The following is a 55,011-nucleotide window of genomic DNA, read 5'->3' as shown; positions in this document are numbered from 1 at the left end:
CAGGGCTTCGGGCAGCAACGTGTGGTTGGTGTAGGACAGCGTGTCCTGGGTGATCTGCCAGGCCGCATCCCACGCCACGTCGTAGACGTCCACCAGTTGCCGCATCAGCTCGGCCACGGCAATGGATGGGTGAGTGTCGTTGAGCTGGATCGCCGCGTGATCGCCCAGGGTCAGCACCGAGGTGTGCATGTTGCGATGGCGACGCAGCAGGTCCTGCAGCGAGGCGGCCACGAAGAAGTATTCCTGGCGCAGACGCAGTTCCTGGCCAGCCTCGGTGCTGTCGGCCGGGTACAGCACGCGGGAAATACTTTCGGCCCGGGCCACTTCGGCTACCGCGCCCAAGTGGTCGCCGGCGTTGAAGCGTTCCAGGTGCAGGTCTTCCACAGCGCGGGCGCGCCACAGGCGCAGGGTATTGACGCTGGCACCGCGCCAGCCCACCACCGGCGTGTCGTAGGCAATGGCCCGCACGGTTTCGGCCGGGGACCAGACTTGCCGGGTCTTGCCGGCCTCATCGGTGACGGTTTCGACGCTGCCGCCAAAACCGATCGGGTAGACCACCTCCGGGCGCTCGAACTCCCACGGGTTGCCGAAATCCAGCCAATGCTCGGTCTGCTCCTGCTGCCAGCCGTCAACGATGGCCTGACGGAACAGGCCGTGCTCATAACGGATGCCGTAGCCATGGCCGGCAATCCCCAGGGTCGACATGCTTTCCATGAAGCACGCGGCCAAACGGCCAAGACCGCCGTTGCCCAATGCTGCATCCGGCTCGAGCAGACGAATGCGCTCCAGGTCCACACCCAGTTCGGTCAGCGCCTCGCGCGCCGTGTCCAGCAGGCCCAGGTTGCTCAGGCTGTCGTAGAGCAAGCGGCCGATGAGGAACTCCAGGGAGAGGTAATAGACGCGCTTCTGGCCCTTGCGGTAGATCTGTCGCGTGTGGTCCATCCAGTGTTCGACCATGTGGTCGCGGGCGGCAAGGGCGATGGCTTCGAACCAATCGTGATCAAACGCATGATCCGGGTCCTTGCCGACGGCATAAGTGAGTTTGGTCAACACGGCGTCGCGAAATGCGGCAACTTCAGCTTCGCGAACAAGTGGTTCTTGAGTCATTGATAAGACCTCGAACGAGCATGGAATTGTCTGAGCCTAGACGGTCTGACAGACGGTACAGGCTCTTGGTTCGGTGGATTTCCCCGAGTGTCGGAGAATCGCCGCCATGGAATTGCCGGATGGTCGAATGAATGCAGGGGCCGTGCCGATCCGGGCGGGTTTGGCCGGGATGAAAAAAAACTGGCGGATGGTCGTTCAAAATTTCACCAGTCCCGGTATGATCGCGCGCCCTGATGCATGCTGGTAAACCGTGATGATGAAGCCCAACCTGATCGCCGCCGCGGAGATCGACCGACTCGATACCTGGGCCAAATACTCCGCCCCGATGTGCGGTTCCTGCGTGTCGAGCTGCTGCACGCTACCGGTGGAGGTCAAGATCAAGGACCTGATCCGCATCGGCATCGTCGATGAGTTCGAACTGGGCGACCCGCCGAAGAACATCGCCAAGCGCCTGCAAAAGGAAGGGATCGTCGAGCGCTACAACCAGAAGTCGGAAATCTTCACGCTCCAGCGCATGAGCAACAACGATTGCCTTTATCTGGACCGCAAGAGCCGGTTGTGCACCATTTACGAGAAACGCCCGGACACCTGCCGCAACCATCCGCGGGTCGGGCCACGGCCGGGGTATTGTGCCTACAAGCCCAAGGAAGTGGAGCGCGAGCGCAATCTGCGGACGTTGGATAAGTTCTGATCTATTGATAATTCAGCGGTGCCTGAGCCGACGCTATCGCGAGCTTGCTCGCGATAGGGCCCTGACAGCCGCCACATAACTTCCAGGCATAAAAAAACGCCCCCGATCTAACGACCGGGGGCGTTTTTTAGCTGCTAACTAAGTCGAAACTCAGTTGCCGCTTTTCTTGGCAGCGCGGGTACGCTCGCTTTCGCCCAGGATCTTCTTGCGAAGACGGATGGACTTCGGCGTCACTTCGCACAGTTCGTCTTCCTGCACGAACTCCAGCGCTTGCTCCAGGGTGAACTTGACCGGCGGAACCAGGGCGATGGTTTCGTCTTTGCCCGAAGCACGCATGTTGTCGAGCTTCTTGCCTTTGGTTGGGTTCACGCCCAGGTCGTTGTCGCGGCTGTTCAGGCCGACGATTTGACCTTCGTAGATATCCTGGCCGTGCTCGACAAACAGCTTGCCGCGCGCTTGCAGGGTTTCCAGCGAGTAGGTCAGTGCCTTGCCGGTCGCAACCGATACCAGCACGCCGTTCTGACGGCCGGACATGTCACCGGACTTCATCACGTCGTAACGATCGAAGATCGAAGTCAGGATGCCGCCACCGGAGGTCAGGGTCAGGAACTCGTTACGGAAACCGATCAGGCCACGAGCCGGGATGTTGTACTCAAGGCGCACACGGCCCTTGCCATCCGGAACCATGTTGGTCAGGTCGCCTTTACGCAGGCCCATTTGCTCCATGATCGCGCCCTGGGATTCTTCCGGCAGGTCGATGGTCACGTTTTCGTACGGTTCGTGCTTGACGCCATCAACCATGCGGATGATCACTTCAGGACGGCCCACGCCCATTTCGAAGCCTTCGCGACGCATGGTTTCGATCAGTACCGAGAGGTGCAGCTCACCACGGCCGGAGACCTTGAACTTGTCAGCCGAGTCGCCTTCTTCAACGCGCAGTGCAACGTTGTAGAGCAGCTCTTTGTCCAGGCGTTCCTTGATGTTACGGCTGGTCACGAACTTGCCTTCTTTACCGCAGAATGGCGAGTCGTTGACCTGGAAGGTCATGGAAACGGTTGGCTCGTCGACGGTCAACGGCTTCATCGCTTCGACGTTCAGTGGGTCGCACAGGGTGTCGGAGATGAACAGTTGCTCGAAGCCGCTGATGCAGACGATGTCACCGGCCGCTGCTTCTTCAACGTCGATGCGGTGCAGGCCGTGGTGACCCATCAGCTTGAGGATACGACCGTTGCGCTTCTTGCCGTCGGCGTCGATGGCAACCACCGGGGTGTTCGGCTTGATGCGACCACGGGCGATACGGCCAACACCGATCACACCCAGGAAGCTGTTGTAGTCCAGTGCCGAGATCTGCATCTGGAACGGACCGTCACGGTCGACTTTCGGCGCCGGTACGTCGTCGACGATCGACTGGTACAGCGGGGTCATGTCTTCAGCCATGTTGGTGTGGTCCAGACCGGCAATACCGTTCAGGGCCGAGGCGTAGACGACTTTGAAGTCCAGCTGTTCTTCGGTGGCGCCCAGGTTGTCGAACAGGTCGAAGATCTGGTCCAGGACCCAGTCCGGACGCGCGCCTGGACGGTCAACCTTGTTGATCACCACGATCGGACGCAGGCCGGCTTCGAAAGCCTTCTTGGTCACGAAACGGGTTTGCGGCATAGGGCCGTCCTGGGCGTCAACCAGCAGCAGCACGGAGTCGACCATCGACATCACGCGCTCTACTTCACCACCGAAGTCGGCGTGGCCCGGGGTGTCCACGATGTTGATGTGGTAGCCATTCCAGTTGATGGCGGTGTTTTTCGCCAGGATGGTAATACCGCGCTCTTTTTCCTGGTCGTTGGAGTCCATCACGCGCTCGTCGTTGAGCTCGTTGCGCTCCAGGGTGCCGGATTGACGCAAGAGTTTGTCTACCAGGGTGGTCTTACCATGGTCAACGTGAGCAATGATGGCGATGTTGCGTAGATTTTCGATCACTTGTGTATCTCGATCAGAGGATTCGGTGTGCTGACAGGTCGTGGCAGCGATTTACGTTGAGTCCGACAAGGCCGTTACAGCCTGTCGGCGGCGTCGGGGGGCCGGTGACGCAGGCCACAGGCAAACAGCCCCGGGCACTTAGCTCGGTCGATAAACGCGCACATTGGCATGCCCCTCACTGAGCAAATGGTGGGCATGCAGGCGACTCATCACGCCTTTGTCGCAATACAGCAGGTACTGGCGAGTAGGGTCCAGTTCCTTGAAACGCGCGTTCACGGCATAGAACGGCATCGTTTTTACCTCGATGCCGGCGATGTCCAGCGGGTCGTCTTCAGCGTCGTCCGGGTGACGGATGTCGATGATGATCTGACCGGCCAGCGCTTCGCCGACTTCTTCAATCTGAATGTCCTGGCCCAACTCATCGATGACTCGATCGATCGGCACCAGCCTGGCGTTTTCGAGCGCACGCTCGAGCACCGCCATGTCGAATTCTTTCTCTTCGTGCTCCACCCGCCCGCGCTTGGCCGCCGTCTTCGGATTGACCGAGATGACGCCGCAGTACTCCGGCATGTGCCGGGCAAACTCGGCGGTGCCGATTTCATTGGCCTGGTCGATGATGTCCTGCTTGTGGCTGGCGATCAGTGGACGCAAGACCAGTTTCTCGGTCACGCAGTCGATCACCGACAGGTTCGGCAACGTCTGGCTCGACACCTGGGAAATCGCCTCGCCGGTCACCAGCGCATCGATCTGCAGGCGATCAGCAATTCGAGAAGCGGCGCGCAACATCATACGCTTCAAAATGACGCCCATATGACTGTTATCGACTTTGCCGAGAATCTCGCCCAGGACTTCTTCGAATGGCACGCTCACAAATAACACGCGTTGGGAGCTGCCGTACTTCTTCCAGATGAAGTGCGCCACTTCCATCACGCCCAGTTCGTGGGCACGTCCGCCGAGGTTGAAGAAGCAGAAATGGCTCATCAACCCGCGACGCATGATCTGGTAGGCGGCCACCGTGGAGTCGAAACCGCCGGACATCAGCACCAGGGTCTGCTCCAGCGAACCCAGCGGATAACCGCCGATGCTGTTGTGCTGGCTGTGGATCACGAACAGCCGTTGGTCGCGAATTTCGATGCGCACTTCGATCTGCGGATCTTTCAGCGAAATACCGGCCGCGCCGCACTGTCGGCGCAACTGGCTGCCGACGTACTTCTCCACATCCATCGAACTGAACGGGTGCTTGCCGGCACGCTTGCAGCGCACCGAAAAAATCTTGCCGGCCAGGGCATCACCATAATGGAGCATGCACTTGGCAAGGATGTCGTCGAAATCCCCCAGCGGGTATTCATCGACTTGCAGGAAATGCGCGATGCCCGGCATGCAGCTCAGGCGCTCGGTCATTTCCTTCAGGACCTTGGGTTCACTGACACGGGTTTCCAGCTCGAGGTTGTCCCACACGCCATTCACCACCACGGCCGGGTCCAGGTCTCGGAGCACGGCACGGATGTTCTTGGCCAACTGGCGGATGAAACGCATCCGTACCGGGCGGCTCTTGATGGTGATCTCGGGGAAGACTTTTACGATTAGTTTCATGAAAACAGCGCGCGAACGGCCAGCCGAAAAAGGGGGGCGCGGATTATAGCGGAAATTGCTCAAGGTTTAACCAGTTTATGTGCAGATGGTTTTGCATGCACCAAAACAGGTCATTATCGATTGACGGCGCCACATTGCAGTGCGTTATTGTCTGACAATCTTTGATTTACGCCTTTAAAAGCGTGGATTTGGTGCAAAAAACCCATGCTGGGGCACTGGCATGCAATTTGCTCCCTTGTGAGGCAGGTTGCCTTGGCAGAGTATTCGCGCCGGCATCACCCATATCTAAGGGCACTCCACTACCCGCCCGAAGCCACCCGGAGGACATATGTCGAAGTCGGTTCAACTCATCAAAGATCATGACGTCAAGTGGATTGATCTGCGCTTCACTGACACCAAAGGTACTCAACATCACGTGACCATGCCGGCCCGTGATGCGCTGGACGACGAATTCTTTGAAATCGGGAAAATGTTCGACGGTTCCTCCATCTCCGGCTGGAAAGGCATCGAAGCCTCCGACATGATCCTGATGCCGGACGACGAAACCGCCGTCCTGGACCCGTTCACCGAAGAGCCGACCCTGATCCTGGTCTGCGACATCATCGAACCTTCGACCATGCAAGGCTATGACCGCGACCCACGCGCCATCGCCCACCGCGCCGAGGAATACCTGAAGTCCACCGGTATCGGCGACACCGCTTTCTTCGGTCCTGAGCCTGAGTTCTTCATCTTCGACTCGGTCAAATTCAAGTCCGACATCTCCGGCTCCATGTTCAAGATCTTCTCCGAACAAGGTTCGTGGATGTCCGACCAGGACGTGGAAGGCGGCAACAAAGGTCACCGTCCAGGCATCAAGGGCGGCTACTTCCCGGTTCCACCGTTCGACCACGACCACGAAATCCGTACCTCCATGTGCAACGCACTGGAAGAGATGGGCCAGACCGTCGAAGTTCACCACCACGAAGTGGCAACTGCCGGCCAGAACGAAATCGGCGTGAAGTTCAACACGCTGGTCAAGAAGGCTGACGAAGTCCAGACCCTGAAGTACTGCGTACACAACGTTGCCGACGCCTACGGTCGCACCGCGACCTTCATGCCTAAGCCACTGTATGGCGACAACGGTTCGGGCATGCACGTTCACATGTCGATCTCCAAAGACGGCAAGAACACCTTCGCAGGCGAAGGCTATGCCGGCCTGTCGGACACCGCCCTGTACTTCATCGGCGGTATCATCAAGCACGGTAAGGCGTTGAACGGCTTCACCAACCCGTCGACCAACTCCTACAAGCGTCTGGTACCCGGCTTCGAAGCACCGGTCATGCTGGCCTACTCGGCTCGCAACCGTTCCGCCTCGATCCGTATTCCTTACGTGAACAGCCCTAAAGCCCGCCGTATCGAAGCGCGCTTCCCGGATCCGGCTGCCAACCCATACCTGGCCTTCGCTGCTCTGATGATGGCCGGCCTGGACGGTATCCAGAACAAGATCCACCCTGGCGATGCCGCTGACAAAAACCTGTATGACCTGCCGCCTGAAGAGGCCAAGGAAATCCCACAGGTTTGCGGCAGCCTGAAAGAAGCCCTGGAAGAGCTGGACAAGGGCCGTGCGTTCCTGACCAAGGGCGGCGTCTTCAGCGATGACTTCATCGACGCTTACATCGCACTGAAAAGCGAAGAAGAAATCAAGGTTCGCACCTTCGTACACCCACTGGAATACGAGCTGTACTACAGCTGCTGATCCAGTAAACGCCGCCACGCACGGCGTGAATAAAGAGAGGCCTCCTTCGGGAGGCCTTTTTTATGGGTGCAGGTTACGTGCATGATGCCTCGTCGCTCCCCCATAGAAGACGAGACTGCCCATGACTTTGCGCTTCAAGCTCTGCCTTGCCCTGTCTGCCGCACTGCTGGCCTCCACCGCCGAAGCCGCCTCGGCTCGCGCCCCCGAGGCCCTTACCCCGTTGCTTAACGCCATTGGCGAACGCCTGGCCCTTGGCGATCAAGTGGCGTTGAGCAAATGGGACAGCCACAAACCGGTAGAAGACCGTCAGCGCGAGCGTGAAGTCATTGCCGCCGCCGTCGCCCAGGCACCGGCCTACAAGCTGAGTGGCGAAACCGTGGAAGCGTTTTTCGCCGCCCAGATAGAAGCCAACAAAATGGTGCAGTACATCAACCTGTCCGACTGGGCCCTGGAAGGCAAGGCCCCGGACCTCCCACGCCCGGACCTGGTGGGAGAGATCCGCCCGCAACTCGATCGCCTGCAAAAACGCCTGCTGCAACAACTGGCCGACTTCGCCCCCTACCGCACAGACCCGCAGTGCCCGCAATGGCTGGCCCGGGCCACCCACCACAACAAGCAGCACCCGGTGCACCGCCTCGCCCTGATCCGAGCGACCGGTGAGCTGTGCATCTCCCCAAAAGCCTAAGACAGCCCTCCTCCCCCTGTGGGAGCGAGCCTGCTCGCGATGAAGCCTGCACATTCAACATCTCAGCGTCTGACACACTGCTTTCGCGAGCAAGCCCGCTCCCCCAGGGTTTGGGTGCAACAACTTGGGCCAACCATCCGCCCTGGCCTATGCTGCACCCATCACTTTTCGTTTTCGGTCGATTTTCCATGGGTCGTGGTTTTTCAATCATCCTGTTGTTGCTGCTGGCACTGCCCGCCGCCGCGCAGATCTACAAGTACACCGACGCCGACGGCAACACCGCCTACAGCAACCAGCCGCCCCAAGGCGTGCCGGCCCAGGCGGTGGAGTTGCCGCCGCTCAACAGCATCGAACGCCAAACCCCGGCCAGCCCGAAAACACCGCCAGCCCCCGCCAACAGCGACGAGCCGCGCAATGCCTACGAGATATTGGAACTGACGGACATCCCCACCGACGAGGCCCTGCGCGCCAACAATGGCACCTTCACCGTTGGCGTCCGGGCGCAACCACGCCTGCAGAGCCCGCATCTGTTCCGGCTGTTGCTGGACGGCCAACCCTACGGCCAGGCGTCCAACGTGCCGCGCCTGCAATTGGTGAATATCGATCGGGGCGAGCACAGCCTGGCGGTTCAAGTCATCGACGGGGACAATCTCGTGCAACAGAGTGAAACCGTGACGTTCACCGTGCAGCGGGTGCACCAGCCGTGATCCGCTGGCTGATCGCCCTAGGCCTTTCGCTGGCCGCGCTGCCGGGCATGGCACAGGTCTATACCTACATCGACGCCCAGGGCAATCGCGTCTTCACCGATCAACCGCGCCCCGGCAATGCGAAGAAGGTACAGCTGCCCCCCGCCAACCGCCTGCCAACGCCGCCCGCCAGCACAAACCCTCCGCCCGCGGCAGAAGTCCCGTCCAAGCCACTGTTCCATTACGAAATGCTCCGGCTGCTGATCCCGGAGCCGGACGCGACGATACGCAGCACCGCAGGCGAACTGATCGTCAGCGTCACCAGCGAACCCGGCCTGAAAAAAGGCCACCGCTATCGCTTGTTGCTCGACGGCCAGCCAACAGGCGCGCCGGGGCCAAGCCCGGTGTTTGCCTTGAGCAACATCGATCGAGGCACCCATCAACTGGCGGTAGAAATCCTCGATGAGCAGGACCACATCGTCGAACGCACCGCCAACCAGCCCTTCCATATGCAACGCATGTCCCTGGCGCAAAAGCGCCGCATCAAACCCTGCGCCACGGCCGATTACGGTCAACGCCCCGAGTGCCCCCTCGCCGAAAAGCCTGAAGAAGAAAAAAGCAGCATCTTGCCGTTCTTCTGATGCCGTTCAGGTTGGCGCACTATATTGGTGCAAACACTTGCACGCTACTCAGTTTCCAAACCCATTTTGGTTCGAAAGTACCCGAAAAAGCTGGCAGAACGCCACGCAACTGGGCGAAAAACACCCTTTTGAGGCTCTAAACGCTTCTTTTCGGAGCCTTGGTTTGGTTTTTGCATTTTCCTTTGTAACAGCGCATTAATCGCGCGCGCAATTTGGGACCGGTCCCGAGTTGCTACGCTCCAAAAGAGGTCCTGATGACCATTAGCGACGCACTACACCGCTTGCTGCTCGACAACCTCACCACCGCGACCATCCTGCTCGACGCCGAACTGCGCCTCGAGTACATGAACCCGGCGGCCGAGATGCTCCTGGCCGTCAGTGGCCAGCGCAGCCACGGGCAGTTCATCAGCGAGTTGTTCACCGAGTCCGCCGAAGCGCTCAACTCCTTGCGCCAGGCGGTGGAACAGGCCCATCCGTTCACCAAGCGCGAAGCGATGCTCACCGCGCTGACCGGCCAGACCCTGACCGTGGACTACGCGGTTACGCCGATCCTGAACAATGGCGCCACCCTGCTCTTGCTGGAAGTCCACCCGCGTGATCGCTTGCTGCGTATCACCAAGGAAGAAGCACAATTGTCCAAGCAGGAAACCAGCAAGATGCTGGTGCGCGGCCTGGCCCACGAGATCAAGAACCCCCTCGGCGGGATTCGTGGCGCGGCGCAGTTGCTCGCCCGCGAACTGCCGGAAGAAAGCCTCAAGGACTACACCAACGTCATCATCGAAGAAGCCGACCGCCTGCGGAACCTGGTGGACCGCATGCTCGGCTCGAACAAGCTGCCATCGCTGGCGATGTGCAACGTCCATGAGGTGCTGGAGCGGGTCAGCAGCCTGGTGGAAGCCGAAAGCCAGGGCTGCATCACCTTGGTGCGCGACTATGACCCGAGCATTCCCGACGTCTTGATCGACCGCGAGCAAATGATCCAGGCAGTGCTGAACATCGTGCGCAATGCGATGCAGGCCATCAGCAGCCAGAACGAGCTGCGCCTGGGCCGCATCAGCCTGCGTACCCGGGCCATGCGCCAGTTCACCATCGGTCATGTGCGCCATCGCCTGGTGACCAAGATCGAAATCATCGACAACGGCCCGGGCATCCCTGCCGAGCTGCAGGAAACCATCTTTTTTCCCATGGTCAGCGGCCGTCCGGACGGTACCGGGCTGGGCCTGGCCATTACCCAGAACATCATCAGTCAGCATCAGGGCTTGATCGAGTGTGAAAGCCACCCCGGCCACACCACCTTCTCGATCTTCCTGCCACTGGAACAAGGAGCCACATCGACATGAGCCGTAGTGAAACCGTGTGGATCGTCGATGACGACCGTTCTATCCGTTGGGTCCTGGAAAAAGCCTTGCAACAGGAAGGCATGACCACCCAGAGCTTCGACAGCGCCGATGGGGTGATGAGCCGCCTGGCGCGTCAGCAACCGGACGTCATCATCTCCGACATCCGCATGCCTGGCGCCAGCGGCCTGGACCTGCTGGCGCGGATTCGCGAACAGCATCCACGGCTGCCGGTGATCATCATGACCGCCCATTCCGACCTGGACAGCGCCGTGGCGTCCTACCAGGGCGGCGCTTTCGAATACCTGCCCAAACCATTCGACGTCGATGAAGCCGTGTCGCTGGTCAAACGCGCCAATCAACATGCCCAGGAACAACAGGGCATGGAAGAGGTGCCGGCCCTGGCCCGCACACCGGAAATCATCGGTGAAGCGCCGGCGATGCAGGAAGTGTTTCGCGCCATCGGGCGCCTGAGCCACTCCAACATCACCGTGCTGATCAACGGCGAGTCGGGCACCGGTAAAGAACTGGTGGCCCACGCCTTGCACCGTCACAGTCCACGAGCGGCATCGCCGTTCATCGCGCTGAACATGGCGGCGATTCCCAAGGACCTGATGGAGTCCGAGCTGTTCGGCCACGAAAAAGGTGCGTTCACCGGCGCGGCCAACCTGCGGCGCGGGCGCTTCGAGCAAGCTGACGGCGGCACGTTGTTCCTCGATGAAATCGGCGACATGCCTGCGGACACCCAGACCCGCTTGCTGCGCGTGCTGGCCGATGGCGAGTTCTATCGGGTGGGCGGGCATACGCCGGTCAAGGTGGACGTGCGCATCATCGCCGCGACCCACCAGAACCTGGAAACCCTGGTTCATGCCGGCAAATTCCGTGAGGACTTGTTCCACCGCCTGAACGTGATCCGCATTCATATCCCGCGCCTGGCGGATCGTCGCGAAGACATCCCGACCCTGGCCAGGCACTTCCTCAGCCGCGCGGCCCAGGAATTGGCGGTCGAGCCAAAGCTGCTCAAGAGCGAAACCGAGGAATACCTCAAGAACTTGCCGTGGCCGGGCAACGTGCGTCAGTTGGAGAACACCTGCCGCTGGATCACGGTGATGGCTTCGGGTCGCGAAGTGCACATCAGCGACCTGCCGCCAGAGCTGTTGAGCCTGCCGCAGGATTCGGCTCCAGTGACCAACTGGGAGCAAGCCCTGCGCCAGTGGGCCGACCAGGCCCTGTCCCGTGGCCAGTCGAGCCTGCTGGACAGCGCGGTGCCGAGTTTCGAGCGGATCATGATCGAGACCGCCCTCAAGCACACCGCTGGCCGCCGCCGCGACGCCGCGGTGCTGCTGGGTTGGGGCCGCAATACCTTGACCCGCAAGATCAAGGAATTGGGGATGAAGGTCGATGGCGGGGATGATGATGACGGGGATGAGGGCTGAAAGGCCTTAGTTCTTCGCTGATCTGTAGGGCCAATCGCGAGCAAGCTCGCTCCCACAGGGGAAACAATTCCTGTGGGAGCGAGCTTGCTCGCGATGCTTTTAAAGGCTTCATGCACCGCATCAATGCACTGCGAACCGCAATGGCACATGCACCACCGACCAAAACCAATCGGCCCAGCTCGAAAAAAACCGCACAAACAAGACAAAAGCCCCGGAATACGGGGCTTCTCGACTCAGCAGCAGTTTTTTTGTGACAAGCCATTTAAAACTGGCACGCCCCCTGCAATAGCTCAATCACTACCCAGTTTCGGGGACCTTGGTACAGGCAGGCCGGGGATTCCCCATTTTATACCGGGCTCATCGAGCCCACTGTTTTGGGGGCCTTGATACAGGCAGGTCAAGGTTTCCCTTCTTTACACCAGGGCTGGACCTTCGCGGTAAGCCCTCCCGTTTTGGGGACCTTGGTACAGGCAGGCCGGGGATTCCCTCTTTTATTGCTCCTGGAGACGGACCTCCAGCCGCCAGCGGTCATCGACCTCGCTGCCGGTCCACGCCCCGCGCAATGGACGCGCCGCCACCAACGTCAGCAACAACCCCTTGTCACTCAACCGCACCCGCCAGTTCACGTCCTTGCCGTTGAGCTTTAACTGGCCGTTCTGCGATCGCCCTTCTGCTTCGAACAACAGCGCCACCGAGCCGTCGATGACTTCCCCGTGCAGCTTGGGTTCAGTGTTGAACCAAGTCACCACCCCACCGTCTATCACCTCGACCTGCTGCAGCACGCTCGGTTCAGGCGTGGTCAGGCGTCCGATCATCAATCCGACCATCATGCCGAAGATCGCCAACGAACCCATCACCCGAGGCATTAGCTTCGAACGTCGGTCGGTTTGCAGCGTAGAATGCCGCTCATCTTCATCTGCGGAGCCGTGCATGTTTCACGTCATCCTTTTTCAACCGGAAATTCCGCCGAATACCGGCAATGTCATCAGGCTGTGCGCCAACAGCGGCTGCCACCTGCATTTGATCGAACCGCTGGGCTTCGAGATGGACGACAAGCGCCTGCGCCGTGCCGGCCTCGACTACCACGAGTATGCCACCTTGCAGCGCCATGCAGACCTCGCCAGTTGTCTGGAAAGCCTCGGGCATCCGCGCCTGTTCGCCTTTACCACCAAGGGTTCGCGGCCGTTCCATGACGCCCGCTTCGTCGCTGGCGATGCGTTCCTGTTCGGCCCGGAAAGCCGTGGCCTGCCGGCCGAGGTGCTGGACGCCTTGCCCGACGACCAGCGCTTGCGCCTGCCAATGCGCGAAGGCTGTCGCAGCCTGAACCTGTCCAATACCGTGGCAGTGGCGGTTTATGAGGCGTGGCGGCAGAACGGCTTTCAATAACACCTGATAACAAATGTGGGAGCGGGCTTGCTCGCGAATAGGGAGAGTCAGTTGACATCAATGTCGCCTGACACACCGCTTTCGCGGGCAAGCCCGCTCCCACAGGGTTTGCGTCGAATTACTGAACGGTCGCGCCGCCTTCTTGCTGCATGCGCTGCAATTCTTGCGCGTACAGGGCATCGAAGTTCACCGGAGCCAGCATCAGGGCCGGGAACGAACCGCGGGTCACCAGGCTGTCCAGGGTTTCGCGGGCGTAGGGGAACAGGATGTTCGGGCAGAACGCACCCAGGGTATGGCTCATCGAAGCCGCATCCAGGTTCTTGATCAGGAAGATCCCGGCCTGCTGCACTTCGGCGATGAACGCCACTTCTTCACCGTTCTTCACGGTCACCGACAGGGTCAGCACCACTTCATGGAAGTCGTCTTCCAGGGCCTTCTGGCGGGTGTTCAGGTCCAGGCCGACGCTCGGCTCCCACTGCTGGCGAAAGATCGCCGGGCTTTTCGGGGCCTCGAAGGACAGGTCACGGACATAAATGCGCTGCAAGGAGAATTGCGGTGCGGCTTCTTCTTCGCTGGCAGCTGTGTTCTGTTGGTCAGTCATCGCAGATCCTTCTTACTTTCAGGTTCTTGAGTGGGAAATTCAGGCCTTGAGCATCGCGTCGAGCTTGCCGGCGCGCTCCAGGGCGAACAGATCATCGCAGCCGCCCACGTGGGTGCTGCCGATCCAGATCTGCGGCACGGACGTGCGTCCGGCCTTTTGGGTCATTTCGGCGCGCAGTTGCGGCTTGCCGTCGACCTTGATCTCTTCGAAAGCCACGCCTTTGTTCTGGAGCAGGTACTTGGCTCGAGAGCAATAGGGGCAGTAATCGCTGGAATAGACAACGACGTGGGCCATCTCACTTCACCAGGGGCAGGTTGTCGGCTTTCCAGCTCGTAACGCCACCGGAGAGCTTGGCGGCGGTGAAACCGGATTTCATCAACTCGCGGGCAAGGGTACCGGCGTGCTGGCCTTGGGCATCCACTAGGATCAGCGTCTTGGCCTTGTGCTTTTCCAGTTCGCCGATGCGCGCGATCAGTTTGTCCTGGGGAATGTTCAATGCCCCGACAATGTGACCGGCGGCGTAATCCTTGCTCGGGCGGATGTCCACCACCACACCGGCATCCTTGTTGACCAGCGCCGTCAGCTCGCCGGTGCTCAGGCTACGACCGCCACCCTGCATCGTATGGGCGACCAGCAACGCCAGCAGTACGACGAAGATACCGACGAGAATGTAGTGGTTAGTGGCAAATTCAATCAGGTGAGCAACCATCGAAGGAGGTTCCAGGGCGTTAAAATGTCGGCCAGTATACACAGCACGCAAGGCCGGCCAAACCCCGCCCGGCGGTGACGCCGTCGGAACTTACCTTTAAACTGCCCGTCCCTTTTCCATCGTCTTCTTTTAACCCGCCACGAGTGGATTCCATGACTACCACGCCTAAACCTTTGGTCCTGATGATTCTCGACGGCTTCGGTCACAGTGACAGCCACGAATCCAATGCCGTGTATTCGGCCAACAAGCCCGTGCTGGACCGCCTGTGGGCCACCGTGCCCAACGGCCTGATTTCCGGCAGCGGCATGGACGTCGGCCTGCCGGACGGGCAGATGGGCAACTCCGAAGTCGGCCACATGAACCTCGGCGCAGGCCGCGTGGTGTATCAGGACTTCACCCGTGTGACCAAATCGATCCGCGACGGTGAGTTCTTCGAAAACCCGACCATCTGCGCCGCCGTGGATAAAGCCGTGGCCGCCGGCAAGGCCGTGCACTTCATGGGCCTGCTGTCCGACGGTGGCGTGCACAGCCATCAGGACCACCTGATCGCCATGGCCGAACTGGCCTTCAAGCGCGGCGCCGAGCAGATCTACCTGCACGCGTTCCTCGATGGCCGCGACACCCCGCCGAAAAGCGCCACCTCGTCGATCGAACTGCTGGACGCCACCTTCCAGGCCCTCGGCAAGGGGCGCATCGCCAGCCTCATTGGCCGCTATTACGCCATGGACCGTGACAACCGTTGGGACCGTGTGTCCCAGGCCTACAACCTGATCGTCGACGGCAGCGCCGAATTCAACGCCGCCACCGCCCAGGAAGGCCTGCAGGCCGCCTACGAGCGCGGCGAAAGCGACGAGTTCGTCAAGGCCACCACCATTGGCGAACCGGTCAAGGTCGAGGACGGCGATGCCGTGGTGTTCATGAACTTCCGCGCCGACCGTGCTCGCGAACTGACCCGCGTGTTTGTCGAAGACGATTTCAAGGAATTCGAACGCGCCCGCCAGCCGAAACTGGCCGGTTTCGTCATGCTGACCCAATACGCCGCCAGCATCCCCGCGCCATCGGCCTTCGCCGCCGGCAGCCTGGAAAACGTGCTGGGTGACTACCTGGCGAAAAACGGCAAGACCCAACTGCGCATCGCCGAGACCGAAAAGTACGCCCACGTGACGTTCTTTTTCTCCGGCGGCCGCGAAGAACCCTTCCCGGGCGAAGAACGCATCCTGATCCCCTCGCCGAAAGTCGCCACCTACGACCTGCAACCGGAGATGAGCGCGCCGGAAGTGACCGACCGCATCGTCGAGGCCATTGAAAACCAGCGTTACGACGTGATCGTGGTCAACTATGCCAACGGCGACATGGTCGGCCACAGCGGCGTGTTCGAGGCGGCGGTCAAGGCCGTGGAATGCCTGGACACCTGCGTTGGCCGCATCGTCGAAGCCCTGGAAAAGGTCGGCGGCGAAGCATTGATCACGGCTGACCACGGCAACGTCGAGCAGATGTCCGACGAATCCACCGGCCAGGCCCACACCGCTCACACCACCGAGCCGGTGCCGTTCATTTATGTCGGCAAGCGTGACTTCAAGGTCCGCGAGGGCGGCGTACTGGCTGATGTGGCGCCAACCATGCTGATGTTGCTGGGCATGGAAAAGCCGGCGGAGATGACCGGGACTTCGATCCTGGTCTGACCAACACGTAGTCACCGAGCATGGGCTTGTCGTGGCGAGGGAGCTTGCTCCCGCTCGGCTGCGAAGCAGTCGTGAACTGGCGGGTGCGGTGTGTCTGATGCTCCGCATCTGGCAGGTTTTAGGACCGCTTCGCGGCCCAGCGGGAGCAAGCTCCCTCGCCACGGGCTTGTCATTGCCTCAAGTGAACAGCAAGCCCGCTCCCACATGGGGTTTGCAGTGTTTTCCAGGCCAGTTATCACACAGCCCCAAATGGGCGTTTTTTTTGCAGCGTGGGGCGGGCATACTAGGCCGTCCCTTTCCCTGGTGTCGCCCGCCTCTATGCTTCGCGTCCTGATAGCCCTCGCTCTGACTTGCCTGCTCCAACCGGCCTTTGCCGACGAGCGCGCGCAAACCCAACAACAGTTGGAAGCCACGCGCCAGGACATTGCCGAGCTGAAAAAACTGCTGGGCAAGTTGCAGGAAGAGAAATCCAGCGTGCAGAAAGACCTGCGCGGCACCGAAACCGAGATGGGCAATCTGGAGAAACAGGTCGACGCGCTGCAAAAAGAGCTGAAGAAAAGCGAATCCGAGCTGCAACGACTCGATGGAGAGAAAAAAAAACTCCAGAGCGCGCGCACTGAACAGCAAAAGCTGATCGCCATCCAGGCCCGGGCCGCCTACCAGAACGGTCGCCAGGAATACCTCAAGCTGCTGCTCAACCAGCAGAATCCCGAGAAGTTCGCCCGCACCCTCACCTATTACGATTACCTGAGCCAGGCCCGCCTGGAACAACTCAAGAGCTTCAACGAAACCCTGCGCCAACTGGCCAATGTCGAAAAAGACATCGAATTGCAGCAAGCCCAGTTGTTGGTGCAGAAAAGCAGCCTCGACACCCAGCGCGAAGAACTCGAGAAAGTTCGCAAGGAACGCCAGGTGGCCCTGGCCAAGCTCAATGAAGACGTGAAAGCCCGCGACAGCAAGCTCAAGGCCCGCGAGCAGGACCAGGCCGAGCTGGCAAACGTGTTGAAAACCATCGAGCAAACCCTGGCCCGCCAGGCCCGAGAGGCAGAAGAAGCGCGCCAGAAAGCGCTGATCGCCCAGCAGGAAGCCGAAAAAAAGCGTTTGCGTGAAGCCCAGGCCGACGCAGACGCCGGCGACGCACCGCGCAAACCGGCAAAATCCAGCCCCGGCGCACTGGTTTCCAGTGACGGCGAAACCTTTGGCGGCGCTTTTGCTTCAGCCCGAGGCAAACTTCCATGGCCGGTCAATGGTCGATTACTAGCGCGCTTCGGTGAAACCCGTGGCGACGACACCCGCACCAAGTGGGACGGCGTGATGATCAGCGCCTCCGCCGGCAGCCAGGTGCATGCGGTTCATGGCGGGCGCGTGGTATTCGCCGACTGGCTACGCGGCGCCGGCCTGCTGGTGATCCTGGATCACGGCAACGGTTATTTGAGCCTGTACGGCCACAACCAGACGCTGCTCAAGTCGGCGGGGGATGTGGTCAAGGCCGGTGAGTCCATCTCCACGGTCGGCAACAGTGGCGGGCAGGATACGCCAGCACTGTATTTCGCTATTCGTCAGCAGGGTCGCCCCAGTGACCCGGCCCAATGGTGTCGTGCGCAAGGATAAGCGCGCCCATCCTATTAAGGAGTTCGTTCGACATGCTGCATTTGTCCCGCCTTACCTCGCTGGCCCTGACGATCGCCCTGGTGATCGGTGCGCCCCTGGCTTTCGCCGCCGAACCGGCCCCGTCGGCACCCGCCGCCACAGCCGCGACCACCAAGGCCCCGCTGCCGCTGGACGAACTGCGCACCTTTGCCGAGGTCATGGACCGGATCAAGGCCGCCTACGTGGAACCTGTGGATGACAAGATGCTGCTGGAGAACGCCATCAAAGGCATGCTCAGCAACCTTGACCCGCACTCGGCCTACCTGGGGCCGGACGACTTTGCCGAACTGCAGGAAAGCACCAGCGGCGAATTCGGCGGCCTGGGCATCGAGGTCGGCAGCGAAGACGGTTTCGTCAAAGTGGTTTCGCCGATCGACGACACGCCCGCTTCCAAGGCCGGCATCCAGGCCGGCGACTTCATCGTCAAGATCAATGGCCAGCCAACGCGCGGCCAGAGCATGACCGAAGCCGTGGACAAGATGCGCGGCAAGATCGGCCAGAAGATCACCCTGACCCTGGTGCGCGACGGCGGTACGCCATTCGACGTGACCCTGACCCGTGCGGTCATCCAGGTCAAAAGCGTGAAGAGCCAACTGCTGGAGTCGGGCTACGGCTACATCCGCATCACCCAGTTCCAGGTCAAGACCGGCGAAGAAGTCGCCAAGGCCCTGGCCAAGATGCGCAAGGACAACGGCAAGAAGCTCAACGGCCTGGTCCTGGACCTGCGCAACAACCCCGGCGGCGTGCTGCAATCGGCGGTGGAAGTGGTGGACCACTTCATCACCAAGGGCCTGATCGTCTACACCAAGGGGCGTATCGCCAATTCCGAGCTGCGCTTCTCGGCCACCGGCAACGACCTGAGCGAAGCCGTGCCATTGGTGGTGCTGATCAACGGCGGCAGCGCCTCGGCCTCGGAAATCGTCGCCGGCGCCCTGCAGGATCAGAAGCGTGGCGTGGTCATGGGCACCACCAGTTTCGGCAAAGGCTCGGTACAGACCGTATTGCCGCTGAACAACGACCGCGCCCTGAAGATCACCACCGCGCTGTACTTCACGCCCAACGGTCGCTCGATCCAGGCCCAGGGCATCGTCCCGGACATCGAGGTGCGCAAGGCCAAGATCACCAACGAGCAGGACAGCGAATACTTCAAGGAAGCCGACCTGCAAGGCCACCTGGGCAATGGCAACGGCGGCGCCGACAAACCGACCGGTTCCGGTGGCAAGGCCAAGCCAATGCCGCAGGATGACGACTATCAGTTGGCCCAGGCCTTGAGCCTGCTCAAAGGGTTGAACATCACGTCCGGCCGCTGAGATGGGCCTGCGCTTCACCTTCGTCCTGCTGTGCCTGCTAGCGGGAGCCGTTAACGCGGCGCCCGCCACGCCCTCTTCGCCGCACAAGGCCTACCTGAGCCTGATCATCGACGACCTGGGGCAAAACCTGCCCCGGGATCGCCGGGTACTGGCCCTCCCCGGCCCGGTCACCACCGCGATCATGCCTGACACGCCCCACGCCGCCGAATTCGCCCGCGAAGCCCATCGCGCCGGCAAACTGGTCATGCTGCACATGCCCATGGACCCGGCCACCGGGCCGTTCGCCTGGCATCCGGAGCTGCCCATCGAAGAACTGGGCAAGCGCCTCGACGCCGCGTTCGCTGCCGTGCCTTATACCAGCGGGATCAACAATCACATGGGCAGCCGCATGACTGCCCAGCCCCAGGCCATGGCGTGGCTGATGGCGAACTTGCAGCAGCGACACAAGTTTTTCGTCGACAGCCGCACCAGCGCCCAGACAGTCGCCGCCGCCGAGGCCCAGAAGATCGGCCTCGCCAGTGTCTCGCGGGACGTGTTCCTGGACGACGAGCGCACCGAAGCGGCCATTGCCCGCCAGCTCCAGACCGCCATCGATTTGGCCCGCCGGCAAGGCTCGGCCGTAATGATCGGGCACCCCTACCCACAGACCCTGGCAGTGCTCGAACGCGAACTACCCAAGCTCAAGGCCCAGGGCATCGAGTGGATCGACATCAAGTCGATGATCAGCCTGCGCAGCAATCGGGCGATGGTCGGGCATGGGAAGGATGGGGTTTATCGGTAGCGGCTGGGCTCTATCTCAAACCGCGTCGCCTTCATCGCGAGCAGGCTCGCGATGGCGGCAATGCGGCGGGTACAGCCCTTAGAGATACCGCGCCATGATCGCGTCCACTTCACCTTCCTTGCGCAATTCATCCAGGGCCTTTTGAAGCCGGGCAACCACATCGTCAGGCACGTCCTTGTTCAAGGCCAGGTACAACTCGGCACTGTTGAAGCGCAGCACGGTCTTGAGATCGGTCACCCCTTCCTGACGCGCCAGATAACGCCCGGCAGGATCGCCTGTGGCCCACAGATCGATCTGGCCGTTGACCAGTTTCCGGGCGTTGTCCTGATCGCGCAACACGACCATCGGCTTCAGTCCCTGCTTGGCCAGCGTCTCGGCAATCGCGTCGCCCTTGTAGGCACCGATCTTGTACTGACGCGCCTGCTCCAACGAGTCGAGAGCGATCTTGCTGTCGGCCTTGGCGAGCATGATCCAGTCGTCCGGACCGATGGGGCCGACCCATTTGAAAAGCTTTTCACGCTCCGGCAACCGCGCCATGACAAACACACCGTAACCCGGATTTTCCAGGGCAAGTTTGTAGATGCGCTCCCAAGGGAAACGTAGCGTCAGACTGTAGGAGATATCGGCACGTTTGAATATTTCACGGACGACGTCCACGGCAATGCCATGGATGTTCTCGTCCTGGGCGAAGTTCTTGCCGTTCTTGGCCATGTTGTACGGTGGGAAGTTTTCAGTCAGCAACACCAGCGATGTATCAGCAGCGCGGACGGTGCCTGCGAGCAGCAACGTGGCACCGGCAAAGGCAAGAACGAGGCGTTTGAGCATGTCGGGCTACCGCAATCCATGGTGTGCCCAAGAGTGCCTTGGGCCCGCCATGGTGTCCAGCGATCAGCGAATGCAGATACCGCGATGCGCCATGTAGGCCTTGGCTTCCGGCACGGTGTACTCGCCAAAGTGGAAAATGCTCGCCGCCAGCACCGCGCTGGCATGGCCCTCCAGGATGCCGTCGGCCAGGTGTTGCAGGTTGCCGACACCGCCGGAAGCGATCACAGGAATACCCAGGGCATCGCTGATGGCGCGGGTGACGCCCAGGTCGAAGCCGTTTTTCATGCCGTCCTGGTCCATGCTGGTCAGCAGGATTTCACCGGCGCCCAGGCCTTCCATCTTCTTCGCCCACTCCACGGCATCGAGGCCCGTGGGCTTGCGGCCGCCGTGGGTGAAGATTTCCCAGCGCGGGGTTTCGCCCGGGCCGGAGACCTTCTTCGCGTCGATGGCAACGACGATACATTGCGAGCCGAAGTGCTGGGCCGCTTCGCCGACGAATTCCGGGTTGAACACCGCCGCGGTGTTGATCGACACCTTGTCGGCACCGGCATTGAGCAGGTTGCGGATGTCCTGCACGGTGCGCACGCCACCGCCCACGGTCAGCGGGATGAACACTTGGCTGGCCATGCGCTCGACGGTATGGAGCGTGGTATCGCGGCCATCGACGCTGGCTGTGATGTCGAGGAAGGTGATCTCGTCCGCACCCTGTTCGTCGTAGCGACGGGCGATTTCCACCGGGTCGCCGGCATCACGGATGTTCTCGAACTTGACGCCCTTGACCACCCGGCCGTTGTCCACGTCCAGGCAAGGGATGATGCGTTTGGCCAGCGCCATGATGAGTCCTCAGCCTTTGTAGGAGTCGCAGAAGGCCTGGGCCTCGGCGACGTCCAGGGTGCCTTCGTAGATCGCGCGACCGGTGATCGCACCGATGATGCCCGGCGCCTTGGCGTCGAGCAGTGCCTTGATGTCACCCAGGTTGTGGATGCCACCGGAGGCGATCACCGGAATCCTGGTGGCGGCAGCCAGAGCGGCGGTGAACGGGACATTGCAGCCCTGCATCATGCCGTCTTTGGCGATGTCGGTGTAGACAATGGCAGACACGCCATCGGCCTCGAAACGCTTGGCCAGGTCGATCACCTGCACGGTGCTGACTTCAGCCCAGCCGTCGGTGGCGACGAAACCGTCTTTTGCGTCGAGGCCAACGATAACCTTGCCCGGGAAGGCGCGGCAGGCTTCGGCGACGAACTCAGGCTCCTTCACCGCCTTGGTGCCGATGATCACGTAGCTCACGCCGGCCTTGACGTAGTGCTCGATGGTTTCCAGCGAGCGAATGCCACCGCCGATCTGGATCGGCAGGTTCGGATAACGCTTGGCGATGGCCGTGACCACTTCACCGTTGACCGGCTGCCCTTCGAAGGCGCCATTGAGGTCGACCAGATGCAGGCGACGGCAGCCGCCCTCCACCCACTTGGCGGCCATGCTCACCGGGTCATCGGAAAACACCGTGGAGTCTTCCATGCGGCCCTGACGCAGACGTACGCAAGCGCCGTCCTTGAGATCGATAGCGGGGATAATCAGCATCTGGCAAACCTTCAAATACGAATATTCAGCTTGGCTCGAAAATCAATTTTTCTCGAGCGCCCACAAGTCGCTTTCAATGCTTTCGAACCTTTCTTTAAGGTGCGTCTGCACATCGAAAATCGCCCTGTTGTAATAGTGCGGAGCAATTTCGCGGGTAAACAGGTCAAGAATTTCCGCCGCTTCGAACGAGCCCAGGTCCAGCTCGAAACGCTCCTCCATGAACCGCTGGATCTTGCGGTTCGCCTCGCTCTCCTGCTCGGGCGTGAGGGTGAGGATCGGCGGTTTCTTGCGGGCCATTACCAGCGCCCGTCCCACGCTGCGAAGTTCTGCAACAGTTGCAGGCCATGGGTATGGCTCTTCTCGGGGTGGAACTGCACGGCGAAGCGCGAGCCATCGGCCAGGGCTGCGGCGAAATCGACGCCATAGTGACCGCTGCCCACCACCTGCCGCGCATTACCGGCGGCGATATAGTAGCTATGCACGAAGTAGAAGCGCGCCAGGTCCGGGATGTTGTGCCACAACGGGTGATCCACCGTCTGTTTCACTTCGTTCCAGCCCATGTGCGGGACTTTCAGGTGCTCGCCGTCTTCATGCAGGCCCTTGCCGAAAAACTTCACCTGGCCTGGAAACATGGAGATGCAATCGACGCCGTCGTTCTCTTCGCTGCGCTCGAGCAAGGCTTGCATGCCCACGCAGATGCCAAGGAACGGACGGTCCTGGCTGACTTCGTGCACCAGCTTGTCGAAGCCCAGGCGACGAATCTCGGCCATGCAATCGCGAATCGCACCGACGCCTGGAAACACCACCCGGTCAGCTTCGCGAATCACGTCGGCATCGCTGGTGATCAGCACCTTGCCGGCACCCACGTGCTCGAGGGCCTTGGCCACCGAGTGCAGGTTGCCCATGCCGTAGTCGATAACCGCGACCGTCTGCATTACAGGACGCCCTTGGTGGAAGGCATCTGGCCGGCCATGCGGTCATCGAGCTCCACAGCCATGCGCAGGGCGCGGCCGAAAGCCTTGAACACGGTTTCGATCTGGTGGTGGGTGTTGTGCCCGCGCAGGTTGTCGATGTGCAAGGTCACGTTGGCGTGGTTGACGAAGCCCTGGAAGAATTCCTGGAACAGGTCGACGTCGAAGCCGCCGACGGTGGCACGGGTGTACGGCACATGCATCTGCAGGCCCGGACGGCCAGAGAAGTCGATGACCACACGCGACAGCGCCTCATCGAGCGGCACGTAGGCATGGCCGTAGCGACGGATGCCCTTCTTGTCGCCGATGGCTTTGGTAAAGGCCTGGCCCAAGGTGATACCGACGTCTTCCACCGTGTGGTGGTCGTCGATATGCAGGTCGCCCTTGCTGACGATGTCCAGGTCGATCAGCCCGTGACGGGCGATCTGGTCCAGCATGTGCTCAAGAAAAGGCACGCCGATATCAAACCGGGCCTTTCCGGTGCCATCCAGGTTGATCGAGGCTTTGATCTGGGTTTCCAGAGTGTCGCGCTCGACAGACGCCTTACGTTCGGCCATCACCAGCTCCGCAAAATCATTGGGCGAAAAAGGCAGCCATTATAGGGGCGCGAGCGGCAAACAGAAACACGGGAGGTGATATCCCTGACGGGTTGTCTCCCGCGCTGTCGGCGATAGACATGTCCATACAAGTCTTTGCCATCACCCAAAACGACTGTGGGAGCGAGCTTGCTCGCGATGGCGGTGGGTCAGCAGACAATGATGTCGACTGACACGCCCCCATCGCGAGCAGGCTCGCTCCCACAAGGGTTGCCCTGAGCCGATGACACAGGGCAACGGTCTTAGCGGAACAACACCGCTGTCTTCTGCAGGGTCACCCACACACCCCACGCCAACGGAATGCCCACCACCAGCCAGGCGGCGATCGCCAGGGGCTTGGTGCCCGGCGCGGCTTTCCATTCCAGCGAAGTGCTGCTGTCGGCGCCCTTGTCATGGCCCAGCGCCTGTTCGGCGGCCAGTTCGGCGTCGGTCATGAAGTACTTGTCGGCGACCGGGCGGACCAGCAGGTTGCACAGGAAGCCCAGCACCAGCAGGCCGGCGAGGATATACAAGGTGATGTCATAGGCCGCGGCACGTTCGACGCCGATGCTCAGCTGATATTCACGCAGGTAGTTCACCAGGACCGGACCCAGCACGCCTGCCGCCGCCCAGGCGGTCAACAGCCGACCGTGGATCGCGCCGACCATTTGCGTACCGAACAGGTCCGCCAGGTACGCCGGCACAGTGGCGAAACCGCCGCCGTACATCGACAGGATGATGCAGAACGCCGCCACGAACAGCGCGACGCTGCCCAGGTGACCCAGGTTCGGGATCAGCGCGTACAGGGCAAAGCCCAGGGCGAAGAACACGAAATAGGTGTTTTTGCGACCCAGGTAATCCGAGAAGGATGCCCAGAAGAACCGGCCGCCGATGTTGAACAAGCTCAACAGACCGGTGAAGCCGGCCGCGATGGCCGCGATCTGGCCCAGTTGCGTAGCGTCCAGTTGGCCAAACGGCAGGTCGTTGCCGAGCAACTTGCCACCGAACACTTCCTGCAACAGAGGCGAAGCCATGCCGAGGATGCCGATACCGGCGGATACATTCAGGCACAGCACCAGCCATACCAGACGGAACTGCGGGGTTTTCCAGGCCACGTTCACGTGAACGTGGCGATGGGTGATCATCGCGTTCGCGGCTTTCTTCGGTGCCGGGGTCCAGCCTTCAGGCTTCCAACCGGTTGGCGGGACGCGGTACGACAAGGCGCCACCGATCATGAACACAAAGTAGATCGCGGCCATGACCAGGAAGCTCTGCCATACGCCCACGCCGGTTGGCGAAGCGAAATGGCTCATCAGCGCCGCGGCCAGCGGAGCACCGACCATCGCACCGCCGCCAAAGCCCATGATCGCCATGCCAGTGGCCATGCCGCGCTTGTCCGGGAACCACTTGATCAGGGTCGACACTGGGGAGATATAGCCCAGACCCAGGCCGATACCGCCGATCACACCGGAACCGACCCACATCAGCCAGATCTGGTGGGTATAGATACCCAGCGCGGAAATCAGCAGGCCACCGCACCAGCACAAGGCCGATACAACGCCGGCCTTGCGTGGCCCGGCGTGTTCCAGCCAGCCGCCCCAGATGGCTGCCGAGCAACCCAGGAAGATGAAGAACAGGGTGTAGATCCAACCGAGCATCGAGATCGGCCAGTCACATTGGGACGAAAAGACTTGCGAGATGAAGCTCATATCCGGTGCACAGGCCACAGGCTTGGTGATACCCAAGGCTTTGGACAGTGGCAGCCAGAACACCGAGAAGCCGTAGGCCATGCCGATGCAGAGGTGAATAGCCAGTGCGGCCGGTGGAACCAACCACCGGTTGAAACCGGGCTTGGCGATGATGCGCTCTTTGGAGAGGAACGCTGGCTGGTCGGCGATGCCGCCAGCCGTGATGCTCGTGCTCATTGTGTATCCCCCAGTTATTGGAATGGTCCGTCAGCCACGCGTCACCCTCAGCCTTCATTGCACGCAGGCATGGCTGTATTTTCTGGTGAAGCTCCATAGTGTGCGACATCAAGTCGCAGAAGGACGGACGAACGGGCAAAGGTTACCATTTGCTCGCGGCAGAAAAACCAAAGTGATATCACCTTTTTCCTGCCATCTGTCTTATCGCACGCCCGCCGGCTTTCTATAGGGGGCTAACGATTTATTTTTTCAGGAATTTCCATGCCCATCGTTGTCGAGCTCATTACAGACGCCAGCTGTCAGGACCAACAGGACCTGCAGAAAATCTACCGGGATGCCCCGGCCTGGCTGTTCGAACCGTTTAGCGATGCCACGCAACTGATCAAGCAATGCCTTGAGGAAGGCTCGCTGATCGCGGCACGCTTCAATGACCGACTGCTCGGCGCAGCACGCCTGCAACGGCACCAGAACGCCTGGCGCTTGTCCCACCTGTGCGTACGAAACGTTACCCGTCGCCGTGGCGTGGCTGAACGGCTGGTGAGCGAAGCTCGGCGAATGGCCGCACCAAGCGGTGCCGAGCTGCACTTGTTGGCCCCGGCCGGGCATCTGCAAACCCAGGCGCTGGCGGCCAAATTGAGATTGCCGCTGGACGAATGCTAGTTAAAGCCGAACACAAATCCCTGTGGCGAGGGAGCTTGCTCCCGCTGGGGGGCGCAGTCCCCCCAAACCCAACGCCTCGGTGTGTTCAGGCACACCGATTCGCCTGGTTTGGGGCTGCTTCGCAGCCCAGCGGGAGCAAGCTCCCTCGCCACAGGATCACACCTGCCGGCCTGACTGCGAGGGAGTGAGACACGATCACCCAACGCGCCACTAATTCGGGGCGTTATACTCCCGGCTAAATTTTGAACTCAACCTACAAGGATTCGCCCATGAAAGCGTTCGGCAAAATCCTGGGTCTGGTACTTCTCGGGCTGTTGCTGATCATTGTGGCCCTGGGCTTTGCCCTGACCCACCTGTTCGATCCCAACGACTACAAAGAAGAGATCCGCCAGATAGCCCGCGACAAGGCCCACATCGAGCTGACCCTCAATGGCGACATTGGCTGGAGCCTGTTTCCGTGGCTGGGCCTTGAGTTGCACGATGCCAGCGTCGCGACCTTGGCCAGTCCGACCCAGCCTTTCGCTGACCTGCAGATGCTCGGCCTTTCGGTCCGGGTAATACCGCTGCTGCGCCGGGAAGTACAAATGAGCGATGTGCGGGTCGAAGGCCTGAACCTGCGGCTCAATCGTGACAAGAACGGGCACGGCAACTGGGAAGACATCGGCAAGGTGCCGGCCTCTGCGTCGACGGCGAACGCGCCGGCCCCCGTGCCATCCCAACAACCGACCCCGCCCGTCAGTACCCCGGCAGAAAAACCTGCCCAGCCGACCCGACTGGATATCGATAGCCTGACCGTGAACAACGCCCGGGTCGAATACACCGACGAGCAGACCGGCAAGCTGTTCACGGCCGAGAGCATCCAACTGAGCACCGGCCCGGTTCACGATTCCACCAACATTCCAGTCACCCTGACCGCATTCCTGTCCAGCAACCAGCCGGCCGTACGCGTACGCACCGAAGTGACGGGGGAACTGCGCTTCGAACGTGCCTTGAAGCGCTACAAGTTCGAAGACCTGAAACTGTCCGGCGAAGCCACCGGCGATCCCTTGCAGGGCAAGACCCTGAACTTCGCCGTCCAAGGCCAACTGTTCCTGGACAAAGCCGCAAACGTCGCCGAGTGGACCGGCATCAAGCTGTCGCTCAATCAACTGCGCGCCCTGGGTGAACTGAAGGTCAACGACCTCGACAAGACCCCGCAATTGAATGGCGGCGTGTCCATCGCCCAGTTCGACTTGGCGAAGTTCGTCGAAAGCATCGGCCAGAAACTCCCAGCCATGGCCGAAGGCAGCCTGAGCAAGGTCGAGCTGTCCAGCCGCATTGCCGGTACGCCAACCAGTGTCGAGCTCAACGACATCAACCTGAAAGTGGACGACAGCAACTTCAGCGGTCGCATCGCCGTGGAGGACTTCGCCAAGCAGTCCCTGCGCGCGCAGCTCAAGGCCGACACGTTCAACGTCGACCGCTACCTGGCGCCAAAGTCCGCCGAAGCCGACAGTTCCAAGGCGGCCCGTGAGGCTGAAGTCAGCAACACCGAAGCCAGCGCCATGGCCGGTGCCGGCAGTACACCGCTGCCAAGCGCCCCGACTCAGGGCGCCTGGAGTAACGATCGACTGTTTCCAGTGGAACGCCTGAGCAAGCTGGACCTCGATGCTGACCTGGCCTTCGGGCAACTGACCCTCGATAAACTGCCAATCCAGAACGCTGCGCTCAAGGCCACCGGCCGAGGCGGCCTGCTGACCCTGGAGAACCTGCGAGGCGACCTGTACAGCGGCAACTTCGAAACCAAGGGCACCCTGGACGTGCGCCAGCCTACGCCGCAACTGAGCCTGCAAACGCGCATCAATCGGGTCCCTGCCGAGAAGATCATCGAAAGCCAAGGCAAGAATCCGCCGGTCAAAGGCCTCGTCACCGTCAACAGCGCGATCACCGCCAGCGGCAATAGCCAGAAAGCCCTGATCGACAGCCTCAACGGCACCGCCGGGTTCGTCATCAACGATGGCGTGCTGCTCAATGCCAACCTCGAACAGCAATTGTGCAAAGGCATCGCCACCCTCAATCGCAAGAGCCTCAGCGGCGAACCCCGGGGCAAGGACACGCCGTTCCAGCAACTCAACGGCAATCTCACCTTCAACAATGGCGTTGCCAACAACCCGGACCTGAAAGTCCGCATCCCCGGCATGACCGTCAACGGCAACGGCGACATCGACCTGCGTGTACTGGGCATGGATTATCGCGTCGGCGTCATCGTCGAAGGCGACAAGAGCGATATGCCCGACCCGGCCTGCCAGGTCAACGAACGCTACGTCGACGTCGAATGGCCATTGCGCTGCCGCGGCCCGCTGGAACTCGGCGCCAAGGCCTGTCGCCTGGACAACGACGGGCTGGGCAAGGTCGCGGCGAAACTGGCCGGCGACCGTCTCGGCGACAAGATCGATGAGAAGCTGGGCGACAAGGTCAGCCCCGAACTCAAAGATGCGCTCAAGGGGCTGTTCAAGCGATGAGAGCCGAGCAGTTTTCCACCGCCGTACTGGACTGGTTCGACCGCCACGGGCGCCACGATTTGCCCTGGCAGCAGGCCATCTCGCCCTATCGGGTATGGGTCTCGGAAATCATGCTGCAGCAGACCCAGGTCAGTACCGTGCTCAACTACTTCGACCGGTTCATGGCCTCGCTGCCTACCGTTCAAGCCCTGGCCGCCGCGCCGGAGGACGAAGTGCTGCACCTGTGGACCGGGCTGGGCTATTACACCCGTGCACGCAACTTGCAGAAAACCGCGAAAATCGTCGTCGAGCAGTACGACGGGGAATTCCCCCGGGACGTGGAAAAACTCACCGAGCTGCCGGGGATCGGCCTGTCCACCGCCGGCGCCATCGCCAGCATCAGCATGGGCCTGCGGGCACCGATCCTCGATGGCAATGTCAAGCGGGTACTGGCGCGCTTCACCGCCCAGGAAGGCTACCCAGGCGAACCCAAGGTGGCGAAACAGCTGTGGGCCACCGCCGAGCGCTTCACGCCGCAAGACCGGGTCAACGCCTACACCCAGGCGATGATGGACCTGGGCGCCACACTCTGTACCCGCAGCAAGCCCAGTTGCCTGCTCTGCCCGCTGAAGCAAGGCTGCGAGGCCCACATGCTGGGCCTGGAAACCCGCTACCCGATTCCCAAGCCTCGCAAGGAAGTGCCCAAGAAGCGTACCTTGATGCCGATGCTGGCGAACAACGAAGGCGCAATCCTGCTTTACCGTCGCCCTTCCACGGGGCTGTGGGGCGGCCTGTGGAGCCTGCCGGAACTCGACGACCTCGACGACCTGCAGCATCTGGCCCTGCAACACTCGCTGGAGTTGGGCAGCCAACAGGAAATGCCAAGCCTGGTGCACACCTTCAGCCACTTCCAGTTGGCGATCGAACCCTGGCTGGTCCGGGTCCGGGAAACCGGCCATCACGTGGCCGAGGCCGACTGGCTCTGGTATAACCTCGCCACCCCGCCGCGCCTGGGCCTTGCCGCCCCGGTCAAAACCTTGCTCGAACGCGCGGCCGCCGTAATGAACGCAGGAGAGTTGCAATGACCCGCACCATCATGTGCCGCAAGTACAAAGAAGAACTGGAAGGCCTGGAACGTGCACCGTTCCCGGGTGCCAAGGGCCAGGACATCTACGACCATGTCTCGGCCAAGGCCTGGGCCGACTGGCAGAAACACCAGACCCTGCTGATCAATGAAAAACGCCTGAACATGATGAACGCTGAAGATCGCAAATACCTTCAGGGCGAGATGGACAAGTACTTTTCCGGCGAAGATTACGCCAAGGCCGAAGGCTACGTACCGCCGTCCGAATAAGCTGTCCCGCGTGGGGGCGGATCGTAAGCGACGGTAATAATTAAATATTTTTTGAAAACGTGCTTGACGCCCCCCTGAAAAACCCGTTTAATGCGCCCCGTTGCCCAGATAGCTCAGTCGGTAGAGCAGGGGATTGAAAATCCCCGTGTCGGCGGTTCGATTCCGTCTCTGGGCACCAAATACCGAAAACCCCGATCAAGAAATTGATCGGGGTTTTTTATTGTCCGGGATTTTCTTTCTCCGCCTGATCGACTCGGCTACATTCGTCCACTCCCCTCCAGCAAGCGAGTCGACATGGACATCACCGGCATCCCCTTTGGCACCACCGATTGGTCAACCATCGAACCCACCGAGCACAAAGGCGTCACCGGAACCGCTTATTGGCGCACCCAACAGTTCGGGAGCATTCGCGTGCGGATGGTGGAATATACGCCGGGGTACCTAGCCGACCATTGGTGCACCAAAGGCCACATCCTGTTTTGCCTCAAGGGCGAACTCAATACTGAACTTGAAGATGGCCGGCAATTCTTGCTCAGGCCCGGCATGAGCTACCAAGTAGCAGACCAGGCCGAGCCTCATCGATCCTCCACTTCATCGGGAGCTACGCTCTTCATAGTGGATTGAGATTCGAAGCGTCGGCGTTGAAGCTGTAGGATAGATGGCCTTATCCATCAGGAATCCGGCCATGTCATCGGCGAACAAACAGCACAAGCGCAGCCAGCGCGCCAAGGCGAAAGCCAAGCAGAACCGCACCCGGCGTGCTGCTGCGCCGAACGATTTCCTCGACCCGAACGACGAGCGCATCGATCTGGAAACCGTGGACCTGACGGAGTTGTTCCAACTCATGAGTGCCGCCGAAAAGGTCAGCCAGAAAGCGATGTGCGAAGCGTTCCTGGCCCATCCACTGCTGGCGCTGGTTTTGGAACAGGAAGGCGAGGAAGAAGCGACCGACTTCATCATTACCGCATTGATCGAATACCGCCGTCTGACCACGGGCGTGGATGAACAGACCGCGCTGGACTGGGTGGAAAGCAAGCCATTCCAGGCCGATTATGTGGCCGCGTCCCAGGCGCTGGCCCAAGGCTCGATCTGACCGTCATCCCGCCAAGCGCTTTTGTGATGAAAGCGTCTGCGATGGACGACAACCCTCAGAGAAAGCTCCTACAAGCCAGGGTCAATCGACATAGGGCGGCGTCAAATCCGTCCTGCATGAATCAGCTTTTAATCCTCCAGGCCAATCAGCCCGGTCCTGCATCATCAAAACTTCCTCTGGAGCATGCTTTGGGTCCACCCCTTCTCAATGGCTGGACACATCGATGACTTCAATTTCACCTCAAGACGACCCGCAGCTCGCGCCACTGATCAGTGAACTCGGCCAATTGATCCAGCAGGCACGCCAGAAGGTCTTGCGCGCCGTCGATACCCTGCAGGTGCAAACGTGCTGGCAAATCGGGCGACATATCATTGAGTTCGAGCAAGGAGGCGCCGAACGAGCGGCTTATGGAAAACGTCTGCTGACGTCGCTGGCGAAAGTGCTGACGGCGCGGTTTGGCAAGGGGTTTGATGCGTCTAATCTGCGCTATATGCGACTTTTTTATCAAGCATTTCCAATGTGTGACGCACTGCGTCACGAATTGAGTTGGACCCACTATCGCCTACTACTCCGTGTTGAAAATGACAATGCACGTCATTGGTACATGAATGAAGCAGCAACGCAAAACTGGTCCACCCGCGCCCTGGAACGCCAGATCGGCACCTTCTATTACGAACGCCTACTGGCCAGCCGCGACAGGCCGGCAGTGGAGCAGGAGGCCCTCGTCAATCTCAAGGAACTGAACCTCGGCCCCAGGGATATCGTCAGGGATCCGGTGGTCCTGGAGTTCCTCGGGCTGCCCAATGCCGGCACGCTCCTGGAAACAGAACTGGAACAGGCCCTGATTGACCAATTACAGGGATTCCTGCTTGAGTTGGGCAAGGGCTTCGCCTTCATCGCCCGCCAGCAACGCATCAGTACCGAAAGCAAAGACTTCTACCTCGACCTGGTCTTCTACAACTATCTGCTCAAGTGTTTTGTAATCGTCGACCTGAAACGTGGCGAACTGAGCCATCAGGACATCGGGCAAATGGACATGTATGTGCGCCTCTACGACGACCTCAAGCGCGACCCCGATGACAAACCCACCGTCGGCATCATTCTGTGCGCCCAGAAAGACGAATCGGTGGTGCGTTATTCCGTGCTGCAAGGTAACGAACAGCTATTCGCCAGCCAGTACCAGCTGGTACTGCCCACCGAGCAAGAGCTGAGCAGAGAACTGGATCGTGAACGCGCCCGACTTGAGGAAATGGCAACCGGGCCTGGCGTCTGAGGGGAAGACAGTCGCTATCAGGATGGCGTTGCAAATTGGCAGGGGCATCATCCAGGCCCATGGCGGTAAACTGCACGCCGAAAGCCAGCCAGGCCAGGGCAGCGAATTGCGCTTTAGCGTGCCGAAAATCGACTGAGCCGGGCACTGTCCCCTAACGAATTGGAAACCGAAGCCCAATGGCCTCACTGAACAAGCAGCAAAAACGCGCCAAGCGCGCCAAAGACAAAGCCAAGCAGATCCGCATGAGCGGGCGCAAATCGATCCCAATGTATGGCGACCCGGCCCACGCCACCGCCCAGCCACCGGTCTACGTGCTGGAACTGTTCGCCAAGCTGCGCGAAGCCGAGGCCATCAGCCGCAGTGAAATGCTCGATACGTTGCTCGCGTCCCTGAGCGTGATGATCATCGAACGCCCAGGTCTGCTCGACCTGAAAAACGCCGAAAACGAAAGCATGGCCGCCACCAACCTGGCGGCCGACATGCTGGTGGACTACCGCATGTGGGTCGATGACATGGACCGCGAGACGGCGCAGCGCTGGCTCAGCACCCCGGAGTTCATCCAGGACTTCAGCGAGGCGCTGGACCGTTATCGCCAGTCGATGGAAGAACCGGCCAGCGAATAACCGGCCGGTTATTCGTCACCGTTCCAATGGAACACCAGGTTGCGCGTGGCGCCGCTGCCGACGTCGGCGGTGTCGCGCCGCGCCTCGCCGTTGCGTGTCGCCACCACGGTGTACTTGCCCGGCGGCAACTGTACGTAAACCAGCGGTCCCGCCTCGTCCAGCGTCAGCAGCGCTTGCCCCGCCGCGTTCTGGACGACGACATGCACATCCGGGATGTATTTGTTTTCCGGGCCGACCGCGAACGTCATGTGCAGGTTGTAAGCCTGGGCCTGTCCGATGGCCCGGGCTTCATCCTCGCCAATGCCACCGGACAAGTAGGTGATGCCGTTCTGTTGCTGCGGCTGGACCTGCACGCCGGCAGTGTCTACCGGGGCCAGGCTGGTGGCGTTGAGCATGATGGGGAACAACAGCATGCCGAGCAGAAGGAAGGGCAGCAAAAAGTAATGGTTATGCTTCATGGCGAGGACTCCAGGTACTGGAAACAGCTCATGAGTTCTCTTTTGATTGTGGTTACACGCCAAGGTTTAGATCTATTGGCGATGAACGGAATCAGAAAACCATTCATCGCAACGCATATCCGGCTGACATATCCCCGCATGGTTCTATGCTTAGTTTGAATTTCCAAGAGGGACTGCACATCGAACAAGCCACCCTTTTCATGAGTAATTGCAGCCAGGCCGTCCGGCTACCCAAAGCAGTTGCGATGCCAAACGATGTAAAGCGTGTAGACGTGATTGCCATAGGCAGAGCACGCGTCATCACACCCGTTGGCGAAGCGTGGGATAGCGGGTTCAATGGAGACTCCGTGACAGCAGATTTTATGGCAGAGCGTGAACAGCCTGCCGATCAGGAGCGCGAGCCTGTCTGGGTTCTGTGCCCGGCTTGAAGTTTTTGATTATGAAGGCGCAGCGCATACCGGAATGATCCGAGCCGAGCTGGCAAAAATTGGCAAGCCGATCGGCCCCTACGACCAAATGATCGCAGGCCATGCCCGTTCTCGCGGGCTGATCGTAGTGACCAACAATCGAAGGGAATTTGATAGAGTCCCGGGCCTGCGCATCGCGGACTGGACCACAGCGACGACGCCAGGGTTGTAACTTCGGGGGCTTGAAGTTAAAAAGCACTCCATTGAGGCTCCTGTGGAAGTAGCTCGCGATGAGGCCATCACCCCCTCATCTTTGTTGGCTTCTCTACCGCCATCGCGAGCAAGCTCGCTCCCACAGATTTCATGACTCTTTTTTCAACAAAATAACGGAACCACGCCCACGGCCTCCGCCAACAAGCAACAAAAACGCGCCAAGCGTGCAAAAACAAAAGCCAAGCAACTACGCGTCAGTCGTACAAAGCCTGCTGCCGTGGCGTTTGATCTTCCTGAGTACGACGATCCGTACTTCCTGGATGCCCTGCAAGACGAACTCGCAGAACGCCCAAGAGACTTCTTGTCACTGTTTTATGAGATGCATGACGCCGAAGAAGAGTCGGGGCGCATTGACATGATGATCAGGATGCTCGGATTAATCCTTGTGATGACGAATGAACAGCCCGAACTTCTGAATCGTGAAAATGCCGAAAACGAAGCCATGGCCGTCCAAAACCTGGTCGAAAATAGCCTGATCACTTATCGAATGTGGGCTGACGATATCGATCGGGAAGCAGCGGAGCGTTGGCTTCACAGCCCTGAAGTACAGGCGGATTTCGAAATTGCACGAGCCAGCTTCAAAGAGGTTCTCAAAGTACTGTGGGATCTCGAGGACGCTCCCGAGTAACCCAACAGACTTTTGATCGCGGCAACGCTCATCCGATTAACCCTTCCAACCCCCGCCCAAAGCTGGCACCATCGCGCCTTTTTTTACGCGACTCCCCGGACTTTTCACCGGTAAACCAGGTTCAAACGGCCGTTCGGTTGTTGAAGGCGCGACAGTCTGCTGTGCCGATGCGACAACCTGCCGCACATCATTGGTTTACCCCCCGTAGCGCTGTTGGCTGCCATTCGGACGCATGCTAGCTTGGCCGCCTCGCCAAGGAAGGCAGCCAACAGCAAGGGAGCACATACCATGAGGACCGCACATGGCCCAGGCCACGCCCGCGCTTGAAATCCGCAACCTGCACAAACGCTACGGACAGTTGGAGGTGCTCAAAGGCGTCTCGCTGACCGCCCGCGACGGCGATGTGATCTCGATCCTCGGATCCTCCGGGTCCGGCAAATCCACATTCCTGCGCTGCATCAACCTGCTGGAAAACCCCAACCAGGGCCAGATCCTGGTGGCCGGCGAAGAGCTCAAGCTCAAGGCCGCTAAAAACGGTGAGCTGGTGGCCGCCGACGGCAAACAGATCAACCGCCTGCGCAGCGAGATCGGTTTTGTCTTCCAGAACTTCAACCTTTGGCCGCATATGAGCGTGCTCGATAACATCATCGAAGCGCCGCGCCGGGTGCTTGGCCAAAGCAAGGCCGAAGCCGTCGAAGTGGCCGAAGCCCTGCTGGCCAAGGTCGGTATCGCCGACAAGCGTCACGCCTACCCGGCCGAACTGTCTGGCGGCCAGCAACAACGCGCGGCCATTGCTCGCACACTGGCGATGCAGCCCAAGGTGATTCTGTTCGACGAACCCACCTCCGCCCTTGACCCGGAAATGGTCCAGGAAGTACTTAGTGTGATCCGCGCCCTGGCCGAAGAAGGACGCACCATGCTGCTGGTCACCCATGAAATGGGCTTCGCCCGTCAGGTTTCCAGCGAAGTCGTGTTCCTTCATCAAGGCTTGGTCGAGGAGCAAGGATCGCCACAGCAGGTCTTCGAGAACCCGCTTTCGGCGCGCTGCAAACAATTCATGTCCAGCAACCGCTAACGGAGCAGTACACATGCAGACCTATAGGAAATTTCTTCTGGCCGCAGCCGTCAGCCTGGTCTTCTCGACCAGCGCCATGGCGGTCGAGAAACTGAAGATGGGCATCGAAGCGGCCTACCCGCCGTTCAACAACAAGGACGCTAGCGGCCAGGTCGTGGGGTTCGATAAAGACATCGGCGACGCCCTGTGCGCCAAGATGAAAGTCGAGTGTGAAGTGGTCACTTCCAACTGGGACGGCATCATTCCCGCCCTGATGGCCAAGAAGTTCGACTTCCTGATTTCTTCGCTGTCGGTCAACGACGAGCGCAAGCAAGCCGTGGACTTCACCGACCCGTACTACTCCAACAAACTGCAATTCATCGCACCGAAAAACGTCGACTTCAAAGTCGATAAAGAGTCTCTCAAGGGCAAGGTCATCGGGGCACAGCGCTCTACCCTCGCCGGCACCTGGCTGGAAGACGAACTGGGCAGCGATATCACCGCCAAGCTCTACGACACCCAGGAAAACGCCTACCTGGACCTGACCTCCGGCCGCGTCGACGCGATCCTGGCCGACAAATACGTGAACTACGACTGGCTGAAAACCGAAGCTGGCCGTGCTTACGAATTCAAGGGGGATCCGGTAGTGGAAGGTGACAAGATCGCCATTGCGGTGCGCAAGGGTAACGACGAACTGCGCAACAAGCTGAACGCCGCACTCAAGGAAATCCTTGCCGACGGTACCTATAAAAAGATCAACGACAAGTACTTCCCGTTCAGTATCTATTGATACTGACGTGCCTGGCCGGCGCAGCCGTCTGGCAGCGCCGGCCCTTAGCAAAGCCTGCCGCGATATGAATTCTTACCCATGATGATCGATCTCTACGGATTCGGCCCGGCGCTTGCCGCCGGCGCGCTGATGACCGTCAAATTGGCACTCACGGCCCTCTGCCTGGGGCTGGTGCTCGGCCTGCTCGGCGCCTTGGCCAAGACCTCGCCGTACAAGCCGCTGCAGTGGCTGGGCGGCACCTATTCGACGCTGGTTCGCGGCATCCCGGAATTGCTCTGGGTGCTGCTGATCTATTTCGGCACCGTCAACCTGCTGCGTGCCCTGGGTGAGTATTTCGGCAACCCCGATCTCACCCTCGATGCCTTCGCCGCTGGTGTCATTGCCCTGGGCCTGTGCTTTGGCGCCTACGCCACGGAAGTGTTTCGCGGTGCGATCCTGGCGATTCCCAAGGGCCACCGTGAGGCCGGCGTCGCCCTGGGCCTGTCGAAGTGGCGGATCTTCACTCGGTTGATCATGCCGCAGATGTGGCGCATCGCCCTGCCCGGCCTGGGCAACCTGTTCATGATCCTGATGAAGGACACCGCGCTGGTCTCGGTGATCGGCCTGGAAGAAATCATGCGCCATGCGGAAATCGGCGTGACCGTGTCCAAGCAACCGTTCACCTTCTATATGGTCGCAGCATTCATGTACCTGGGCCTGACGGTGCTCGCCATGATCGGCATGCACCTGCTGGAACGACGCGCCGCCCGTGGATTTACCAGGAGTACCCAATGAACTGGGACGTCATCATCAAGTGGCTGCCCAAGCTGGCCCAAGGCGCGACACTGACCCTGGAGCTGGTGGCCATCGCCGTGATCGCCGGGCTGCTGCTGGCGATTCCACTGGGCATCGCGCGCTCTTCGCGCCTGTGGCAAGTGCGGGCATTGCCCTATGCCTACATCTTCTTTTTCCGTGGCACGCCGCTGTTGGTCCAGCTGTTTTTGGTCTACTACGGCCTGGCGCAATTCGAAGCCGTGCGCAGCAGTGCAATGTGGCCGTACCTGCGGGACCCGTTCTGGTGCGCCACGGCCACCATGACCCTGCACACCGCTGCCTACATCGCCGAGATCCTGCGCGGTGCGATCCAGGCCATCCCCCGTGGCGAGATCGAAGCCGCACGGGCCCTGGGCATGTCGCGGCCCAAGGCGTTGTTCTACATCATGCTTCCCCGTGCCGCGCGCATCGGCCTGCCGGCCTACAGCAACGAAGTGATCCTGATGCTCAAGGCCAGTGCCCTGGCGAGTACCGTGACCTTGCTGGAACTCACCGGCATGGCCCGCACCATCATTGCCCGGACCTACTTGCCGGTGGAGATTTTCTTTGCAGCCGGCATGTTCTACCTGCTGATGTCCTACCTACTGGTGCAAGGCTTCAAGCAGCTGGAGCGCTGGTTGCGCGTCGATGCCTGCCAAGGACGCTGACTGCGGCGTGCTGACGGGCGAGGCTCTGCTCGCCCGCTTCACGGCGCTGGATACTTTTCTCACGGCGCACCAGGCACTGTGGAAACCGCGTCCGTTCACCCATCTGCAACTGCCTTGGGAAACGTCCCACCCGGAATTGTCCCGATGGCTACGCCAGCGCTCGCTGGAAGCTGCGGAAAACGACCATCATCAGCCGTGGTTGATGGAAGATGCGCCTGCGCCATTCCCGGAATTGGCCGCTATCTCCCGAGCATTGAGCGCTGTCGCAGAATTGCCGGCCAGCACGCTCGAAGCACCAAGCCATCGCCTCAACGTCGACGTGCCCGGGCGCAAATGGCAGCAGATCGAAGCCTTCGCCAGCCGCCTGCACTTCACCACCCAACCGACCCATTGGCTCGATTGGTGCGCCGGCAAAGGCCACCTCGGTCGACGCCTGCTGCAGGGTGAGCAACAACTGACTTGCCTGGAGTATGACCCCGCACTGGTCGCCAGCGGCCAACAACTGAGCCTGCACCATCACCTGCACGCCACGCACCTGCAACAAGACGTACTGGCGGCTGACGCAATCCAGGCGCTCCATTCCGGACACACGCCTGTGGCCCTGCACGCCTGCGGCGACCTGCATGTGCGCTTGATACACCTGGCCAGCGCCGCTGGCTGTGCACAACTGGCGATCGCGCCCTGCTGTTACAACCGCATCAGCAGCGAGCGTTATCAAGCACTGTCCAACGCGGCCAAGGGCTCAGCCCTACAGCTGTCGCTAGACGATCTCAGCCTGCCGCTGACCGAAACCGTCACCGCTGGCGCGCGCGTCAGAAGACAACGGGACCAATCCATGGCCCGGCGCCTGGGCTTCGACCTGCTGCAACGGCACATCAGGGGGTGCGACGACTACTTGTCCACCCCCTCACTGCCCAGCGCCTGGCTGGAAAAATCCTTCGCCCAGTACTGCACCGATCTGGCGATCCTGAAAGACTTATCCACAGTTGGTACGCCTGATTGGGTCGCCCTGGAAGCAGCGGGCCATCAACGTCTGGCCGAGGTGCGCAACCTGGAGTTGCTGCGAGGCCTTTTCCGACGACCGCTAGAGCTTTGGCTGGTACTGGACCGGGCGCTTTTCCTCACTCAAAAAGGCTACGACGTTCGCCTCGGCACCTTCTGCGAAACCCCGCTGACGCCGCGCAACCTGCTGTTGCTGGCAGAGCGTTGCCGAGACGAAACAGCCTGTGGATAACTCTGTTGATGAAATAAACTCGGATCCAAGAAATCCGTGATTTCCTGAGCGAATCAGCATTGGTCATTTTTTGTTCATATGGATAAAAAACCATGAAAACAGGCATTTGCGACGAAACGCGAAGGCGGTCACAAAATCGCAAGATGCCCTGCGTCTCATCCTGCCCGTTGTGCATAAGCGTCTAAGCAAAACGACATAACCGCCGAATTCAGTGCTGCTCCGCGCCAACAATTGCGTCCACCGCGCCCGTGCTATACAACAGCCAAACGTATCGTGATTGACACAACGCCGACACACTCAAGGACTGGCCGTGACGTTCATTTCCTACGCACAAAACTTCGAAGACATACGCCTGTGGCGCGCCCTCAAATCGGTGGAAAACGGCTTTTACCTCGACGTCGGCGCCAACCATCCGACAGATGATTCAGTCACCCGAGCGTTTTACGACCGCGGCTGGCGCGGCATCAACATCGAACCCGTACCGGCCTACTACGACGCCCTCTGCCAACAACGCCCCCACGACATCAACCTGCAATGCGTGGCCGGCGACAACGCCGAAAGCCTGACCTTCTACACCATCGCCAACACCGGCCTGTCCACGGTAGAAGCCAGCGTCGCCCAACAACACCGCGACGCCGGCATGGACGTGGGCACCCAGACCGTCCAGTCCCGCACCCTGGCCTCCATCTGCGAGCAATACGCCCAGGATCGTCCCATCCACTTCCTGAAAATCGACGTCGAAGGCCACGAAGAAACCGTGCTGCGCGGCATGGACTTCGGCCGCTGGCGCCCCTGGATCATCCTCATCGAAACCCCATGGGCCCGCGACCAGACCTGGGAAACCCTGGTGACCGACGCCGGCTACCAGTCCATCCTGTTCGACGGCATCAACACCTACTACCTCGCCGAAGAACACCTGGCCCTCAAACCCGCCTTCGACATCCCCCCGTGCAACCTCGACGGCTTCCAACTCTGCAAAGGCCACAAATTCAGCCACCCCATCGACGACACCGACCAACAACTCAGCGCCGCCCTGCAACGCGCCGAACAGGCCGAAGCCCAACTCCACGCCATGCAAAACAGCCGCACCTGGCGCGCCATGAACAAACTGCGCAACCTGCTGCACCGCGCTTGAGTATGGGCAGTGCAAAAATAGTCAGAATTCAGGGGTTTACAGAACGCACCCAATCGCTATAATCGTCGCCCACACGCCGGTATAGCTCAGTTGGTAGAGCAACTGACTTGTAATCAGTAGGTCCCGGGTTCGACTCCTGGTGCCGGCACCATACAAAACAAAGCCCTCGCAGAAATGCGAGGGCTTTGTTGTTTCTGGGGTATTGATGTTCCTACCCCCTGCCTTCGTCGACCAACTCGTAGTCCCCCGCTTCGCTACTCCTCAAAGCATCGATTCTCTCCTAAGGCTCACAATCCGATCTTTATGCTAAATTATGAATTAGCAATAATTATGGCGTATCCATAAAAGGGGGTAATTGCATGAGCAGCATATTTCAACGCCCTGAATTGGCTGAATCGATGGCAAATCAGCTGCTCCATCCAGGCGTGCTCGATGAAGGCCTGCGCTCAGGTCTGTTCCTGTCTGGCTTACGCCGTACAGGCAAAACGACTTTTCTGAGAAATGACCTCATCCCAGCCCTGGAAGAGGCTGGGGCTCTGGTCATCTACGTTGACCTATGGAGCGACACCTTGGCCAACCCGGCCACGCTCGTGCACAACGCCATACATAAAACGCTGAAAGATCTGCAAACGCCGGGCTCCTCTGCCCTGGAAATACTCAAGCGCGTCAGTAATGTCGAGGCAGGCGCCGCAGGGTTCAAATTCGGCTTCAAACTCGACAGCATCGGTAACCCCGACGGCCCGACACTGGCGCAAGCACTGACAGAAGTCGTCGACCAAGCCAAGACCGACTTGGTCCTGATCATTGACGAAGTGCAGCACGCCATCTCCTCCGACGATGGCAATCAAATGCTCTTGGCCCTCAAGGCCGCACGCGATGCAATCAACCCTCGCCCGAATACACCGGGTTACTTCTTGTTTATCGGAACCGGCTCCCACAGGGCCCAAGTCAGCGAACTGACCGCCAAACGCAACCAGGCGTTTTCCGGCGCCACATCAGCCGCCTACCCGCTGCTCAAAGGTGACTACGTAGAGTTCCTGCTCAACCGACTTGCCATGACCGTGAAAAAAGAAAAGCTGCCGTCCGTGGAGACAGCCATCGAGGCGTTCAATACCTTGGGCAACCGACCCGAGGAGATGCTCAAGGCTCTACGCCAACTCTTGCAGCAGGACGGGGACCCCGACCTCTTTCTTCCCGTAATCGCCAGCACTCTACGTTCGGCTGCAGCGAACATCGAGCTGGAAAAAGTCGAGCAACTGGGCAGCCTGGCCCTGGCGATTTTCAACAAAATCGCATCTACAGAAGGCGATGCTCGAGGGATTTTTTCCATCGACGCAGCGGCAGAGTATTCAAAGTCAGTAGGGCGAGAGGTGCGGGTTGAAGAGATTCAACCGGTGGTAATCGCGCTAGTAGCGGAGAACATCATCATGCGGCGCGGGCATGGGATTTACGCGATTACGGATCAGTTTGTTCAGGAGATTTGGCTGGAGCAGCGGGTTTTGATTGAGGGGAGTTAGGGACTGGTTGATCATCGAGTGGCACTAGCCGCATAGGCGTCCGTCCGCAAACGTAGCACTCCTGCACATAGGCACCTCACTTTCGATTTGGAAAATAAATACGTCCCCTTTTTCCTTTCCTTTTTCCTTTCCTTTTTCCTTCCTTTCCTTCCTGATATAGCCTCTGTCGCCGTTCCGGTTCAAATGGATAGAAATGGGGACTGGCCCCCATTTGATGAGGGCCAGTGAGGCTCAGACAGAGGCGGCCACAGGTGCCAGGGTCGGGCCGTGGTCTACACGCTCGGGAGCCTTGTGCACCATGGTGTAGGCATAGTCGACGCCCATGCCGTAAGCACCGGAGTGCTCCTTCACCAGATTCATGACGGCGTCGTAGGTGTCGCGGTTGTTCCAGTCACGCTGCCACTCCAGCAGCACCTGCTGCCAGGTGACCGGCACCACGCCGGCCTGAATCATGCGCTGCATGGCGTAATCGTGAGCCTCCTTCGTTGTGCCACCGGAAGCATCGGCGACCATGTAGATCTCGTAGCCGGCATCGTGCATGGCGGAAAGTGCAAATGTGGTATTGCACACTTCAGTCCAAAGGCCAGAGACGATGATTTTATTACGGCCATTGGCTTTCAGCGCGTCACGGACTTTCTGGTCGTCCCACGAGTTCATCGAGGTGCGCTCCAGCAGAGGCGCGTCAGGAAACACAGCGAGTAATTCGGGATATGTGTGGCCGGAGAAGCTATTGGTTTCGACGGTGGTGATAGTGGTTGGCACGTTGAAAATTTTTGCGGCCTTCGCCAGAGCGACCGTGTTGTTCTTCAGCGTCTGGCGGTCGATGCTTTGCACGCCAAAGGCCATCTGGGGCTGCTGATCAATGAAAATCAGTTGGCTGTTTTGAGGGGTCAGGACTTCGGTTTTTGGATTGTTCATGGTGGTTCCCTTTAGTGAAATGATGGTCTTCTAATCTCTTTGCGGGCCGGGCCAATCTTTTGTCCGCTGAAAATCACGGAAGGTTGTTGGCGGTAGGTGCGGCGCCGATTTCGAGTTCAAGGTAACCGATCATTCACGATTTTAGGGGCGCATTAATGCGTCTCCATAGACGCATTAATGCGCCCTTATAAAATCATTTGCGGTGCTAGTCTCTGGCATCCCACAACTCGGACTGCCGCTGTGCGAGCAGTCTGTTCTACGCCAGGAGAATGCAATGTCAGCTTCGCAACCGTTCGGAAAGAAAACCGCTTACTGGGGAGTCGCATGGGAAGAAAGCTACGGCTACCCGCAGGCCAGACAAGTCGGAAACGACATCTATATATCCGGCCAATTCAACCATGATGAAGACGGCAACCTGGTAGCTCCTGCCCCACTCGATAGCGAAGGCAAGCCCAGTGATTTCTCTTCGATGGGAGAGCAAATGCGCGCTTCCTACGACAACATCTCCAAGTTGCTTACACTGTATGGCGCAACACTTGAAGACGTGGTCGAAGAGACGCTTTATGTGCTGGACATGGACGCGGCTTTTGCCGTGGTAGGCAATGTTCGCAAGGCTGCGTTTGGCACCGAGCGGCCCCAGTGCACGAGCAACATCATCGGCGTATCGAGGCTCGCACAGCGTTCGCAGTTGATCGAAATTGTCTGCAAGGCGGTCATTGGCTCCGGCACCCGCTAAGACGTGCTCCCGGTTTCGTCTACGAAACCGGGAGAGATCGCTGGCCTTCGACCAAGGGCTTGAGTTCGGCAACCGCCGCTGCGCAAAACGTCATGAACGCCTTGACTCGCCATGATTTTCGAATGTCCTGGTGAGTCAGCAGCCAAAGCCCATCCTGAAGTTCAGGCACAACCGGGCCGACACGCACCAATCCCGGCGTGATGTCACCCAGCATGCAGGGAAGGAACCCAAAACCAAGACCCGCTACAATCGCAGCGCTTGCAGCGGCAACGGAGTCGGTACGATACGAAATGCAATCGGGGTGAACTCTGCTATCAACGTAGCTCGTTGCTTTGAGGCCGCATAAAGCTGCCGAGTAAGATACCCACGCCTGGCCTTCTGCGAAAGGTGTCGAGGTCGGTGCGTTTTTATCACTGCCGTATGGCGCCCAGGCAATTGTCGCGAGTTTGCGCCCAACCAAACTTTCAGCTGGTTTATTGGTCGCCCTCACCGCAATATCCGACTCATCGCGGGCAAGACTCAATGTCTGATTGCCTACAAGTACTTCAATCGCTATCCCTTCATTCAGAGCTTTGAATTGCGCAATGATAGGTGTGAGGAAGTACAGCAGCAGCGAATCGCTGGTGGTGATGCGGAGTTTTCCGAGTGGCCCCTGACCCGCCCGTGACACACGCCGTGCAACACTAACGATATCCAGTTCGACTCGCTCGGCGAGCTCTCGCAGCTCTACGCCTTCCGCTGTGAGCATGTATCCCGAGCGGCGGTGATCGAAGAGTGCAACTCCAAGTGTTTTCTCAAGCTGGGCCACTCGGCGCGATACCGTGGATATGTTGATCCCCAGTTTTTTGGCAGCATCAGTGCGATTTGCGCATTCACTGAGCGCTTTGATAATGCGCAAGTCGTCCCATGAGAGCTGGGCCACAGCATCACTGAAATCCGATCTGCCCCCCTTTTGCACTGCCTGGCGTGATGAACCGATGTTAGGTGGCGTATTCACGCGAGATATTCCAAATAGCATGTTCGCTCATCATACGAAAAGGCTAACGGGGAACAAAGTAATTGGGGTACCCCCCAATTTGTGCCACTCCTTTAACGCCCGCGCATCGAATTCGAGGCTATAGGTCATCTAGCGAAACCTTAACCCGCTGGGGATTAGCCAGCCGCTCGCGAACCGTTGCGATCAAGGCTTCATCGTCCTCGGTCATCAGGACGGGCTTGAAGGGTAGCTGACCGCGCTCTGCTACGTACTGCAAGGCTTGGCGCATCAGCTCAGAAGGGGTGACGCCGAGCTTTTCCAGCTCGTGGTAAGCACGCGCTTTGAGGTCGTCGTCGATACGGACATTGATGGACGCCATGGGATGGCCCTCACTGTAATGACATTGGTCTTTACATTGAGGTAACAACTTCATTTGAGCCAGCCTGAAAATAGCTGGTTTTTTTACCCAATTCACAGGTTACGTGTGTCGCTCGCAACTCTACGTACCGAGCACAGCACATGCTCAGGTTTAATCGTCCCCGATTCGATTCCACTGAAAGCCATAACTAGCTGATTTGTTTATAGTTACTAGTTGGGGTACGCCGAATTTTCCAGCGAACTCCAGACCCGCAGAAAACCTAGCCTCGCCGAAAGCTACCGTTCGTCTGGTGCCGGCACCATACAAAACGAAGCCCTCGTAGAAATGCGGGGGCTTTGTTGTTTCTGGAGGTTGAACCTTCCCAGGAGCTAGATAAGACCGATATCGCCTTAATCAGCATCCACAGACCAAACCTTTCCTGCGCTCCTACCCGTTACAATTTCACGTCAGGACAATGTTGACGGTCTCTTACACCGACCTATAATGCCCCCCAACACACCCGCCAAGCCTAGGTTGACCCAGTCAGCAAGCTCAAATCGTGCGGGTTTTTTTTGCCTGGAGAAAACTACATGAGGCCCTTCGACAAGCCGGCTCTCAGCGTAGAACAGCAATTGGAACTGCTAAAGCAACGAGGTTTGCACATCGCCAACGATGATCGAGCCATGCGTTTTCTCGAAGTGGTCACGCTGTTTCGCCTGAGTCCCTACATGCGCCCCTTTCAGGAGCTAGACCCTGAACATCCTTTCAAGCCCGGCAGCACACTGAAGGCAATCGTCGATATTTACCGCTTCGATGGTACGTTGCGGCGCGTCACCATGGATGCCATCGAACGTGTCGAAGTCGCCATACGAGCGACTATCAGCAATCATATGTGCCCCAAGTACGGGCCTGACTGGATAGCTGACGCGTCCGTCTTCTCCTCGTCATACTCACACACCGATTTGTTGCGTCCATTGCGGGAGCAAATGAATAAGGAGCGCAGTAAACTCAAACGTGATGTCGACCGCATCAGAAAGGGCCGACAAGCCGATGGGCTCCAGCAACAGCGGATCGAAAACCGCATGCGTGACAACTATTTCCGATACTACGGTGCAACCTATGCCCACCCGGAGTTGCCGCCCGCTTGGGCGGTCCTGGAAGAACTCAGCCTTGGGACGGTATCTACCCTCTTCAATGCCATAGGCAAAAGCGCCGACAAGAAAGCTATCGCCACCAGATTCAGCCTGCCCTTCGAAGTACTGGCCTCCTGGCTACACACGCTGACCTTCATTCGCAACTGCTGTGCCCACCACTCACGGCTATGGAACCGAGAGCTCTCGATTCGACCATCCTTACCTAAAGAATGGGCCATTCCCACGGCCCCCGCCGACCAGCCTCAGCCCAAACAGCGGCTATACGTCGTATTGACGATGCTGGCCTACCTAACCGACCTGATCAGCCCTGACAGCCAGTGGAAGCTTCGCCTGGCCGAAATCATGGATCAGCAGGAACTGGATTATTTGAGGCTCATGGGATTTCCAAATGATTGGAAAGATCAACAGCAATGGCGCCTAGCGTAGAGAAACTAGAAGCAGACTGCGGTTAATTCCCTGCTTCATCATTCCAGCCAAAAATCGTGGTCTGTCCCCTCGAATCACTGATCGGGGTACGGCAAATTTTCCACCGACGTCTAAACCCGCAGGAAACCTGGCCTCGCCAAAAGCTACCGTTCGTCTGGTGCCGCACCATACAAAACAAAGCCCTCGCAGAAATGCGGGGGGCTTTGTCGCTGGGTTGATCGCAGGAGCAGATAAGCAGGCAGGGCAGGTACCCTTTCACCCTCCGTTCGGGTGAAGGGGTAAGCTGCTACTCTGAACCTCTCGCAACCCGACTCGATCATAAAGAATAGTGTTGAGCAGAAAGTTAAGAATCAAACTGAAAGTAGAATTGGAAGCATTGAAAGTGAGGAATACCGATATGGCAAACGAACGCGCGACCAGTGTTTGGGAAGCGTTGGTTGACACGCCAGAAGAAGCCGAGAACCTTAGAGTCCGCTCCCAAGTTATGCGAGCTATCGCCTTGGTCGTAAAGGCATGGGACGTCTCGCAAGCCGAAGCGGCTCGCCGGCTGCATGTTACGCAGCCACGGCTCAACGATCTGCTGAAGGGGAAGGTTGATAAGTTTTCCCTGGATGCGCTGGTGAATCTGTTAGCCGGTGCAGATTTGAAAATAGAAATCAGCGTTACCGCCAAAGCCGCCTGAACCGGGGGCGCTGTGTCTAGTCCTGAAACAGGTGCAAACCTATTTCAGGACTAGACAAATCACTGTAATGACATTGGTCTTTACAGTGAGCTAAACACCTCATTGGAGCAAGCCTGGAAAACGGCTTGGTTCCGTCAGAGGTCATTCTCAGAGCGCAAAGCAGATCCCATGTGAGCGGCTCATGAGCCCAACCGATACGTGGACTGCACCAACCCCGAGGGAAAGCAGCGACTAGACACCAATTTCAATTCAACGTCCTGCTGAATGGCACCGAACAGCGACCTGCCCGCCCCGATCAGCACAGGAACAGTGGTAATCACCATGTCGGCGACTAATCCATCGCGCAGGAATGACTGCACGACCTGCCCTCCGTCGACATAGACACGATGCAAACCCTGGCTCGTCAGTTCCTCCATCACGTCCTTGGGTGAGAGGTTGGAGAAACGTACCTTGCCCTTCAGCGCCTCAGGCACCGGCGAATCCGCCAGCCGTTCCGACAACACCACCACGGGTCGTTCATAGAACCAAGTATCAAAGGTCAGTACCTTCTCGTAGCTTCCTCGCCCCATCACAATCACGTCTTTATCGGCGATGAAGTCTGAGTAGCCATGGTCCTCGGTTGGATCGTCGCGCTGCAAAAGCCAGTCGATGTCACCATCGGGCCTGGCGATGAAACCATCTAGGCTGGTGGCTATGAAAACATGGGCAGTGGCCATCAGGGTCTCCTTGAGAGGTATGTCGATGCATGACCGGAAGCACGAAATTATTGCTCACCCATAAAAATACCTAAACCGCCTCCGCCAGCATCGCGCCACGATTGCAGCCTTCTCACCCGCCCGCTACTCTCCATCTGTCGCTGCAAATTCAGCGACCGGGCGTAGGAAACCCGAAGTAAATCAAGGCGCATCAGCTGCGCCTCGCTTACTATTGCAGGCGCTTTTTCTGTGTCTGCGATATGCGTTATGGCGGCTGTGCGCGGGACACCTTCGGGTGTGCCGGGTGCCTTGATTCCCGGTTTTCCTACCCCGTGCATGGCCGCCACCCCATCCCGTAGGAAAGGACGGTTGCGGCTCTCACAGTCAAGGAGCCAGACAATGCCAAACCCGCAAGACCTCAAAACCCCAGGCCTAACCCCCTTCTGCTACCACTCCGACCGCCCTTTATTCCGCGTCAACAGCGGCATACCCATCGGCGAAGCCCTGTCCCACGCTTCCGATCTGCTCCACGTCGCCAAGGTCCTGGCCGAGGACGCGGCGATGATTCGCGGTACGGATCGGTATGCCTGGGCTTCGTGTTATTTGCAGGATATGAGCAAGGCCGTCATCGATGACGTGGTGAAGGTGCTTGAGGCGCCGGGGAGTAAGTCGGCTTAAGAGTTGCAAACCCAATGCTGCTCACGAGCGGGGCAGCCTTGGATTTTATCTGCCGGAGCAGATTAAAGAAGGGCTGCTTCACGCCCATCATCGGGGATAAATCCCTCGCCACAGGTTCACTCTGTCCCAGGCCCAAACAGTTGGCGCTGTATTCATCTAATCATTTCCCCCGCCGATAGCCTCAGATAAGAGCCTGGGCTCCCCCAAGGCTCTGCTGGCGCTCGACTACACTTCCCAGAATTCCCCCGCTCCAGGAGCAGTAAGCGATGAAGATCCGCACCAAAGTCATAGGCTCGGGGTTGGTCAGTCTTTCTTTTGCGCTATTGCTCGGCGGTATAGGGCTGTGGGGTTATCACTCCATGACCGAGGCCCTGGTGCAGAACGAGACCAGTATTTCGGCCATGCGCAAGCACATGGAGGCGGACATGATGCACGACGCCATTCGTGCCGATGTGTTGGCCGCATTGCTGGTGGCACCGGGGGACACTCAGGCGGCCAAGGAGGTGACGGAGGCATTCGATGAGCATACGCAGCGGATGCGCAAGGTTATCGCCGAAAACGCCGAGGCCAAGTTACCGGGGGATGTCGCCAAGGCGATTGGCGAGCTTAAACCACAGGTCGAAACCTATATCGACAAAGCCAAGCAAATAATTGGCAAGGCACTGAGCGGTGCCCAGGATGGCCAGGCGTTGCGGGCGGAGTTCGACGGGGCGTTTTCGGCGTTGGAGGAGCGCAACGAGGCAGTGAGTGAGCTGATCGAGAACCAGGCGCAATCCTCGCGTGAGCATCAGGACCACAGCATTCACACCTCGGAGCGCTGGCTGATCGCGACACTACTGGCCACTTGCGTGGCGCTGGCGCTGTTGTCGTGGAGCCTGCTCAAGGCTGTGCTGACGCCACTGAACAAGATCATCCTCAATGCCCAGGCGATGTCCCAAGGGGATTTGCAGCGCTCGATGGGGGCTCAGAGCAAGGATGAGTTGGGTCAGTTGCAAGGTGTGATCGAGCAGATGCAGACCAATCTGCGACAGATGATCGCCACGATCCGCGGCCAGAGCGATGAGTTGCACGGCACGTCCCGGCATCTGGGCGATACGGCGCGACAGATTGTGTCCAGCGCCGATCAGCAGGCCCAGAGCGCAACCAGTATGGCGGCGAGCATGGAGCAGATGATGGCGAATATCAGCCAGATCCATCAGCACGCCGACAGCGCCCGGACGATTTCCGCGCAGTCCGAGCATTTGGCGAGCAGCGGTGGCCAGGTGATTCTCGGGGTGGTGGAAGGCATGAACCGGATCGCCGAGGTGGTCAACCAGTCCTCCAGCAAGATCACGGCGCTGGACGCATCATCCGAGGACATTCATTCCATCATCCAAGTGATCAAGAGCATCGCCGAACAGACCAACTTGCTGGCGCTCAACGCCGCCATCGAAGCCGCCCGCGCCGGTGAGGCGGGGCGAGGTTTTGCGGTGGTGGCCGATGAGGTGCGCAACCTGGCGGCGCGCACCACCCAGTCCACCCAGGAAATCACCGCGATGATCGAGCGCATCCAGTCCAGCGCCCGGGACGCGGTGGCGAACATGCAGGCGTGTGTCAGCCGTGTGGACGAAGGCGTCAACCTGGCCCAGCAGGCCGGGGTGTCCATCAGCGAAATCCGCACCGGTGCCCGGCATGCGGCCGAAGTGGTGGAGGAAATTTCCCAGACCATTGCCGAGCAATCCAAGGCCAGTGATGAGATGGCCCAGCGGGTGGAGTCGATTGCCGAGCAGTCCCGTGAGAACACACGCTCGATTCACAACCTGACGCAAACGGCGGATCAATTGAACAATGCGGCGGGGTCGATGCAGGCTTCGGTGCAGCAGTTCAAGGTTTGATCGGATACCCGTGGCGAGGGAGCTTGCTCCCGCTGGGCTGCCTAGCAGCCCTTTTCAAACCTCGCTCACCTCGAACACAAACGAAATCTCCCGCTTCTGGGCGCTCCAGACGTACCGAATATGCTTGCCCTGCACCGGAATCGAAACTGCCGGAGGGCGAAACGCGGCCACGCATTCGTGGCCGGGCAGCCGGACGCTGTTGTACAGCAGCCCCCACGACAAGGTTTCACGCAGTTGTCGGGCGAACACTTGGGACGGACCATAGGCGGTAGGGTCGGGGTTGTGGAGGTGGGGGTAGTCGTGGCGGATATCGTGCAGAGGTTTGACCACCTTGTTGATGTAGGTGCGCATGGTCAGCTCCAGGTCTGGCTCGTTGGTCGCGCCAAGGAATCGCGCCTGGTGGTAGCAGGTCTCGGCAATGGCCGCTTCCTGGCTGCTGGCGGCGTAGTAGACGCCGAAGGTGCCGTCGCTGAAGCGGCTGCTTTTGCCGATGTGGGTAAACGCCGCCATCACCGGCGAGGAGCCGGGCCCGGAAATGCGGTCCTCTGGGCGGACCCGGGACAGCACGCCGGCTTGCTCCATCAGCCGATCGTTGGTCAACGCTTCCAGGGCGTAGGCCGTGGGCAGGTCCTCAGGGTCGAGTACGTCTTCAAACAGCGAAATCGGCGGGAAGCTGCTGTTGACGATCCGATAGGCCCGATTCCATTGCGGGTCCGCCAGTGGTGGCATCATCAACCGCGCACTCCGTCGAGGTATCGCCGCACATCGGCGATGTCTACCACGCGGCCGGTCAGCATGTAGGACAGTGCCGACTGGCCGTTGAACGGTGCCGCGGTGTTCGGGCTGCTGACCCATTGATAAGCACGGTCCCGGCTGTTGCTGAAGATAATGCTCAGTGCCTTGTGGATACCCATGAGGTAGGAAATGCGCTCGAGCGTATCGCGAGGCAGCTTCACGTTTTCCGGCAATTGTTTGTATTTGTAGAAGGTCGTGTTTCCCACCTTGCCCAGCAATGTGCGCTGCTGCTCGACGCTGCAGCCCCAGAGCGCCATGAGGTTGAAGAAAAACTTCAACGCGACTCGACCCGCATCCGGGGAATCCAATTGTTGCTGCGCATTGAGAGTGATGGAGGAAGTCGCCATGGTTTGGGCTCCTTTATCGCGGGGTGGTGCTTAGAGGATAGTACAGATGTGGATTATTTTTTAGTTTTTATTCGCAAACGGATTCTATCGATGTTCTATTCGAACAATTCGGCATGGCTTTGCAGGTCAACAAACGTAACCAGCTTCCCACTAACGGGTCTTGGCCAGCATCTGTTAGGCAAAATCCCCAAATTCCGCATAAGCTCCAACCATCGCCTGCCGGCGCTTTTCGGCACAAAATCGCGACAACCGTGGCAAGGTGCATGATGATAGCCGGCATGCACTGCCTGGCCCGGACCAGGCGCACAACAATAGCGAGCCCACTTAAGCAGAGGGCATTACCTCATGGATAGCAGAACCCTACGCAACCTCATGCGTATCGTGCAGACCGGCTCGTTGTCGGCAGCGGCCGAGCATTCGTGCCTCACGGTGCAGGCGTTGGCGGCGCAGTTGAACAAGGTCGAGGAACAGTTCGGTTTCCGGTTGTTCCGGCGCTCGAACAAGGGCCTGACGTTGACGAGCCAAGGCTCGGAACTGACCCCCTTCATGGATCAGGTGCTGATTGCCACCCGGCAGTTGGAGGAGAAAGTCGCGGCGCTCAAGACCCCGCGACAGCGCATCCTCAGAATGGCGCTCAATACCACCCTGCCGGCGGAGTTCAACCGGCGAATGATCGACCGGTTGATCGCTGTGTTCCCCCAGTATCAGCTGGAATTCAGCTACGCCGAATCGATGGAGAACCTGAGCAAACTCAGGAATGAAGATTTTGACCTGGCGGTCCTGATCGGCCAGCAACAGGGCGGTTTTACCAGCATCACCATGCCGGATGTGCAGGTGCGGGTGGTCGGCGCCCATTGTGGCGATGCAGACGATTCCCTTGGCCTGCTCGGTGACAAGTTTCAGGTGCGTCCGGCAGAAGAATGCCCGTATTCCCACAGCTTCCTGCGCTTTCTCGACGCCGGCCTGGGTGAATACGGGTCGAGCCAGCGCATGGTGTATTCCTGCAGTGAAACGCTGACGCTGTCATTGATCACTCAGCTCGATGGCTTGGGGCTGGTGTCCCGAGAAGCCGCGCTGCGCAACGGCCTGGCGATTTTCCCGGATTTCGAGGATTTCCTTGAAGTCCGCCTGGCGGTGAACAATCCGGAGTTGTCCGGCCAGGCACTGCACGATGTGGTGGACCTGACGCTACAGGAACGAACCGAGCGCGATGTACGCCGCCGTGCCCACCGCCACACTGAGAAACAGGTTGCGGCTGAAATACGCACATAACAGCGTCGGAATCGCGGCATAAAACTCAGGGCGGTCGAGTTGTATCTGCTGATCCTTGATCAACAAGGGAGTCAGACTGATGGCAGCGACGATCGCCACTGGCAGATATTCCAGGGCGCGGGCAATAAAGGGCGGCCAGTGTTCGGTATTGATCTGCAACGGCAGGGCGCGCGGCAGGAAGGTCACGGCCATCATCAGGACCACGACCAGGATCAGGAACGTTTGGTCAGGCATACGCCTACTCCGCAGCCAACGAACGTGGCAATGAAGACATTGAATGGCGAGCTGCCCAGCAGGCTCAGCCCGCCCATGCAGACGACAGCCGCCAGGGCTGCGATCAGTTTGTTGCGGGTGTTGCACAACGAAACCAGCACATAGAGCATCATCGCTGTCAGGGCATAGTCGAGCTGGTATTTGATGAGGTGCGCCGCGTATTGCGCACATACGGCGCCCAGCAAGCCACCCAGTACCCAGGATGTGTGGCAGAACAGGTTGAAGCCGACCAGGTAGCGCACACTCACCGGCGCCCCGCTGCCGAGCTTGACGCTGTGGAACGCGAACGACTCGTCCGTCAGCCCCGCCGCGTAGCACCAGCGCTCGAAACGGCTGAGCCCCAGCGCACGCAGGGCCTTGGCCATGTAGACCGACATCAGCATGTGGCGGGCATTGATCAGGAACGTGGTGAGCACGATGGTGGTCAGCGACGCGCCGCTGGAAATCAACGCCAGCGCCGCGAATTGCGAAGCGCCCGCGTAGACGAACAGGCACATCGCCACCGGCAACCACAGGGGCAACCCGGCGTTGACCGCCATCAGACCGAACACAAACGAAACCGTGAAATAACCCGCTACCACCGGACTGGCTTCAGCAAAGGTACGCGAGGCTTGTGGTTCGACCGCCAGCGGCTGGCTGGAAGTCTTGTTCATAAATCCCTCTCGAAGGTGATTTCGCCCCGGGGCTCACAGAAGCCCTGGGCCGCCCAGAAGCGCTTGCCGGCCAGATTAGCATCGTCGACAAAAAGGAACATGCGCAGCACGCCGACCCGTTTCATGTCAGCCGACGCGGCTTCAACCAGGCGCTGGCCCAGGCCTTTGGCGCGATGCTGCATGCTGACCGCCAGGTGATTGATCGTGCCACGGGTACCGAGCATACCGCCGATCACGGCACCCACCACGTCACCGCTCGCATCGATAGCCAGGTACGCGGTGGTGGTTTCCTGCAACAACACACCGCGCAAGAATCGGGCGTCCTGCCATTCGCAGAACGACACTTCGTCGAAACCGCGAAAAAACCGCTCCAGTCGCTCGGCGTCCCGGACCATGGCCCGGCGCAACAGGACCTGCTGCGTCGGGTCGTCCATGGGTTCGAGCCGTTCAGCGAACAATGTCGAAAGCGGTCCCGGGCCGCGAGAAGGAGATGGCCAGGATCTGCCGGTACGCCATGTCATGGCTATGGGTGTTGCGCGCCGGGGTCACGTAATGGCGCATGTCGCGATCCAGGAAGAACGTCGTGTCGAGGATGTCCTCGTAGGTCGTCGCCGCCAGCTGTTCTTCCTGGGCGCTGTACAAACGGCTTTCCGCACCCGCCACATTCTGGCGACCCCAGAAGTGCACGCCGCTGAACGGATAGCCATCACAGTGAATCCCTTCGGGGGTGATTTCCAGTTGTTTGCCCGGCTTGATCTCGATGCGGATCTGATGGATCTGGCACTGCCAGATTTCATCGTGCAGCTCCTGCGGCAGGACGTTCTTGTAGACCTCGAAGTCCGTGTCGATCAGGCTGC

Annotated in this window: 61 protein-coding genes, 2 tRNA genes and 1 pseudogene (2 of these 64 cut by a window edge); 39 read left to right on the top strand and 25 right to left on the bottom strand. The window is 59.6% G+C overall.

The genetic code is table 11. The annotated features are described in order from the left end of the window. On the bottom strand, positions 1-1,107 hold the 5' portion of the coding sequence (locus tag BLT00_RS22545; protein ID WP_092146460.1) for a glycogen/starch/alpha-glucan phosphorylase. Its footprint begins 1,344 nt before the window's first position; only the first 1,107 of its 2,451 coding nucleotides appear in the window; its start codon is at positions 1,105-1,107; its stop codon lies off the left edge, out of view. A gap of 106 nt (positions 1,108-1,213) precedes the next feature. Here BLT00_RS22545 and BLT00_RS31940 point away from each other — a divergent pair, with 106 nt between their 5' ends. Both BLT00_RS31940 and BLT00_RS22540 read left to right on the top strand, forming a co-directional pair. Beyond that, on the top strand, positions 1,214-1,354 hold the full coding sequence (locus tag BLT00_RS31940) for a hypothetical protein (RefSeq protein WP_155767778.1): 141 nt from the start codon (positions 1,214-1,216) through the stop codon (positions 1,352-1,354). A 6-nt stretch (positions 1,355-1,360) separates the two neighbouring features. Beyond that, the gene (locus BLT00_RS22540) at positions 1,361-1,798 is read left to right on the top strand and encodes a YkgJ family cysteine cluster protein (protein WP_092146462.1); all 438 of its coding nucleotides are present in this window, start codon (positions 1,361-1,363) and stop codon (positions 1,796-1,798) included. Positions 1,799-1,948: 150 nt separating this feature from the next. On the opposite strand, the gene typA is transcribed toward BLT00_RS22540, so the two are convergent. Both typA and thiI read right to left on the bottom strand, forming a co-directional pair. After that, positions 1,949-3,769 (bottom strand): translational GTPase TypA, encoded by a 1,821-nt coding sequence (typA, locus tag BLT00_RS22535; RefSeq protein ID WP_047226918.1) that lies wholly within the window; start codon positions 3,767-3,769, stop codon positions 1,949-1,951. Positions 3,770-3,907: 138 nt separating this feature from the next. Next, on the bottom strand, positions 3,908-5,362 hold the full coding sequence (thiI, locus tag BLT00_RS22530; RefSeq protein ID WP_092146464.1) for a tRNA uracil 4-sulfurtransferase ThiI: 1,455 nt from the start codon (positions 5,360-5,362) through the stop codon (positions 3,908-3,910). A gap of 328 nt (positions 5,363-5,690) precedes the next feature. Between thiI and glnA the strand changes: the two genes are divergently transcribed. The 6 genes from glnA to ntrC all read left to right on the top strand — a co-directional run bounded on the left by glnA (position 5,691) and on the right by ntrC (position 11,882). Further along, positions 5,691-7,097 (top strand): type I glutamate--ammonia ligase, encoded by a 1,407-nt coding sequence (glnA, locus tag BLT00_RS22520; RefSeq protein WP_003196860.1) that lies wholly within the window; start codon positions 5,691-5,693, stop codon positions 7,095-7,097. A gap of 121 nt (positions 7,098-7,218) precedes the next feature. Next, a complete protein-coding gene (locus BLT00_RS22515) occupies positions 7,219-7,782 on the top strand; it encodes a chorismate mutase (protein ID WP_092146466.1) in 564 nt (187 codons plus the stop codon). A gap of 188 nt (positions 7,783-7,970) precedes the next feature. Next, positions 7,971-8,489: a DUF4124 domain-containing protein gene (locus BLT00_RS22510; protein WP_092146468.1), complete on the top strand. Its 519-nt coding sequence runs from the start codon at positions 7,971-7,973 to the stop codon at positions 8,487-8,489. Further along, positions 8,486-9,109 carry a DUF4124 domain-containing protein gene (locus BLT00_RS22505; protein ID WP_092146470.1) on the top strand — a complete coding sequence of 208 codons (624 nt, stop codon included), beginning with the start codon at positions 8,486-8,488 and terminating at the stop codon, positions 9,107-9,109. Before BLT00_RS22510 ends, BLT00_RS22505 begins: the two co-directional genes overlap by 4 nt. Positions 9,110-9,363: 254 nt before the next feature. Further along, positions 9,364-10,449, top strand: coding sequence for a nitrogen regulation protein NR(II) (gene glnL, locus BLT00_RS22500; protein ID WP_053117539.1), 1,086 nt, complete (start codon positions 9,364-9,366; stop codon positions 10,447-10,449). Next, positions 10,446-11,882 carry a nitrogen regulation protein NR(I) gene (gene ntrC, locus BLT00_RS22495; RefSeq protein WP_013692071.1) on the top strand — a complete coding sequence of 479 codons (1,437 nt, stop codon included), beginning with the start codon at positions 10,446-10,448 and terminating at the stop codon, positions 11,880-11,882. Before glnL ends, ntrC begins: the two co-directional genes overlap by 4 nt. Positions 11,883-12,373: 491 nt before the next feature. Here the strand turns inward: ntrC and BLT00_RS22490 are convergent, their stop codons facing one another. Beyond that, positions 12,374-12,814 carry a hypothetical protein gene (locus BLT00_RS22490; protein WP_092146472.1) on the bottom strand — a complete coding sequence of 147 codons (441 nt, stop codon included), beginning with the start codon at positions 12,812-12,814 and terminating at the stop codon, positions 12,374-12,376. Here BLT00_RS22490 and trmL point away from each other — a divergent pair. Beyond that, positions 12,813-13,268 carry a tRNA (uridine(34)/cytosine(34)/5-carboxymethylaminomethyluridine(34)-2'-O)-methyltransferase TrmL gene (gene trmL, locus BLT00_RS22485; protein WP_092146474.1) on the top strand — a complete coding sequence of 152 codons (456 nt, stop codon included), beginning with the start codon at positions 12,813-12,815 and terminating at the stop codon, positions 13,266-13,268. The two genes, BLT00_RS22490 and trmL, sit on opposite strands and share 2 nt — an antisense overlap. Positions 13,269-13,386: 118 nt before the next feature. Here the strand turns inward: trmL and secB are convergent, their stop codons facing one another. From secB to BLT00_RS22470, 3 genes are read right to left on the bottom strand one after another with little or no spacing between them, the layout of a single operon-like run. After that, positions 13,387-13,869: a protein-export chaperone SecB gene (gene secB, locus BLT00_RS22480; protein WP_063323358.1), complete on the bottom strand. Its 483-nt coding sequence runs from the start codon at positions 13,867-13,869 to the stop codon at positions 13,387-13,389. 39 nt (positions 13,870-13,908) lie between these two features. Next, positions 13,909-14,163: a glutaredoxin 3 gene (gene grxC, locus BLT00_RS22475; RefSeq protein ID WP_063323359.1), complete on the bottom strand. Its 255-nt coding sequence runs from the start codon at positions 14,161-14,163 to the stop codon at positions 13,909-13,911. A 1-nt stretch (position 14,164) separates the two neighbouring features. Continuing rightward, complete coding sequence (locus tag BLT00_RS22470) at positions 14,165-14,578, bottom strand: rhodanese-like domain-containing protein (protein ID WP_092146476.1); 414 nt, start codon at positions 14,576-14,578, stop codon at positions 14,165-14,167. 152 nt (positions 14,579-14,730) lie between these two features. Here BLT00_RS22470 and gpmI point away from each other — a divergent pair, with 152 nt between their 5' ends. The 4 genes from gpmI (at position 14,731) to BLT00_RS22450 (ending at position 20,001) form a co-directional block, all read left to right on the top strand. Next, positions 14,731-16,260 carry a 2,3-bisphosphoglycerate-independent phosphoglycerate mutase gene (gpmI, locus tag BLT00_RS22465; RefSeq protein ID WP_092146478.1) on the top strand — a complete coding sequence of 510 codons (1,530 nt, stop codon included), beginning with the start codon at positions 14,731-14,733 and terminating at the stop codon, positions 16,258-16,260. A gap of 318 nt (positions 16,261-16,578) precedes the next feature. After that, positions 16,579-17,871: a murein hydrolase activator EnvC family protein gene (locus BLT00_RS22460; protein WP_092146480.1), complete on the top strand. Its 1,293-nt coding sequence runs from the start codon at positions 16,579-16,581 to the stop codon at positions 17,869-17,871. A gap of 32 nt (positions 17,872-17,903) precedes the next feature. Continuing rightward, entirely contained in the window at positions 17,904-19,220 is a 1,317-nt protein-coding gene (locus tag BLT00_RS22455; protein WP_063323363.1) for a S41 family peptidase, read from the top strand. Between the two features lies 1 nt (position 19,221). After that, positions 19,222-20,001 (top strand): divergent polysaccharide deacetylase family protein, encoded by a 780-nt coding sequence (locus tag BLT00_RS22450; protein WP_092146482.1) that lies wholly within the window; start codon positions 19,222-19,224, stop codon positions 19,999-20,001. A 78-nt stretch (positions 20,002-20,079) separates the two neighbouring features. Here the strand turns inward: BLT00_RS22450 and BLT00_RS22445 are convergent, their stop codons facing one another. The 7 genes from BLT00_RS22445 to BLT00_RS22415 form a co-directional block, all read right to left on the bottom strand. After that, positions 20,080-20,826: a substrate-binding periplasmic protein gene (locus BLT00_RS22445; RefSeq protein WP_092146484.1), complete on the bottom strand. Its 747-nt coding sequence runs from the start codon at positions 20,824-20,826 to the stop codon at positions 20,080-20,082. 63 nt (positions 20,827-20,889) lie between these two features. After that, positions 20,890-21,660: an imidazole glycerol phosphate synthase subunit HisF gene (gene hisF / locus BLT00_RS22440; protein WP_003196830.1), complete on the bottom strand. Its 771-nt coding sequence runs from the start codon at positions 21,658-21,660 to the stop codon at positions 20,890-20,892. Between the two features lie 9 nt (positions 21,661-21,669). Continuing rightward, entirely contained in the window at positions 21,670-22,407 is a 738-nt protein-coding gene (gene hisA / locus BLT00_RS22435; RefSeq protein WP_063323366.1) for a 1-(5-phosphoribosyl)-5-[(5-phosphoribosylamino)methylideneamino]imidazole-4-carboxamide isomerase, read from the bottom strand. A 42-nt stretch (positions 22,408-22,449) separates the two neighbouring features. Beyond that, complete coding sequence (locus BLT00_RS22430; protein ID WP_003186749.1) at positions 22,450-22,704, bottom strand: DUF2164 domain-containing protein; 255 nt, start codon at positions 22,702-22,704, stop codon at positions 22,450-22,452. Next, positions 22,704-23,342 (bottom strand): imidazole glycerol phosphate synthase subunit HisH, encoded by a 639-nt coding sequence (hisH, locus tag BLT00_RS22425; protein WP_018606318.1) that lies wholly within the window; start codon positions 23,340-23,342, stop codon positions 22,704-22,706. The genes BLT00_RS22430 and hisH overlap by 1 nt, the downstream gene beginning before the upstream one ends. After that, a complete protein-coding gene (gene hisB / locus BLT00_RS22420) occupies positions 23,342-23,935 on the bottom strand; it encodes an imidazoleglycerol-phosphate dehydratase HisB (protein WP_003186751.1) in 594 nt (197 codons plus the stop codon). The genes hisH and hisB overlap by 1 nt, the downstream gene beginning before the upstream one ends. A gap of 281 nt (positions 23,936-24,216) precedes the next feature. Continuing rightward, positions 24,217-25,878 carry an OFA family MFS transporter gene (locus BLT00_RS22415; protein ID WP_092146486.1) on the bottom strand — a complete coding sequence of 554 codons (1,662 nt, stop codon included), beginning with the start codon at positions 25,876-25,878 and terminating at the stop codon, positions 24,217-24,219. Positions 25,879-26,139: 261 nt separating this feature from the next. Between BLT00_RS22415 and panM the strand changes: the two genes are divergently transcribed. From panM to BLT00_RS22370, 9 genes are all read left to right on the top strand, one after another. Then, on the top strand, positions 26,140-26,538 hold the full coding sequence (panM, locus tag BLT00_RS22410; protein WP_092146488.1) for an aspartate 1-decarboxylase autocleavage activator PanM: 399 nt from the start codon (positions 26,140-26,142) through the stop codon (positions 26,536-26,538). Positions 26,539-26,807: 269 nt separating this feature from the next. After that, positions 26,808-29,039: an AsmA family protein gene (locus tag BLT00_RS22405; protein WP_072342853.1), complete on the top strand. Its 2,232-nt coding sequence runs from the start codon at positions 26,808-26,810 to the stop codon at positions 29,037-29,039. Further along, the gene (mutY, locus tag BLT00_RS22400) at positions 29,036-30,103 is read left to right on the top strand and encodes an A/G-specific adenine glycosylase (RefSeq protein WP_092146490.1); all 1,068 of its coding nucleotides are present in this window, start codon (positions 29,036-29,038) and stop codon (positions 30,101-30,103) included. Before BLT00_RS22405 ends, mutY begins: the two co-directional genes overlap by 4 nt. Further along, positions 30,100-30,372, top strand: coding sequence for an oxidative damage protection protein (locus BLT00_RS22395; protein ID WP_003196814.1), 273 nt, complete (start codon positions 30,100-30,102; stop codon positions 30,370-30,372). The genes mutY and BLT00_RS22395 overlap by 4 nt, the downstream gene beginning before the upstream one ends. Before the next feature lie 102 nt (positions 30,373-30,474). Continuing rightward, positions 30,475-30,550, top strand: a tRNA-Phe gene (locus BLT00_RS22390). Positions 30,551-30,666: 116 nt separating this feature from the next. Then, entirely contained in the window at positions 30,667-30,996 is a 330-nt protein-coding gene (locus BLT00_RS22385) for a DHCW motif cupin fold protein (RefSeq protein ID WP_063323371.1), read from the top strand. A 61-nt stretch (positions 30,997-31,057) separates the two neighbouring features. After that, entirely contained in the window at positions 31,058-31,465 is a 408-nt protein-coding gene (locus BLT00_RS22380; RefSeq protein WP_063323372.1) for a hypothetical protein, read from the top strand. 223 nt (positions 31,466-31,688) lie between these two features. Then, positions 31,689-32,738, top strand: a complete 1,050-nt coding sequence (locus tag BLT00_RS22375) for a PDDEXK nuclease domain-containing protein (RefSeq protein ID WP_092146492.1) — start codon at positions 31,689-31,691, stop codon at positions 32,736-32,738. A gap of 176 nt (positions 32,739-32,914) precedes the next feature. Then, a complete protein-coding gene (locus tag BLT00_RS22370; RefSeq protein WP_092146494.1) occupies positions 32,915-33,361 on the top strand; it encodes a hypothetical protein in 447 nt (148 codons plus the stop codon). Positions 33,362-33,369: 8 nt separating this feature from the next. Here the strand turns inward: BLT00_RS22370 and BLT00_RS22365 are convergent, their stop codons facing one another. Beyond that, entirely contained in the window at positions 33,370-33,819 is a 450-nt protein-coding gene (locus BLT00_RS22365) for a peptidase associated/transthyretin-like domain-containing protein (protein ID WP_092146496.1), read from the bottom strand. 179 nt (positions 33,820-33,998) lie between these two features. Between BLT00_RS22365 and vapB the strand changes: the two genes are divergently transcribed. From vapB to BLT00_RS22310, 11 genes and pseudogenes are all read left to right on the top strand, one after another. After that, positions 33,999-34,247: a type II toxin-antitoxin system VapB family antitoxin gene (gene vapB / locus BLT00_RS22360; protein WP_092146642.1), complete on the top strand. Its 249-nt coding sequence runs from the start codon at positions 33,999-34,001 to the stop codon at positions 34,245-34,247. Then, positions 34,216-34,458, top strand: a pseudogene (locus tag BLT00_RS22355) (PIN domain-containing protein); the annotation flags it as partial. The gene vapB and the pseudogene BLT00_RS22355, both read left to right, overlap by 32 nt. 258 nt (positions 34,459-34,716) lie before the next feature. After that, on the top strand, positions 34,717-35,127 hold the full coding sequence (locus BLT00_RS22350; RefSeq protein ID WP_175456236.1) for a hypothetical protein: 411 nt from the start codon (positions 34,717-34,719) through the stop codon (positions 35,125-35,127). A gap of 301 nt (positions 35,128-35,428) precedes the next feature. Next, the gene (locus tag BLT00_RS22345; protein WP_014336086.1) at positions 35,429-36,202 is read left to right on the top strand and encodes an ABC transporter ATP-binding protein; all 774 of its coding nucleotides are present in this window, start codon (positions 35,429-35,431) and stop codon (positions 36,200-36,202) included. Between the two features lie 13 nt (positions 36,203-36,215). Next, a complete protein-coding gene (locus tag BLT00_RS22340; protein ID WP_063323378.1) occupies positions 36,216-36,971 on the top strand; it encodes an ABC transporter substrate-binding protein in 756 nt (251 codons plus the stop codon). 78 nt (positions 36,972-37,049) lie between these two features. Next, positions 37,050-37,745: an ABC transporter permease gene (locus tag BLT00_RS22335; protein ID WP_063323379.1), complete on the top strand. Its 696-nt coding sequence runs from the start codon at positions 37,050-37,052 to the stop codon at positions 37,743-37,745. Beyond that, positions 37,742-38,431, top strand: a complete 690-nt coding sequence (locus BLT00_RS22330) for an ABC transporter permease (RefSeq protein WP_092146498.1) — start codon at positions 37,742-37,744, stop codon at positions 38,429-38,431. The genes BLT00_RS22335 and BLT00_RS22330 overlap by 4 nt, the downstream gene beginning before the upstream one ends. Continuing rightward, positions 38,412-39,665 carry a methyltransferase gene (locus BLT00_RS22325; protein WP_092146499.1) on the top strand — a complete coding sequence of 418 codons (1,254 nt, stop codon included), beginning with the start codon at positions 38,412-38,414 and terminating at the stop codon, positions 39,663-39,665. The genes BLT00_RS22330 and BLT00_RS22325 overlap by 20 nt, the downstream gene beginning before the upstream one ends. Positions 39,666-39,975: 310 nt before the next feature. Next, positions 39,976-40,800: an FkbM family methyltransferase gene (locus BLT00_RS22320; protein WP_092146501.1), complete on the top strand. Its 825-nt coding sequence runs from the start codon at positions 39,976-39,978 to the stop codon at positions 40,798-40,800. 75 nt (positions 40,801-40,875) lie between these two features. Beyond that, positions 40,876-40,951 (top strand) — tRNA-Thr (locus BLT00_RS22315). A 208-nt stretch (positions 40,952-41,159) separates the two neighbouring features. Next, positions 41,160-42,317 carry an AAA family ATPase gene (locus tag BLT00_RS22310; protein WP_092146503.1) on the top strand — a complete coding sequence of 386 codons (1,158 nt, stop codon included), beginning with the start codon at positions 41,160-41,162 and terminating at the stop codon, positions 42,315-42,317. A gap of 231 nt (positions 42,318-42,548) precedes the next feature. Here BLT00_RS22310 and BLT00_RS22305 read toward each other — a convergent pair whose 3' ends face one another. Beyond that, complete coding sequence (locus BLT00_RS22305; RefSeq protein ID WP_042730239.1) at positions 42,549-43,235, bottom strand: hydrolase; 687 nt, start codon at positions 43,233-43,235, stop codon at positions 42,549-42,551. A gap of 274 nt (positions 43,236-43,509) precedes the next feature. Here BLT00_RS22305 and BLT00_RS22300 point away from each other — a divergent pair, with 274 nt between their 5' ends. Next, the gene (locus BLT00_RS22300; protein ID WP_092146505.1) at positions 43,510-43,971 is read left to right on the top strand and encodes a RidA family protein; all 462 of its coding nucleotides are present in this window, start codon (positions 43,510-43,512) and stop codon (positions 43,969-43,971) included. Positions 43,972-43,990: 19 nt separating this feature from the next. Here the strand turns inward: BLT00_RS22300 and BLT00_RS22295 are convergent, their stop codons facing one another. Then, the gene (locus BLT00_RS22295; protein ID WP_371856956.1) at positions 43,991-44,950 is read right to left on the bottom strand and encodes a LysR family transcriptional regulator; all 960 of its coding nucleotides are present in this window, start codon (positions 44,948-44,950) and stop codon (positions 43,991-43,993) included. A 136-nt stretch (positions 44,951-45,086) separates the two neighbouring features. Next, positions 45,087-45,326, bottom strand: coding sequence for a type II toxin-antitoxin system RelB/DinJ family antitoxin (locus BLT00_RS22290; protein ID WP_010567868.1), 240 nt, complete (start codon positions 45,324-45,326; stop codon positions 45,087-45,089). Between the two features lie 569 nt (positions 45,327-45,895). Here BLT00_RS22290 and BLT00_RS22285 point away from each other — a divergent pair. Both BLT00_RS22285 and BLT00_RS22280 read left to right on the top strand, forming a co-directional pair. Next, entirely contained in the window at positions 45,896-46,885 is a 990-nt protein-coding gene (locus tag BLT00_RS22285) for an Abi family protein (RefSeq protein ID WP_092146509.1), read from the top strand. 397 nt (positions 46,886-47,282) lie between these two features. Continuing rightward, positions 47,283-47,567, top strand: a complete 285-nt coding sequence (locus tag BLT00_RS22280; protein ID WP_092146511.1) for a helix-turn-helix domain-containing protein — start codon at positions 47,283-47,285, stop codon at positions 47,565-47,567. A gap of 179 nt (positions 47,568-47,746) precedes the next feature. Here the strand turns inward: BLT00_RS22280 and BLT00_RS22275 are convergent, their stop codons facing one another. Further along, positions 47,747-48,283 carry a dihydrofolate reductase family protein gene (locus tag BLT00_RS22275; protein ID WP_092146513.1) on the bottom strand — a complete coding sequence of 179 codons (537 nt, stop codon included), beginning with the start codon at positions 48,281-48,283 and terminating at the stop codon, positions 47,747-47,749. Positions 48,284-48,661: 378 nt separating this feature from the next. Between BLT00_RS22275 and BLT00_RS22270 the strand changes: the two genes are divergently transcribed. Both BLT00_RS22270 and BLT00_RS22265 read left to right on the top strand, forming a co-directional pair. Then, positions 48,662-48,940 carry a DUF3077 domain-containing protein gene (locus BLT00_RS22270; protein ID WP_092146515.1) on the top strand — a complete coding sequence of 93 codons (279 nt, stop codon included), beginning with the start codon at positions 48,662-48,664 and terminating at the stop codon, positions 48,938-48,940. A gap of 266 nt (positions 48,941-49,206) precedes the next feature. Beyond that, a complete protein-coding gene (locus BLT00_RS22265) occupies positions 49,207-50,814 on the top strand; it encodes a methyl-accepting chemotaxis protein (RefSeq protein ID WP_092146517.1) in 1,608 nt (535 codons plus the stop codon). A 54-nt stretch (positions 50,815-50,868) separates the two neighbouring features. Here the strand turns inward: BLT00_RS22265 and BLT00_RS22260 are convergent, their stop codons facing one another. Together BLT00_RS22260 and BLT00_RS22255 are read right to left on the bottom strand one after the other, a co-directional pair. Next, positions 50,869-51,546 (bottom strand): RES family NAD+ phosphorylase, encoded by a 678-nt coding sequence (locus BLT00_RS22260; protein WP_063323388.1) that lies wholly within the window; start codon positions 51,544-51,546, stop codon positions 50,869-50,871. Beyond that, positions 51,546-51,956 carry an MbcA/ParS/Xre antitoxin family protein gene (locus BLT00_RS22255; protein WP_003196771.1) on the bottom strand — a complete coding sequence of 137 codons (411 nt, stop codon included), beginning with the start codon at positions 51,954-51,956 and terminating at the stop codon, positions 51,546-51,548. The genes BLT00_RS22260 and BLT00_RS22255 overlap by 1 nt, the downstream gene beginning before the upstream one ends. 345 nt (positions 51,957-52,301) lie before the next feature. Here BLT00_RS22255 and BLT00_RS22250 point away from each other — a divergent pair, with 345 nt between their 5' ends. Further along, positions 52,302-53,228, top strand: coding sequence for a LysR family transcriptional regulator (locus BLT00_RS22250; protein ID WP_092146519.1), 927 nt, complete (start codon positions 52,302-52,304; stop codon positions 53,226-53,228). Here BLT00_RS22250 and BLT00_RS22245 read toward each other — a convergent pair. The 4 genes in view from BLT00_RS22245 to BLT00_RS22230 are tightly spaced (at most 13 nt apart) and all read right to left on the bottom strand, a layout consistent with a single transcriptional unit that may run on beyond the window. Further along, on the bottom strand, positions 53,145-53,462 hold the full coding sequence (locus BLT00_RS22245; protein ID WP_063323390.1) for an AzlD domain-containing protein: 318 nt from the start codon (positions 53,460-53,462) through the stop codon (positions 53,145-53,147). The two genes, BLT00_RS22250 and BLT00_RS22245, sit on opposite strands and share 84 nt — an antisense overlap. After that, positions 53,441-54,154, bottom strand: a complete 714-nt coding sequence (locus BLT00_RS22240) for an AzlC family ABC transporter permease (protein ID WP_003196767.1) — start codon at positions 54,152-54,154, stop codon at positions 53,441-53,443. The genes BLT00_RS22245 and BLT00_RS22240 overlap by 22 nt, the downstream gene beginning before the upstream one ends. Continuing rightward, positions 54,151-54,588 carry a GNAT family N-acetyltransferase gene (locus BLT00_RS22235; RefSeq protein ID WP_170845933.1) on the bottom strand — a complete coding sequence of 146 codons (438 nt, stop codon included), beginning with the start codon at positions 54,586-54,588 and terminating at the stop codon, positions 54,151-54,153. The genes BLT00_RS22240 and BLT00_RS22235 overlap by 4 nt, the downstream gene beginning before the upstream one ends. Before the next feature lie 13 nt (positions 54,589-54,601). Continuing rightward, positions 54,602-55,011: the 3' portion of a 2OG-Fe dioxygenase family protein gene (locus BLT00_RS22230; RefSeq protein WP_003196764.1), read on the bottom strand. 337 nt of this gene lie beyond the right edge of the window; the window shows 410 of its 747 coding nt (coding positions 338-747); its start codon lies beyond the right edge, outside the window; the stop codon is at positions 54,602-54,604.

Origin of the sequence: Pseudomonas sp. NFACC51 (genome assembly GCF_900103575.1) — a bacterium.
In the GTDB taxonomy this organism is placed as follows: domain Bacteria; phylum Pseudomonadota; class Gammaproteobacteria; order Pseudomonadales; family Pseudomonadaceae; genus Aquipseudomonas; species Aquipseudomonas fluorescens_Q.
This window is presented reverse-complemented; position numbering and strand designations above follow the sequence as displayed.

Bases quoted from the DNA above. Each gene is read 5' to 3' on its own strand.
- BLT00_RS31940 (WP_155767778.1), top strand. From the start codon at position 1,214: ATGGAATTGCCGGATGGTCGAATGAATGCAGGGGCCGTGCCGATCCGG.
- BLT00_RS22540 (WP_092146462.1), top strand. From the start codon at position 1,361: ATGATGAAGCCCAACCTGATCGCCGCCGCGGAGATCGACCGACTCGAT.
- thiI (WP_092146464.1), bottom strand. From the start codon at position 5,362: ATGAAACTAATCGTAAAAGTCTTCCCCGAGATCACCATCAAGAGCCGC.
- glnA (WP_003196860.1), top strand. From the start codon at position 5,691: ATGTCGAAGTCGGTTCAACTCATCAAAGATCATGACGTCAAGTGGATT.
- BLT00_RS22515 (WP_092146466.1), top strand. From the start codon at position 7,219: ATGACTTTGCGCTTCAAGCTCTGCCTTGCCCTGTCTGCCGCACTGCTG.
- BLT00_RS22510 (WP_092146468.1), top strand. From the start codon at position 7,971: ATGGGTCGTGGTTTTTCAATCATCCTGTTGTTGCTGCTGGCACTGCCC.
- glnL (WP_053117539.1), top strand. From the start codon at position 9,364: ATGACCATTAGCGACGCACTACACCGCTTGCTGCTCGACAACCTCACC.
- ntrC (WP_013692071.1), top strand. From the start codon at position 10,446: ATGAGCCGTAGTGAAACCGTGTGGATCGTCGATGACGACCGTTCTATC.
- trmL (WP_092146474.1), top strand. From the start codon at position 12,813: ATGTTTCACGTCATCCTTTTTCAACCGGAAATTCCGCCGAATACCGGC.
- BLT00_RS22490 (WP_092146472.1), bottom strand. From the start codon at position 12,814: ATGCACGGCTCCGCAGATGAAGATGAGCGGCATTCTACGCTGCAAACC.
- secB (WP_063323358.1), bottom strand. From the start codon at position 13,869: ATGACTGACCAACAGAACACAGCTGCCAGCGAAGAAGAAGCCGCACCG.
- grxC (WP_063323359.1), bottom strand. From the start codon at position 14,163: ATGGCCCACGTCGTTGTCTATTCCAGCGATTACTGCCCCTATTGCTCT.
- BLT00_RS22470 (WP_092146476.1), bottom strand. From the start codon at position 14,578: ATGGTTGCTCACCTGATTGAATTTGCCACTAACCACTACATTCTCGTC.
- gpmI (WP_092146478.1), top strand. From the start codon at position 14,731: ATGACTACCACGCCTAAACCTTTGGTCCTGATGATTCTCGACGGCTTC.
- BLT00_RS22460 (WP_092146480.1), top strand. From the start codon at position 16,579: ATGCTTCGCGTCCTGATAGCCCTCGCTCTGACTTGCCTGCTCCAACCG.
- BLT00_RS22455 (WP_063323363.1), top strand. From the start codon at position 17,904: ATGCTGCATTTGTCCCGCCTTACCTCGCTGGCCCTGACGATCGCCCTG.
- BLT00_RS22450 (WP_092146482.1), top strand. From the start codon at position 19,222: ATGGGCCTGCGCTTCACCTTCGTCCTGCTGTGCCTGCTAGCGGGAGCC.
- BLT00_RS22445 (WP_092146484.1), bottom strand. From the start codon at position 20,826: ATGCTCAAACGCCTCGTTCTTGCCTTTGCCGGTGCCACGTTGCTGCTC.
- hisF (WP_003196830.1), bottom strand. From the start codon at position 21,660: ATGGCGCTGGCCAAACGCATCATCCCTTGCCTGGACGTGGACAACGGC.
- hisA (WP_063323366.1), bottom strand. From the start codon at position 22,407: ATGCTGATTATCCCCGCTATCGATCTCAAGGACGGCGCTTGCGTACGT.
- BLT00_RS22430 (WP_003186749.1), bottom strand. From the start codon at position 22,704: ATGGCCCGCAAGAAACCGCCGATCCTCACCCTCACGCCCGAGCAGGAG.
- hisH (WP_018606318.1), bottom strand. From the start codon at position 23,342: ATGCAGACGGTCGCGGTTATCGACTACGGCATGGGCAACCTGCACTCG.
- hisB (WP_003186751.1), bottom strand. From the start codon at position 23,935: ATGGCCGAACGTAAGGCGTCTGTCGAGCGCGACACTCTGGAAACCCAG.
- BLT00_RS22415 (WP_092146486.1), bottom strand. From the start codon at position 25,878: ATGAGCACGAGCATCACGGCTGGCGGCATCGCCGACCAGCCAGCGTTC.
- panM (WP_092146488.1), top strand. From the start codon at position 26,140: ATGCCCATCGTTGTCGAGCTCATTACAGACGCCAGCTGTCAGGACCAA.
- BLT00_RS22405 (WP_072342853.1), top strand. From the start codon at position 26,808: ATGAAAGCGTTCGGCAAAATCCTGGGTCTGGTACTTCTCGGGCTGTTG.
- mutY (WP_092146490.1), top strand. From the start codon at position 29,036: ATGAGAGCCGAGCAGTTTTCCACCGCCGTACTGGACTGGTTCGACCGC.
- BLT00_RS22395 (WP_003196814.1), top strand. From the start codon at position 30,100: ATGACCCGCACCATCATGTGCCGCAAGTACAAAGAAGAACTGGAAGGC.
- BLT00_RS22385 (WP_063323371.1), top strand. From the start codon at position 30,667: ATGGACATCACCGGCATCCCCTTTGGCACCACCGATTGGTCAACCATC.
- BLT00_RS22380 (WP_063323372.1), top strand. From the start codon at position 31,058: ATGTCATCGGCGAACAAACAGCACAAGCGCAGCCAGCGCGCCAAGGCG.
- BLT00_RS22375 (WP_092146492.1), top strand. From the start codon at position 31,689: ATGACTTCAATTTCACCTCAAGACGACCCGCAGCTCGCGCCACTGATC.
- BLT00_RS22370 (WP_092146494.1), top strand. From the start codon at position 32,915: ATGGCCTCACTGAACAAGCAGCAAAAACGCGCCAAGCGCGCCAAAGAC.
- BLT00_RS22365 (WP_092146496.1), bottom strand. From the start codon at position 33,819: ATGAAGCATAACCATTACTTTTTGCTGCCCTTCCTTCTGCTCGGCATG.
- BLT00_RS22345 (WP_014336086.1), top strand. From the start codon at position 35,429: ATGGCCCAGGCCACGCCCGCGCTTGAAATCCGCAACCTGCACAAACGC.
- BLT00_RS22340 (WP_063323378.1), top strand. From the start codon at position 36,216: ATGCAGACCTATAGGAAATTTCTTCTGGCCGCAGCCGTCAGCCTGGTC.
- BLT00_RS22335 (WP_063323379.1), top strand. From the start codon at position 37,050: ATGATGATCGATCTCTACGGATTCGGCCCGGCGCTTGCCGCCGGCGCG.
- BLT00_RS22330 (WP_092146498.1), top strand. From the start codon at position 37,742: ATGAACTGGGACGTCATCATCAAGTGGCTGCCCAAGCTGGCCCAAGGC.
- BLT00_RS22325 (WP_092146499.1), top strand. From the start codon at position 38,412: ATGCCTGCCAAGGACGCTGACTGCGGCGTGCTGACGGGCGAGGCTCTG.
- BLT00_RS22310 (WP_092146503.1), top strand. From the start codon at position 41,160: ATGAGCAGCATATTTCAACGCCCTGAATTGGCTGAATCGATGGCAAAT.
- BLT00_RS22305 (WP_042730239.1), bottom strand. From the start codon at position 43,235: ATGAACAATCCAAAAACCGAAGTCCTGACCCCTCAAAACAGCCAACTG.
- BLT00_RS22300 (WP_092146505.1), top strand. From the start codon at position 43,510: ATGTCAGCTTCGCAACCGTTCGGAAAGAAAACCGCTTACTGGGGAGTC.
- BLT00_RS22290 (WP_010567868.1), bottom strand. From the start codon at position 45,326: ATGGCGTCCATCAATGTCCGTATCGACGACGACCTCAAAGCGCGTGCT.
- BLT00_RS22285 (WP_092146509.1), top strand. From the start codon at position 45,896: ATGAGGCCCTTCGACAAGCCGGCTCTCAGCGTAGAACAGCAATTGGAA.
- BLT00_RS22280 (WP_092146511.1), top strand. From the start codon at position 47,283: ATGGCAAACGAACGCGCGACCAGTGTTTGGGAAGCGTTGGTTGACACG.
- BLT00_RS22275 (WP_092146513.1), bottom strand. From the start codon at position 48,283: ATGGCCACTGCCCATGTTTTCATAGCCACCAGCCTAGATGGTTTCATC.
- BLT00_RS22270 (WP_092146515.1), top strand. From the start codon at position 48,662: ATGCCAAACCCGCAAGACCTCAAAACCCCAGGCCTAACCCCCTTCTGC.
- BLT00_RS22265 (WP_092146517.1), top strand. From the start codon at position 49,207: ATGAAGATCCGCACCAAAGTCATAGGCTCGGGGTTGGTCAGTCTTTCT.
- BLT00_RS22260 (WP_063323388.1), bottom strand. From the start codon at position 51,546: ATGATGCCACCACTGGCGGACCCGCAATGGAATCGGGCCTATCGGATC.
- BLT00_RS22255 (WP_003196771.1), bottom strand. From the start codon at position 51,956: ATGGCGACTTCCTCCATCACTCTCAATGCGCAGCAACAATTGGATTCC.
- BLT00_RS22250 (WP_092146519.1), top strand. From the start codon at position 52,302: ATGGATAGCAGAACCCTACGCAACCTCATGCGTATCGTGCAGACCGGC.
- BLT00_RS22245 (WP_063323390.1), bottom strand. From the start codon at position 53,462: ATGCCTGACCAAACGTTCCTGATCCTGGTCGTGGTCCTGATGATGGCC.
- BLT00_RS22240 (WP_003196767.1), bottom strand. From the start codon at position 54,154: ATGAACAAGACTTCCAGCCAGCCGCTGGCGGTCGAACCACAAGCCTCG.
- BLT00_RS22235 (WP_170845933.1), bottom strand. From the start codon at position 54,588: ATGGACGACCCGACGCAGCAGGTCCTGTTGCGCCGGGCCATGGTCCGG.